General features: G+C 61.5%; 50 protein-coding genes (1 of these 50 running past the window's edge). 28 read left to right on the top strand and 22 right to left on the bottom strand.

The window, feature by feature from the left end; all coding sequences use genetic code 11:
- Window positions 1–257 precede the first annotated feature (257 nt).
- Both TK42_RS06340 and TK42_RS06345 read right to left on the bottom strand, forming a co-directional pair.
- Window positions 258–1,751 carry a CoA-acylating methylmalonate-semialdehyde dehydrogenase gene (locus TK42_RS06340; RefSeq protein ID WP_032878059.1) on the bottom strand — a complete coding sequence of 498 codons (1,494 nt, stop codon included), beginning with the start codon at window positions 1,749–1,751 and terminating at the stop codon, window positions 258–260.
- A 39-nt stretch (window positions 1,752–1,790) separates the two neighbouring features.
- Window positions 1,791–3,140 carry an aspartate aminotransferase family protein gene (locus tag TK42_RS06345; protein ID WP_103733860.1) on the bottom strand — a complete coding sequence of 450 codons (1,350 nt, stop codon included), beginning with the start codon at window positions 3,138–3,140 and terminating at the stop codon, window positions 1,791–1,793.
- Between the two features lie 126 nt (window positions 3,141–3,266).
- Between TK42_RS06345 and TK42_RS06350 the strand changes: the two genes are divergently transcribed.
- The 6 genes from TK42_RS06350 to TK42_RS06375 all read left to right on the top strand — a co-directional run bounded on the left by TK42_RS06350 (window position 3,267) and on the right by TK42_RS06375 (window position 9,357).
- Window positions 3,267–4,187 carry a LysR family transcriptional regulator gene (locus TK42_RS06350; protein ID WP_003188270.1) on the top strand — a complete coding sequence of 307 codons (921 nt, stop codon included), beginning with the start codon at window positions 3,267–3,269 and terminating at the stop codon, window positions 4,185–4,187.
- Between the two features lie 87 nt (window positions 4,188–4,274).
- Window positions 4,275–5,669 (top strand): uracil-xanthine permease family protein, encoded by a 1,395-nt coding sequence (locus TK42_RS06355; protein WP_103733861.1) that lies wholly within the window; start codon window positions 4,275–4,277, stop codon window positions 5,667–5,669.
- A gap of 87 nt (window positions 5,670–5,756) precedes the next feature.
- Complete coding sequence (locus TK42_RS06360) at window positions 5,757–6,416, top strand: TetR/AcrR family transcriptional regulator (protein ID WP_005784489.1); 660 nt, start codon at window positions 5,757–5,759, stop codon at window positions 6,414–6,416.
- Between the two features lie 14 nt (window positions 6,417–6,430).
- Window positions 6,431–7,012 carry a YigZ family protein gene (locus TK42_RS06365; protein ID WP_032878063.1) on the top strand — a complete coding sequence of 194 codons (582 nt, stop codon included), beginning with the start codon at window positions 6,431–6,433 and terminating at the stop codon, window positions 7,010–7,012.
- Window positions 7,013–7,067: 55 nt separating this feature from the next.
- Window positions 7,068–7,754, top strand: a complete 687-nt coding sequence (locus TK42_RS06370) for an SDR family oxidoreductase (RefSeq protein WP_005784485.1) — start codon at window positions 7,068–7,070, stop codon at window positions 7,752–7,754.
- 244 nt (window positions 7,755–7,998) lie between these two features.
- A complete protein-coding gene (locus tag TK42_RS06375) occupies window positions 7,999–9,357 on the top strand; it encodes an 8-oxoguanine deaminase (RefSeq protein WP_078820206.1) in 1,359 nt (452 codons plus the stop codon).
- Window positions 9,358–9,431: 74 nt separating this feature from the next.
- Here TK42_RS06375 and TK42_RS06380 read toward each other — a convergent pair whose 3' ends face one another.
- Window positions 9,432–10,523 carry a calcium:proton antiporter gene (locus TK42_RS06380; protein ID WP_005784481.1) on the bottom strand — a complete coding sequence of 364 codons (1,092 nt, stop codon included), beginning with the start codon at window positions 10,521–10,523 and terminating at the stop codon, window positions 9,432–9,434.
- 193 nt (window positions 10,524–10,716) lie between these two features.
- Between TK42_RS06380 and TK42_RS06385 the strand changes: the two genes are divergently transcribed.
- Window positions 10,717–11,670, top strand: a complete 954-nt coding sequence (locus TK42_RS06385) for an adenosine deaminase (RefSeq protein WP_005784479.1) — start codon at window positions 10,717–10,719, stop codon at window positions 11,668–11,670.
- Window positions 11,671–11,746: 76 nt separating this feature from the next.
- Here the strand turns inward: TK42_RS06385 and TK42_RS06390 are convergent, their stop codons facing one another.
- The 3 genes from TK42_RS06390 to TK42_RS06400 all read right to left on the bottom strand — a co-directional run bounded on the left by TK42_RS06390 (window position 11,747) and on the right by TK42_RS06400 (window position 14,968).
- Window positions 11,747–13,117: an MFS transporter gene (locus TK42_RS06390; protein WP_032878067.1), complete on the bottom strand. Its 1,371-nt coding sequence runs from the start codon at window positions 13,115–13,117 to the stop codon at window positions 11,747–11,749.
- Window positions 13,118–13,217: 100 nt separating this feature from the next.
- On the bottom strand, window positions 13,218–13,904 hold the full coding sequence (locus tag TK42_RS06395; RefSeq protein WP_032878068.1) for a helix-turn-helix transcriptional regulator: 687 nt from the start codon (window positions 13,902–13,904) through the stop codon (window positions 13,218–13,220).
- 134 nt (window positions 13,905–14,038) lie between these two features.
- On the bottom strand, window positions 14,039–14,968 hold the full coding sequence (locus TK42_RS06400) for a LysR family transcriptional regulator (protein WP_103733862.1): 930 nt from the start codon (window positions 14,966–14,968) through the stop codon (window positions 14,039–14,041).
- 133 nt (window positions 14,969–15,101) lie between these two features.
- Between TK42_RS06400 and TK42_RS06405 the strand changes: the two genes are divergently transcribed.
- Both TK42_RS06405 and TK42_RS06410 read left to right on the top strand, forming a co-directional pair.
- Window positions 15,102–16,115 (top strand): zinc-binding alcohol dehydrogenase family protein, encoded by a 1,014-nt coding sequence (locus TK42_RS06405; protein ID WP_005784471.1) that lies wholly within the window; start codon window positions 15,102–15,104, stop codon window positions 16,113–16,115.
- 146 nt (window positions 16,116–16,261) lie between these two features.
- Complete coding sequence (locus TK42_RS06410; RefSeq protein WP_032878071.1) at window positions 16,262–16,444, top strand: hypothetical protein; 183 nt, start codon at window positions 16,262–16,264, stop codon at window positions 16,442–16,444.
- 8 nt (window positions 16,445–16,452) lie between these two features.
- On the opposite strand, the gene TK42_RS06415 is transcribed toward TK42_RS06410, so the two are convergent.
- Both TK42_RS06415 and TK42_RS06420 read right to left on the bottom strand, forming a co-directional pair.
- On the bottom strand, window positions 16,453–17,646 hold the full coding sequence (locus tag TK42_RS06415) for a multidrug effflux MFS transporter (RefSeq protein ID WP_032878072.1): 1,194 nt from the start codon (window positions 17,644–17,646) through the stop codon (window positions 16,453–16,455).
- A gap of 88 nt (window positions 17,647–17,734) precedes the next feature.
- Window positions 17,735–17,932: a heavy-metal-associated domain-containing protein gene (locus TK42_RS06420; RefSeq protein ID WP_078820204.1), complete on the bottom strand. Its 198-nt coding sequence runs from the start codon at window positions 17,930–17,932 to the stop codon at window positions 17,735–17,737.
- A gap of 147 nt (window positions 17,933–18,079) precedes the next feature.
- Here TK42_RS06420 and TK42_RS06425 point away from each other — a divergent pair, with 147 nt between their 5' ends.
- The 3 genes from TK42_RS06425 (at window position 18,080) to cueR (ending at window position 21,126) form a co-directional block, all read left to right on the top strand.
- Window positions 18,080–18,460 (top strand): hypothetical protein, encoded by a 381-nt coding sequence (locus TK42_RS06425; RefSeq protein ID WP_032878074.1) that lies wholly within the window; start codon window positions 18,080–18,082, stop codon window positions 18,458–18,460.
- A 66-nt stretch (window positions 18,461–18,526) separates the two neighbouring features.
- On the top strand, window positions 18,527–20,728 hold the full coding sequence (locus tag TK42_RS06430) for a cation-translocating P-type ATPase (RefSeq protein ID WP_103733863.1): 2,202 nt from the start codon (window positions 18,527–18,529) through the stop codon (window positions 20,726–20,728).
- Complete coding sequence (gene cueR, locus TK42_RS06435) at window positions 20,725–21,126, top strand: Cu(I)-responsive transcriptional regulator (RefSeq protein ID WP_003188242.1); 402 nt, start codon at window positions 20,725–20,727, stop codon at window positions 21,124–21,126. Before TK42_RS06430 ends, cueR begins: the two co-directional genes overlap by 4 nt.
- A gap of 128 nt (window positions 21,127–21,254) precedes the next feature.
- Here the strand turns inward: cueR and TK42_RS06440 are convergent, their stop codons facing one another.
- Window positions 21,255–22,154: a PA4780 family RIO1-like protein kinase gene (locus TK42_RS06440; protein WP_005784460.1), complete on the bottom strand. Its 900-nt coding sequence runs from the start codon at window positions 22,152–22,154 to the stop codon at window positions 21,255–21,257.
- A gap of 134 nt (window positions 22,155–22,288) precedes the next feature.
- Entirely contained in the window at window positions 22,289–23,566 is a 1,278-nt protein-coding gene (locus tag TK42_RS06445; RefSeq protein ID WP_078820201.1) for an acetyl-CoA C-acetyltransferase, read from the bottom strand.
- A 105-nt stretch (window positions 23,567–23,671) separates the two neighbouring features.
- Here TK42_RS06445 and TK42_RS06450 point away from each other — a divergent pair, with 105 nt between their 5' ends.
- From TK42_RS06450 to TK42_RS06465, 4 genes are all read left to right on the top strand, one after another.
- Window positions 23,672–25,024: a 3-oxoacyl-ACP reductase gene (locus tag TK42_RS06450; RefSeq protein WP_032878079.1), complete on the top strand. Its 1,353-nt coding sequence runs from the start codon at window positions 23,672–23,674 to the stop codon at window positions 25,022–25,024.
- Between the two features lie 2 nt (window positions 25,025–25,026).
- A complete protein-coding gene (locus TK42_RS06455) occupies window positions 25,027–25,875 on the top strand; it encodes a MaoC/PaaZ C-terminal domain-containing protein (protein ID WP_078820200.1) in 849 nt (282 codons plus the stop codon).
- Between the two features lie 300 nt (window positions 25,876–26,175).
- Window positions 26,176–27,993 (top strand): collagen-like triple helix repeat-containing protein, encoded by a 1,818-nt coding sequence (locus tag TK42_RS06460; protein ID WP_103733864.1) that lies wholly within the window; start codon window positions 26,176–26,178, stop codon window positions 27,991–27,993.
- Between the two features lie 186 nt (window positions 27,994–28,179).
- A complete protein-coding gene (locus TK42_RS06465; RefSeq protein ID WP_103733865.1) occupies window positions 28,180–29,862 on the top strand; it encodes a ShlB/FhaC/HecB family hemolysin secretion/activation protein in 1,683 nt (560 codons plus the stop codon).
- Window positions 29,863–30,509: 647 nt separating this feature from the next.
- Here the strand turns inward: TK42_RS06465 and TK42_RS06470 are convergent.
- A complete protein-coding gene (locus TK42_RS06470; RefSeq protein WP_032878083.1) occupies window positions 30,510–30,911 on the bottom strand; it encodes a response regulator in 402 nt (133 codons plus the stop codon).
- Between the two features lie 53 nt (window positions 30,912–30,964).
- Complete coding sequence (locus tag TK42_RS06475) at window positions 30,965–31,162, bottom strand: Flp family type IVb pilin (protein ID WP_032878084.1); 198 nt, start codon at window positions 31,160–31,162, stop codon at window positions 30,965–30,967.
- 335 nt (window positions 31,163–31,497) lie between these two features.
- On the opposite strand from TK42_RS06475, the gene cpaB reads away from it, so the two are divergent.
- Genes cpaB through TK42_RS06515 form a run of 8 tightly spaced genes read left to right on the top strand, consistent with a single transcriptional unit; the run spans window position 31,498 to window position 38,923 of the window.
- Window positions 31,498–32,442 carry a Flp pilus assembly protein CpaB gene (gene cpaB, locus TK42_RS06480; protein WP_103733866.1) on the top strand — a complete coding sequence of 315 codons (945 nt, stop codon included), beginning with the start codon at window positions 31,498–31,500 and terminating at the stop codon, window positions 32,440–32,442.
- Window positions 32,443–32,461: 19 nt separating this feature from the next.
- Window positions 32,462–33,667 (top strand): type II and III secretion system protein family protein, encoded by a 1,206-nt coding sequence (locus TK42_RS06485; RefSeq protein WP_032878086.1) that lies wholly within the window; start codon window positions 32,462–32,464, stop codon window positions 33,665–33,667.
- The gene (locus tag TK42_RS06490) at window positions 33,664–34,857 is read left to right on the top strand and encodes a pilus assembly protein (protein WP_032878087.1); all 1,194 of its coding nucleotides are present in this window, start codon (window positions 33,664–33,666) and stop codon (window positions 34,855–34,857) included. The genes TK42_RS06485 and TK42_RS06490 overlap by 4 nt, the downstream gene beginning before the upstream one ends.
- Complete coding sequence (locus TK42_RS06495) at window positions 34,854–36,125, top strand: CpaF family protein (RefSeq protein ID WP_032878088.1); 1,272 nt, start codon at window positions 34,854–34,856, stop codon at window positions 36,123–36,125. Before TK42_RS06490 ends, TK42_RS06495 begins: the two co-directional genes overlap by 4 nt.
- Window positions 36,126–36,133: 8 nt before the next feature.
- Window positions 36,134–37,015, top strand: a complete 882-nt coding sequence (locus TK42_RS06500) for a type II secretion system F family protein (RefSeq protein WP_032878090.1) — start codon at window positions 36,134–36,136, stop codon at window positions 37,013–37,015.
- A gap of 1 nt (window position 37,016) precedes the next feature.
- Window positions 37,017–37,904 carry a type II secretion system F family protein gene (locus tag TK42_RS06505; RefSeq protein ID WP_005784440.1) on the top strand — a complete coding sequence of 296 codons (888 nt, stop codon included), beginning with the start codon at window positions 37,017–37,019 and terminating at the stop codon, window positions 37,902–37,904.
- Between the two features lie 10 nt (window positions 37,905–37,914).
- On the top strand, window positions 37,915–38,640 hold the full coding sequence (locus TK42_RS06510) for a tetratricopeptide repeat protein (protein WP_103733867.1): 726 nt from the start codon (window positions 37,915–37,917) through the stop codon (window positions 38,638–38,640).
- Window positions 38,641–38,650: 10 nt separating this feature from the next.
- Window positions 38,651–38,923 (top strand): DUF3613 domain-containing protein, encoded by a 273-nt coding sequence (locus TK42_RS06515; RefSeq protein WP_032878092.1) that lies wholly within the window; start codon window positions 38,651–38,653, stop codon window positions 38,921–38,923.
- Between the two features lie 75 nt (window positions 38,924–38,998).
- Here the strand turns inward: TK42_RS06515 and TK42_RS06520 are convergent, their stop codons facing one another.
- Window positions 38,999–39,784, bottom strand: coding sequence for a response regulator transcription factor (locus TK42_RS06520; RefSeq protein ID WP_032878093.1), 786 nt, complete (start codon window positions 39,782–39,784; stop codon window positions 38,999–39,001).
- A gap of 123 nt (window positions 39,785–39,907) precedes the next feature.
- Window positions 39,908–40,357 carry a prepilin peptidase gene (locus tag TK42_RS06525; protein WP_032878094.1) on the bottom strand — a complete coding sequence of 150 codons (450 nt, stop codon included), beginning with the start codon at window positions 40,355–40,357 and terminating at the stop codon, window positions 39,908–39,910.
- 71 nt (window positions 40,358–40,428) lie between these two features.
- On the opposite strand from TK42_RS06525, the gene TK42_RS06530 reads away from it, so the two are divergent.
- Together TK42_RS06530 and TK42_RS06535 are read left to right on the top strand one after the other, a co-directional pair.
- Entirely contained in the window at window positions 40,429–40,866 is a 438-nt protein-coding gene (locus tag TK42_RS06530) for a TadE/TadG family type IV pilus assembly protein (RefSeq protein ID WP_032878095.1), read from the top strand.
- Window positions 40,863–43,616 (top strand): PAS domain-containing sensor histidine kinase, encoded by a 2,754-nt coding sequence (locus TK42_RS06535; RefSeq protein WP_103733868.1) that lies wholly within the window; start codon window positions 40,863–40,865, stop codon window positions 43,614–43,616. The genes TK42_RS06530 and TK42_RS06535 overlap by 4 nt, the downstream gene beginning before the upstream one ends.
- Here the strand turns inward: TK42_RS06535 and TK42_RS06540 are convergent.
- The 6 genes from TK42_RS06540 to pbpC all read right to left on the bottom strand — a co-directional run bounded on the left by TK42_RS06540 (window position 43,601) and on the right by pbpC (window position 50,444).
- Window positions 43,601–45,544, bottom strand: a complete 1,944-nt coding sequence (locus tag TK42_RS06540; RefSeq protein WP_103733869.1) for a pilus assembly protein TadG-related protein — start codon at window positions 45,542–45,544, stop codon at window positions 43,601–43,603. The genes TK42_RS06535 and TK42_RS06540 overlap by 16 nt on opposite strands.
- Before the next feature lie 128 nt (window positions 45,545–45,672).
- Complete coding sequence (locus TK42_RS06545; protein WP_032878099.1) at window positions 45,673–46,230, bottom strand: DUF4136 domain-containing protein; 558 nt, start codon at window positions 46,228–46,230, stop codon at window positions 45,673–45,675.
- A gap of 44 nt (window positions 46,231–46,274) precedes the next feature.
- Entirely contained in the window at window positions 46,275–46,877 is a 603-nt protein-coding gene (locus tag TK42_RS06550) for a DUF4136 domain-containing protein (protein WP_103733870.1), read from the bottom strand.
- 24 nt (window positions 46,878–46,901) lie between these two features.
- Window positions 46,902–47,651, bottom strand: a complete 750-nt coding sequence (locus TK42_RS06555) for a methyltransferase (RefSeq protein ID WP_078820191.1) — start codon at window positions 47,649–47,651, stop codon at window positions 46,902–46,904.
- Window positions 47,644–47,952 carry a MazG-like family protein gene (locus tag TK42_RS06560; protein ID WP_003188211.1) on the bottom strand — a complete coding sequence of 103 codons (309 nt, stop codon included), beginning with the start codon at window positions 47,950–47,952 and terminating at the stop codon, window positions 47,644–47,646. Before TK42_RS06560 ends, TK42_RS06555 begins: the two co-directional genes overlap by 8 nt.
- Before the next feature lie 161 nt (window positions 47,953–48,113).
- Window positions 48,114–50,444, bottom strand: a complete 2,331-nt coding sequence (gene pbpC / locus TK42_RS06565; RefSeq protein WP_103733871.1) for a peptidoglycan glycosyltransferase PbpC — start codon at window positions 50,442–50,444, stop codon at window positions 48,114–48,116.
- 90 nt (window positions 50,445–50,534) lie between these two features.
- Here pbpC and TK42_RS06570 point away from each other — a divergent pair, with 90 nt between their 5' ends.
- On the top strand, window positions 50,535–50,828 hold the full coding sequence (locus TK42_RS06570) for a hypothetical protein (RefSeq protein WP_005784417.1): 294 nt from the start codon (window positions 50,535–50,537) through the stop codon (window positions 50,826–50,828).
- An 84-nt stretch (window positions 50,829–50,912) separates the two neighbouring features.
- Here the strand turns inward: TK42_RS06570 and TK42_RS06575 are convergent, their stop codons facing one another.
- On the bottom strand, window positions 50,913–55,811 hold the full coding sequence (locus TK42_RS06575; RefSeq protein ID WP_103733872.1) for an alpha-2-macroglobulin: 4,899 nt from the start codon (window positions 55,809–55,811) through the stop codon (window positions 50,913–50,915).
- Between the two features lie 298 nt (window positions 55,812–56,109).
- Here TK42_RS06575 and TK42_RS06580 point away from each other — a divergent pair, with 298 nt between their 5' ends.
- The gene (locus tag TK42_RS06580; protein WP_103733873.1) at window positions 56,110–57,453 is read left to right on the top strand and encodes an MATE family efflux transporter; all 1,344 of its coding nucleotides are present in this window, start codon (window positions 56,110–56,112) and stop codon (window positions 57,451–57,453) included.
- A gap of 111 nt (window positions 57,454–57,564) precedes the next feature.
- Here TK42_RS06580 and speA read toward each other — a convergent pair whose 3' ends face one another.
- Window positions 57,565–57,671: the final stretch of an arginine decarboxylase gene (speA, locus tag TK42_RS06585; protein WP_005784410.1), read on the bottom strand. 1,807 nt of this gene lie beyond the right edge of the window; the window shows 107 of its 1,914 coding nt (coding positions 1,808–1,914); its start codon lies beyond the right edge, outside the window; the stop codon is at window positions 57,565–57,567.

A 57,671-nucleotide genomic window follows, 5' to 3' on the forward strand; every position in this document is an offset into this window, starting at 1 on the left:
GCGTTACACGCTGCTGTCAACACCTCTTTTTCAACTTCCTTTTGGCTTCGATGAACTGAGGCAACTTGTTGCCGAAAACCACGTAACTCATTGTTCACCAAGGAGTTTTCCGTTTCGACTGCGCCGGAAGTGGGGCGAATTATAGGCTTCCAGAATCTGCCGTCAACCTTCTTTTTCACATTTCTGTCATATCGGTCGAAAATGCCTTAGAAACGCGAAAGCCGGCCCCAAGGGGGCCGGCTTTCGCTTATCGAGTCTTATAGACTAGGGAAGGCGAACTGCGACGCTTCATGACTGGCCCGTTGCGGCCAACGCTGAGTGATCGCCTTGCGACGGGTATAGAAACGCACCCCGTCCGGCCCATAGGCGTGCAAGTCGCCAAACAGAGAGCGCTTCCAGCCACCGAAGCTGTGATATGCAACCGGCACCGGCAACGGTACGTTAACCCCTACCATGCCGACCTCAATCTCATCACAGAACAGCCGCGCTGCTTCACCGTCACGCGTGAAGATGCAGGTACCGTTGCCGTATTCATGATCGTTGATCAGTTGCATCGCCGCTTCCAGGCTATCCACCCGGACCACGCACAACACTGGCCCAAAGATCTCTTCTTTATAGATCCGCATCTCGGGGGTAACGCGGTCGAACAGACTGCCGCCAAGGAAAAATCCTTGTTCATGCCCGGCAATGCTCAAGCCGCGACCATCAACGACCAGCTCTGCACCCGCCGAAACACCCTCTTCTATATAGCCACTGACCTTATCTCGTGCCTGCCCCGTCACCAACGGGCCCATATCCAGGCCACAGGAGGTGCCCGCGCCGATCTTCAACGCCTTGACCTGCGGCACCAGCTTAGCGATCAACGCGTCCGCCACCTGGTCGCCCACGCACACCGCCACCGAAATCGCCATGCAACGCTCGCCGCAAGAACCATAAGCCGCGCCCATCAAGGCACTCACGGCGTTGTCCAGGTCTGCATCCGGCATCAGCACCGCATGGTTCTTCGCCCCGCCCAACGCTTGCACACGCTTGCCGCGCTTGGTCGCTTCGCTATAGATGTACTCGGCAATCGGCGTCGAGCCTACAAAGCTCAAGGCTTTAACTTCCGGCGCTTGAATCAATGCGTCCACCGCGCCTTTGTCGCCGTGCACCACACTCAGTACGCCTTTAGGCAGCCCAGCCTCCTGCAACAGTTGCGCGATCAACAACGTAGAACTCGGATCACGCTCCGAAGGTTTGAGGATGAAACAGTTACCGCACACAATCGCCAGCGGGTACATCCACAACGGCACCATCGCCGGGAAGTTGAACGGGGTGATACCCGCCACCACGCCTAGCGGCTGGAAGTCCGACCAGGCATCAATGTTCGGCCCCACGTTGCGGCTGTATTCGCCCTTGAGAATCTCCGGTGCCGAGCACGCGTACTCCACGTTCTCGATCCCACGCTTGAGTTCACCCGCCGCGTCTTCCAGGGTCTTGCCATGCTCCTCACTGATCAACTGCGAGATACGTGCTTCGTTTTGCTCCAGCAACTGCTTGAAACGGAACATCACCTGGGCACGCTTGGCCGGAGGCGTATTGCGCCAGGCCGGAAACGCCGCCTTGGCTGAGTCAATCGCCTGTTGAATGGTTTCACGGCTGGCCAACGGCACCTGGTGAATCACCTGGCCGGTAGACGGGTTATAGACGTCGGCACTACGACCGCTGTCGTTGACCAGCTCACCGTTGATCAAATGCTGGATAAGGCTCATGCAGGGCTCCTGAAAAATTGTTCTATATAGAAGGAGAAATCAGTCGATCTTGTTCAGCACTTCGCCGACCGCGTCAAACAGACGGTCCAGGTCCTGCGGCTTGCTGTTGAAGGTTGGCCCGAACTGCAGGGTGTCGCCGCCAAAACGCACATAGAAACCGGCCTTCCACAATGCCATGCCGGCCTCGAATGGACGCACGATGGCATCCCCATCACGCGGGGCAATCTGGATAGCACCGGCCAGGCCGTAGTTGCGAATGTCGATCACATTCTTGCTGCCCTTCAAACCGTGCAGCGCATTCTCAAAGTGCGGTGCGACTTCGGCTACGCTCTGCACCAGGTTTTCTTTCTGCAACAGGTCCAATGCCGCCAAGCCCGCCGCGCAAGCCACCGGGTGCGCCGAGTAGGTGTAGCCGTGGGGGAATTCCACGGCGTATTCCGGCGTCGCCTGGTTCATGAAGGTCTGGTAGATCTCGCTGCTGGCGATCACCGCGCCCATCGGAATAGCGCCATTGGTGACCTGCTTGGCGATACACATCAGGTCTGGGGTCACGCCAAAACTGTCGGCACCGAACATTGAGCCGGTACGGCCGAAGCCTGTGATCACTTCGTCGAACACCAACAGGATATTGTGCTGGTCGCAAATTTCGCGCAGGCGCTTGAGATAACCCTGCGGTGGCACCAATACGCCAGCGGAGCCGGCCATCGGCTCGACAAACACGGCGGCAATATTCGACGCGTCATGCAGCTCGATCAGTTTGAGCAACTCATCGGCCAAGGCAATACCGCCCTGCTCCGGCATGCCCCGGGAGAAGGCGTTGCTGGTCAGCAAGGTGTGAGGCAGGTGGTCGACATCCATCATCGCCTGGCCAAACAGCTTACGGTTACCGTTCACACCGCCCAGGCTGGTACCAGCGATGTTCACACCGTGGTAACCACGGGCGCGACCAATCATCTTGGTCTTGGTGGCCTGACCTTTGAGGCGCCAGTAGGCCCGCACCATCTTCACCGCCGTATCGGCACATTCAGAGCCCGAATCGGTGAAGAACACATGATTCAGGTTGCCTGGGGTCAGGTCGGTGATCTTTTCCGCCAACTGAAAGGACAACGGATGACCGTATTGGAAGCCTGGGGAGTAGTCCAAGGTGCCCAATTGCTTGGCGACCGCCTCCTGGATTTCCTTGCGCGTATGCCCGGCGCCACAGGTCCACAGGCCCGACAACGAATCATAGACCTTGCGCCCCTTGTCATCGGTCAACCAACTGCCTTCAGCGGCCACGATCAGGCGCGGGTCGCGCTGGAAGTTGCGGTTGGCGGTGTAGGGCATCCAGTGCGCATCCAGCTTGAGTTGGCTGGCCAGGGTCGATGGGGCGTTTTCGGGCATGTTCATCAGCAAAACCTCGCAAGGCAAAAGGCAGCGTCGGGATTGAAAAAGCTTAGTTGCAGCTAAATTGCCACGGGGATAAAGTCGGTGAAATCCAACTCTTCTAACCTTCAGTCAGGACTTCACTAAACTATGAGCAGCCGTCGTCCCGACCCTTTGGCCCAAGTCAGCGACTTCGACATTCGCTTGCTGCGCATCTTTCGCAGCGTGGTGGAATGCGGCGGCTTCTCGGCGGCAGAGACCGTGCTCGGCATCGGCCGCTCGGCCATCAGCCAGCAGATGAGCGACCTGGAGCAGCGGCTCGGCCTCAGACTTTGCCAACGCGGCCGCGCCGGTTTTTCCCTGACGGAGGAAGGCCGCGAGGTTTATCAGTCAGCCCTGCAATTGTTGAGCGCCCTGGAAAGCTTTCGCACCGAGGTCAACGGCCTGCACCAGCATTTGCGCGGCGAGTTGATCATCGGCCTCACCGACAACCTCGTCACCCTGCCGCATATGCGCATCACCCACGCACTGGCGCAGTTGAAGGAGCGCGGCCCGGACGTGCAGATCCAGATCCGCATGATCGCCCCCAATGAAGTAGAACAAGGTGTACTTGATGGCCGTCTGCATGTCGGCGTGGTGCCCCAGGCCAGCGCCCTGTCGGGTCTGGAATACCAACCGCTGTACAGCGAGCGCTCACTGCTTTATTGCGCGGTCGGGCACCCGCTGTTTTATGCCGACAACAAACAACTCGATGACGAGCGCATCGATAGCCAGGACGCCATCGCCCCTACCTTTCGCCTCCCCGCAGAGATCCAGGCCCACTACCAGGCGCTCAACTGCACGGCCAGCGCTTCGGACCGTGAAGGCATGGCGTTCCTGATCCTCACTGGCCGCTATATCGGCTACTTGCCCGATCACTACGCCAGCCTGTGGGTGCAACAAGGCCGACTGCGCGCGCTGAAACCGGCTACACGTTTTTACGATTTGAGCCTGGCATCGGTCACGCGCAAAGGCCGGCGCCCTCATTTGGTGCTGGAAAGTTTCCTTGAAAGCCTGGCCGCGACGCGCTAACTCGGGCCTCACGCAAAAAGCTGAGCACATGGACAGCTTTTTGCAAGGCACAAGGACCTTGAACCGTCCGCCTCGAGTCTACCCGCCATGCCACCAGAATCTGCCAGCCCCAGCGACCTGATCTACGGCCTCAACGATCGCCCCAAACCACTGCCGGCTCTATTGGCAGCACTACAACATGTGCTGGCGGCGTTCGTCGGCATCATTACTCCGCCGCTGATCATCGGCTCCACGCTCGGCCTCACCGCCCACCTGCCCTATCTGATCAGCATGGCGCTGATGGTGTCCGGTGTAGGCACGTTCATCCAGGCACGCAGGCCGTATGGTATCGGCGCCGGTATGATCTGCCTGCAAGGCACTAGCTTTGCGTTTCTCGGCGCGGTGTTGGCGGCAGGCTTTCTAGTCAAGCAACGCGGCGGCAGCCCGGAAGACATTCTGGCGATGATCTTCGGCGTGTGCTTCTTCGGCGCGGCGGTACAGATCGTGTTGAGCCGCTTCATTGGCCAACTGCGTCGTGTCATCACCCCCCTTGTAACGGGGATCGTCATCACGTTGATCGGCATCAGCCTGATCAAAGTGGGGATTACCGACCTCGGCGGCGGTTTTAATGCGCCAGACTTCGGCGCCCCTGCGAACCTGGCACTCGGCCTGTTCGTGGTACTGACAATCATCCTGCTCAACCGCTCCAATACCCCGTGGGTACGCTTGAGCGCCATTATCATCGGCCTGGCCCTGGGGAGCCTCGCGGCGTGGTTCAGCGGTAAATTGGTGCCCCAAGCCCTGCCCGACTTGCCCTTGATCAGCCTGCCGATGCCGTTCCGATTTGGTTTCAACTTTGACTGGAGCGCTTTCCTGCCGATTGCGCTGATTTATCTGATCAGCAGCATCGAAACCGTCGGCGACCTCACGGCCAATTGCATGATCGCCCGCCAACCCATCAGCGGTGCATCTTATATAAGCCGGCTCAAGGGCGGCGTGCTGGGCGATGGCGTGAGCTGCATGATTGCCGCCACCTTCAGCGCGTTCCCCAACACCACCTTTGCCCAGAACAATGGCGTGATCCAGCTCACCGGCGTGGCCAGCCGTTACGTCGGTTTGTATATCGGTGTGCTGCTGTTCTGTCTGGGCCTGTTTCCATTGATCGGCGCCGTACTGCAGCAAATCCCCAAGCCGGTGCTGGGCGGCGCGACCCTGGTGATGTTCGGCAGCGTGGCCGCCGCCGGCGTGCGTATCCTCGCCCAGGCGCCGCTGGATCGACGCAGCATGTTGATCATTGCCACCTCGTTTGGCGTCGGCCTGGGTATCGCCGCTCAACCCAACTTGCTGCACCTGATGCCGACACTGATACAGAACCTGTTCGACTCGGCCATCACCAGCGGCGGCCTCACCGCCATCGTATTGTGCCTGTTGCTGCCGGAAGCCAAGGTGAGTACATGCGCTACAAACCCAACAGCGCAAAGCGAAAGCCTGGAGCCGCTTTGACGGTTTTATTGCATCGGGACTTGTCTGAGGCTTGAGGGTGGGTTATCTGTGCACACGTCGCCTTTATCGATCAGCACGGAAACCTCCATGAGCCTCGAAGTTCCTGCCCACAGCAACCACGCCGGTAAACCCGCCAGCCGCATTCGGCAAAAGAACGAACAAGCTATTCTCCAGGCTGCTGAAGATGAATTCGCCCGCCATGGCTACAAAGGCACCAGCATGAACACCATCGCTGCCAGTGCCGGGCTGCCCAAGGCCAACTTGCACTACTACTTCACCAACAAGCTGGGCCTGTATATCGCGGTGCTCAGCAATATCCTCGAATTATGGGACAGCACCTTCAACGCGTTGACCGCCGAGGATGACCCGGCCGTGGCGCTTGCGCGCTACATCCGCACCAAGATGGAGTTCTCGCGGCGCCAACCACAAGCCTCGCGGATCTTCGCCATGGAGATCATCAGCGGCGGCGAATGCCTCACCGAATATTTCGGTCAGGACTATCGCGCCTGGTTCAGTGGCCGAGCCGCGGTGTTCCAGGCGTGGATCGACGCTGGCAAAATGGACCCCGTCGATCCCGTGCACTTGATCTTCCTGCTGTGGGGCAGCACCCAGCACTACGCCGACTTCGCCACCCAGATCTGCCGCGTCACCGGTCGCACCAAGCTGACCAAGCAGGACATGGAAGACGCCGGCACCAACCTGATCCATATCATTCTCAAAGGCTGCGGCATCAAGCCGGCCCTATAAAAACGAAGCGAGTTATGTCTTTTACGCTGACAGGCTTTTGTGAGTTTCGTGAAGAAATACGCAAAAGCCGCTTTATCACCTTGGCGGTGCCGATCACCAGCCCGCAGGACGCCCAGGCGTTTTTCGAGCAGCACAGCGACCTGAACGCCACGCACAACTGCTGGGCCTGGAAGCTGGGCGATCAATACCGCAGCAACGACGACGGCGAACCCGGTGGCACCGCCGGGCGACCGATCCTCGCGGCTATCGAGGCCCAGGGGTTCGATCAGGTCGCGGTGCTGGTGATCCGCTGGTACGGCGGCATTCAATTGGGTACGGGCGGACTCGCCCGTGCCTACGGTGGTGGCGCAAACAAATGCCTGCAAAATGCCGAGCGTATCGAACTGATCAGCCGTGTGCCCCTGAGCTGCGCCTGTGGGTTCTCCGAGCTGAACCTGGTGAAGCTGCGCGTCGCCGAACTCGGCGGTTTAGTGCTGGAAGAAACCTTCACCGCCAACGGCGTGGAGCTACACCTTGCGCTGGCAGGGGCACACATCGACACCCTGCAAACCCAGCTCGCCGACCTGAGCCGTGGGCGCATCCTGCTGCAACGCTGAAACTGCTACTGTTAGGTGCTGAACTCCCTGAACCGCGACTTCAAAGGAAGCCTTCATGTCTACGCCAAAAACCGCACTGATCATCGGCGCCTCGCGCGGGCTGGGCCTTGGCCTGGTCAAGCAACTGCTCCAGGATGGCTGGGACGTCACCGCCACCGTGCGTGATCCGCACAAGGCCGATGCCCTCAAAGCCGTGGGCCCGGTGCAGATCGAGAAATTGGATATGGATGATCAGCAAGCCGTGATCGCCCTGGCCCAACGCTTGAAAGACCGCACCTTCGACCTGCTGTTCGTCAACGCTGGCGTCAAGGGCCCGGCGAACCAGGAGCCAGGCCACGCCACCCTCGCAGAGGTCGGCCAGCTGTTTTTCACCAACGCCGTGGCGCCGATCAACCTGGCCCAGCGCTTTGTCGGGCAGATCCGCAAAGACACCGGCGTGCTGGCGTTCATGAGTTCGGTGCTGGGCAGCGTGACCATTCCCGACGGTTCGGACCTGGCGCTGTACAAGGCCAGCAAGGCTGCCCTCAACTCAATGACCAACAGCTTTATCACCCAGTTGGGCGACCACAAGCCGACGGTTCTGTCGCTGCATCCGGGCTGGGTGAAAACCGACATGGGCGGAGAGAACGCACATATCGACGTCGACACCAGCGTGCGCGGCCTGGTGGATCAAGTAAATGCCTACACCGGCAAGGGCGGCCATCACTTCGTGGACTACAAGGGCGACACCATCGCCTGGTAAATACACCGATCAACCTGTGGAAGGGGGCTTGCTCCCGATGGCTGAGTGTCAGTCAATGCTGTGTGGACTGGTCCACCGCTATCGGGAGCAAGCCCCCCTCCCACTCTGTACCTACTCCTACAGCTAGACCCCGTAATGAACTACACGTAATCTAGCCCCCTCGCCCTCCCCGGCGACCCTGGATCAGCAGACAGGGCAACACTGAGCTGGCAAACCTGAACCCATCATTCAGAGGAGCCGGCCAATGCCTGCGACCCGTATCTGGTTAAAAAACCCCCTCGCGATTTTCACTGCCAATGGCCTCGACGCCCGTGGCGGCCTGGTGCTGCAAGACGGTGTGATCACCGAATTACTGGCCCAGGGCCAAGAACCGGCACAACCCTGCACGCAGGTGTTCGATGCTCGCGAACATGTGGTCCTGCCCGGGCTGATCAACACTCACCATCATTTCTATCAAACCCTCACCCGCGCCTGGGGCCCGGTGGTCAACCAGCCGCTGTTTCCCTGGCTGAAAACGCTGTACCCGGTATGGGCGCGGCTTACCCCGGAAAAACTCGCCCTGGCCAGCAAAGTCGCCCTGGCTGAATTGCTGCTGTCGGGCTGCACCACGGCGGCCGACCACCACTACCTGTTCCCCGATGGTTTGGAAAACGCCATTGATGTGCAGGTAGCCAGCGTGCGCGAACTGGGGATGCGCGCCATGCTCACCCGCGGCTCCATGAGCCTGGGCGAAGCCGATGGCGGCCTGCCACCGCAGCAGACCGTGCAACAAGGCCAGGTCATTCTTGACGACAGCCAGCGCCTGATCCGCGAATATCACGAGCGGGGTGACGGCGCGCAGATTCAGATTGCCCTGGCTCCGTGCTCGCCGTTTTCCGTCACCCCCGAGATCATGCAAGCCAGCGCCGAATTGGCCAACCGCCTGGATGTGCGCCTGCATACCCACTTGGCGGAAACCCTCGACGAAGAAGACTTCTGCCTGCAACGCTTCGGCCTGCGTACCGTGGATTATCTCGACAGCGTCGGCTGGCTCGGCCCACGCACCTGGCTGGCCCACGGCATTCACTTCAACCCGGATGAAATCGCACGCCTGGGTGCCGCCGGTACGGGGATCTGCCACTGCCCAAGCTCCAACATGCGCCTGGCTTCCGGTATCTGCCCGACCCTGGACCTGCTTGCCGCCGGCGCGCCCATCGGGCTGGGCGTGGACGGCTCGGCGTCCAACGATGCCTCGAACATGATCCTTGAAGCGCGTCAGGCCCTGTACATTCAGCGCCTGCGTTATGGCGCAGAAAAGATCACCCCAGAAGGCGTGCTGGGCTGGGCAACCAAAGGTTCGGCACAGTTGCTGGGCCGAACGGACATCGGTGAATTGGCCGTAGGCAAGCAGGCTGACCTGGCATTGTTCAAACTTGATGAACTGCGCTTCTCCGGTAGCCACGATCCAATTTCAGCGCTGCTGTTGTGCGGTGCAGATCGGGCGGATCGAGTGATGATCGGCGGCCAGTGGCGGGTGATCGACGGCCAAGTCGAAGGCCTGGACCTGAAAGGCTTGATCGCCGATCACACCCAGGCGGCTCGCCAACTCATCGCCGGCACCTGAGCCAGACGCCGATCAAAATGTGGGAGGGGGGCCTGCTCGCTCCCACATTGGGTCTACGGCGTCATCAACAACAGTTACAGCCCCAGCAGCGACAACATGATAAAAGTCGCAAACAACACAAAATGAGTCATCCCTTCAATGGCATTCGTCTCGCCATCGTTGAGGTTGATCGCGCTGACAATCAGCGTGATAAACACCATCACCGTCTGCACCGGCGTCATCGCCATCTGGAACGGCTGGCCGCTATAGAGCGCCATGGCTTCCATCACCGGCACCGTCAGGATCACCGTAGACAACGAAGCACCCAACGCAATATTCACCACCGACTGCATACGGTTGGCCAATGCAGCGCGCAATGCCGTCAGAATCTCTGGCGCGGCCGAGATAGCCGCCACCACAATCGCCGTGATCACCGGCGGCGCGCCCGTGCCTTCCAGGCCCAGATCCAGGGTTTTGGACATCACCTCGGCCAACGCGCCAATCACAATCACGCCAAACACCAACGTGCCTATCGAGAACGCGAGGTTAACGGGCGGTGTGTGTTCTTCTTCGGTTGATTTCTTGCGGCGTTTTTCCGGGTAGCTGTAGCTGAAGAAATAACTGTGTGGGCCTACCTGCATCCTCAGGAACAAGGTGTAGAGCACCACCATCGCGCCAATGGTGAAGGCCGAGTAAATTTTCCAATCGGCCTCGGGGATAAATTCCGGTACCACCATCGACACGCCCATGGCGGTGAGGATCATCACGCTGTAGGTGCGCGCTGAGTCATCGTTGTAGGACTGTTCCCCATGCTTGATGCCCCCCATCAAGGCGGCCAGGCCGAGAATACCGTTGATATCCAGCATCACCGCCGAGTAAATGGTATCGCGCACCAGGGTGGGCGATGGCTCGTTGCTCATCATGATCGCCAGGATCACCACTTCCACCAACACGGCCGCGAGGGTCAGGATCATGGTGCCGTAGGGGTCGCCAACCTTTTCTGCCAACTGCTCGGCGTGGTGGGCTACGCGCATTGAGGCCATTACGATAAACGCAATCAGCGCAGCACCGGCCAGCAGGGCCACCAGTTGCCCACTGTGGAGCATCCAGTGCTCCAGCGGATAAGCCGCAATGGCGGCAATCAGCGCCAGCAGCATGAATTTTTCTTGCTTGAGGTGTGTGAGCATTACGGGCCTTTTCGTGCAGCGAATCAGTCATTGATGGGGTACAGACTGCGCCAAGCCGCTAACGTTTCGTTACACCTTAGTTCACCTCACCCTTGCGTGAGTGACACAAATACTCTCCTGCTGGTCAGGTTTTGCCGATTATTTCAGCCATGGCCTGTAGAATGCCGCCATTGCACCTGATGAGATTTTAACTATGTACGATTGGCTCAACGCCCTGCCCAAGGCTGAACTGCACCTGCACCTGGAGGGTTCGCTGGAGCCTGAGTTGCTGTTCGCCCTGGCCGAGCGCAACAAGATTGCGCTGCCGTGGAACGACGTCGACACCCTGCGCAAGGCCTACGCCTTCAACAACCTGCAAGAGTTTCTCGACCTATATTACAAAGGTGCCGATGTGCTACGCACGTCCCAGGATTTCTACGACCTGACCTGGGCCTACCTGCTGCGCTGCAAAGCCCAAAACGTGATCCACACCGAACCGTTCTTCGATCCACAAACCCACACCGACCGTGGCATCCCGTTCGAAGTCGTGCTGAACGGCATCGCCGCTGCGCTTAAAGATGGCGAGCAGCAACTGGGCATCACCAGCGGCTTGATCCTCAGCTTCCTGCGCCACCTGAGCGAAGCCGAGGCCGAGAAAACTCTCGACCAGGCCCTGCCGTTCCGTGACGCGTTCGTAGCCGTGGGCCTGGACAGCTCAGAAATGGGTCACCCGCCGAGCAAGTTCCAGCGCGTGTTCGATCGTGCCCGCCACGAAGGCTTCCTCACCGTCGCCCACGCCGGCGAAGAAGGCCCGCCCGAGTACATCTGGGAAGCGCTCGACCTGCTGAAAATCCAGCGTATCGACCACGGCGTGCGTGCCATTGAAGATGAACGCTTGATGCAGCGCATCATCGACGAACAGATCCCGCTGACGGTATGCCCGCTGTCCAACACCAAACTCTGCGTGTTCGACGACATGGCCCAGCACAACATCCTCGACATGCTCGAACGTGGCGTGAAAGTCACCGTGAACTCGGACGACCCGGCCTACTTCGGCGGTTATGTCACCGAGAACTTCCACGCGCTGCATACCTCCCTGGGCATGACCCAGGACCAGGCCAAACGCCTGGCGCAGAACAGCCTGGATGCGCGGCTCGTAAAGCCATAACCGGCCATCATTGAACGAATGCAGGCTAAATGTGGGAGGGGGCAAGCCCCCTCCCACATAGGTTTTGCGCTGACCTTTAGATTTGGGTGAGCTCTTCCAGCGTCTTGCCCTTGGTCTCCATCCCGAACACCCACACCACCAGCGCCGCCACGGCAAAGCACAACGCCCCCAAGGCAAATACCCCGCCCTGCCCGGTTATCGGAAATACCAACCCGGTCACCAACGGCCCCAGCAACGAGCCTACGCGGCCAATTGCTGACGCAAATCCGGAACCTGTAGCTCGCGCCGAAGTGGGATATAGCTCCGGCGTGTAGGTGTACAGCACCGCCCACATGCCAAACAGGAAAAACTGCATCAACAACCCGGAGGTGATCAGCAGGGCCACATTGCCGCCAAACACAGCACTTTGCCCATACAGAAACGCCATCACCCCGCCACCCAGCAGCGTCACGACGCACACCGGTTTACGCCCCCAGCGCTCGACCAGCCAGGCCGCCATCAAAAAGCCGGGGATCCCGCCCAGGGAAATGATCACCGTGTAATACACCGACTGGGTCACGGCGAAACCCGATTGCTGCAATAGCGCGCTCAACCACGACGTCAGCCCGTAGAACCCGAGCAAGGCAAAGAACCACACGCTCCAGATCATCATCGTGCGTTGGCGGTACTGCGCCGACCACAGCTGCTGGAACGCGGAAAAGAATGTACCCGGCGTACTCTCTACCCATGGCAGGGCCATCGGCTCCGGCAAATCGGCGCGGCCCAGGGAGTCGCGTACCTTCTGCTCGATACCCAGCAATACCTTGTCCGCCGCTTCGTGGCGCCCGGCCTGTTCCAGCCAACGCGGCGACTCTGGAATAAAGAAGCGGATGGCCAACACAAACACCGCCGGTACCGCCAACACCAGGAAGATGTCGCGCCAACCAATCACCGGCAGCAAAAAGTACGACAGCACCCCGGCGGCTACAAAGCCCAACGGCCAGAAACCATCCATCAACGCAATGTAACGCCCGCGCCGTTTGGCGGGAATCAACTCCGACAGCATCGACTGAGCAATAGGAAACTCCATGCCCATGCCAATGCCCAACAGGATCCGAAACAACGTCAACGCCTCCACCGTCTGCGCCGTGGAGCAGAGGTAACTGGCAACGCCCCACAACACGATGCTCCACTGAAACACCGGTTTGCGCCCAAAGCGATCCGCGAGCATTCCAGAAAGAGAAGCACCCACCACCATGCCGAAAAAACTCGAACTGGCCAGCAACCCGGCCTGGGCCGTGCTCAAGCCAAACTCGGTTTTGATCGAGCCCAACAGAAAGGTCATCATTGCCAAGTCCATGGAGTCGAAGAAAAACGCCAAGGCAATGATGATGAAGATGACTCGGTGGTAACCGCTGATGGGCAACCGTTCCAGCCGCTGTGCTGCGCTATAACCCTGCCTGACCATGCCGCATCCCCCCGTATGAAAAATCCCCTTGGCGAGTGTGCGGCATCGTTTGTCCTGGCTATTGCTGGATGCGACCTGATTGCAGCTCTGAACGACGCGCTTAACGTGCCGCCAGCCGGCTGATCTCCCTGAGCCCTGCCTCGTTGACTGACAAGGCACGCGACTCGTTGATCACGCTGATCCAGTTGGCCTGCAGAAACAGCTGCATCAACCCCGCCCCCAATGCTCCGCCCAGATGCGGTTGCTGCTGGCTCCAGTCGAAACAGTCGCACACCAGCGGCGCTGCCAGGGCCTGGATAAAAATCCCCAGGTCCGCCAAATGCTGCGCGCCCTTGACCGTAACCTCGGTACGCTGCTCATGGCGCTCGAACCATCCGGCCTCAAGCATCCGTTGATACAACTGCGCCGCCAACTCGCCGCCGAGATGGCCGTGACACCAGCGGGCACGGCGCAACAACTGCGGTGCCATCAGTGCCGGCGGCAAGGCTTGCGGTGTGCTGCGCGCCGCGCTGGCCATGGTGGTGCTGGCCAGCGCATCAATGGCGGCACTCACATCCGCAGCCGCCACGCGAAACAAGCGCTTGCCACGTCGGGCCTCGGTCCGCAGCAAACCGCTGCCGGTCAGCCGCGCCAAATGGGCATTGGCCGACGCCGGCGACAACCCGGCCAGCGTTGCCAGCTCTTCTGAAGACTTCGCCGAACCGTCCATCAGGGCCCAGAGCATGGCCGTGCGTTTGGGCTCGGCAAGCAAGCTGGCGATCTGACTGATGCAAGGTGCTGCTTCCATGTATTCACTCCCTGTAAGACCATTTTTCTGCTGCGGTTGACGCCAAAGTATAGGTGCGCACGCAGCAGGTTCCGCGGCCTCCGACAGCTCGGATCAGGACAGGGTATGAGTGAAATTTCCGATCATTACGCAGGCTATTGCCCAGTCGCCGTTCGCCCCGGTCGTTGCGCCGTCAAGATCGCACAGCGGGACACGAGCATCTCCCGCAGCAGATTGATGGGTTTGCTCAATTGCGCACGATGGGCACATAGCAAGTTGAGCGGTGTGCGCTCGCCCTGCAGCTGCGGCAGGATCAAACGCAAGCGCCCGGCCAGCACGTCGGTGCTGATATCCAACCAGGATTTGTAAGCGATGCCCATGCCCGCCACCGCCCAGCGCCGCACCACATCGGCGTCATCACTGAACCGGTCACCACTGACTGTCAGGCTCACGTGGCGCTTGCCGTCATAAAACCCCCAATGGTCATGCACCCGGCTGCCGAGCATGTACAGCAGGCAATTGTGCTGGGCCAGTTGCTCCAGATGCTGGGGTTCGCCATGCCGGGCGAGGTAGCTCGGCGCGGCGCACAGCACACGAATATTGTCCGGGGCGATGGGCAGAGCCACCAGGCTGGAATCTTCGGGTTCACCATAGCGCAGGGCTATGTCCACTGGCTGGCGGAACAGGTCGGCAATGCGATCGCCCAGCAACAGGCGCACGTTCAGTTGCGGGTGTTGCTGCTGGAACTCATCCAGCCACGGCAACAGCTGGTTGCGACCAAAATCCGACGGCGCCGACAATTGCAGCACGCCGCTCACATGATCCTGGCCACTGGCCAATAAGCGCCGGCCATCGTCCAGCGCACTTAATGACGCACGCGCATATTCCAGGAAGCCCTCGCCTTCGGCAGTCAGGCGCAGGCTGCGGGTGGAGCGCGCCAGCAAACGCGTGCCCAGCTGTTGTTCGATACGCTTGAGCGCGGCGCTGGCCACTGCCGGTGACAGGTCCATCACCCGTGCCGCCGCCGACAGGCTGCCCAGGTCCGCAGCACGTACAAACAACTGCAAATCATCAAAACGCAGCATGGAATTCCGCCAATTATCAAAATTTGGTTGAAACAGACTGCTGTTTTAGCCGCTTTTATCTGCGTAGGAAATAGCCAATCATCTGCCCATCCCGTTCTTAGCTATATCACTCAGACCTTTTACCGGAGCCCTCATGAAAGCCATTGCCTACTACACGTCATTGCCGATCAACGACCCAAAATCCCTGCAAGATATAGAGCTGCCGGAGCCCGTGGCCGGCCCGCGCGACCTGCTGGTGGAAGTCAAAGCCATCTCGGTCAACCCGGTGGACACCAAGGTGCGCCACAACGTCGCCCCGGAAAATGGCGACGCCAAGGTGTTGGGCTGGGACGTGGCCGGTGTGGTCAAGGCGGTCGGCAGCGATGTGACGCTGTTCAAAGCCGGTGACAAGGTGTTCTACGCCGGCTCCCTGGTGCGCCCAGGCGGCAACAGCGAACTGCATACGGTCGATGAACGCATCGTCGGCCATATGCCCAAAAGCCTGGGGTTTGCCGAAGCGGCCGCGCTGCCGTTGACCGCCATCACCGCGTGGGAGCTGCTGTTTGAACGTTTGCAAATACCCGAAGGCAAGGAAGATCACGGCCAGAGCCTGCTGATCGTCGGCGCTGCCGGCGGCGTGGGGTCGATCCTGACCCAACTGGCCAACCAACTCACGGCGCTGAAAGTCATCGGTACCGCCTCGCGCCCCGAGACTCAGGAATGGGCCAAAGCCTTGGGCGCCCACGTAGTGATCGACCACAGTCAGCCGCTGAGCGAAGCGCTAAAACAGGCAGGCCTTGGGCAAGTGACCCACGTCGCCAGCCTGACCCAAACCGAGCATCACCTGGATCAACTGGTGGAAGCGCTGCAACCCCAAGGCAAGCTGGCGTTGATCGACGACCCCAAGGCGCTGGATGTAAGCAAGCTCAAGCGCAAGAGCCTGTCGCTGCACTGGGAGTTCATGTACACCCGCTCGATGTTCGAGACCCCCGACATGATCGAGCAGCACAACCTGCTTAACCGCGTGGCCGATCTGATCGACGCCGGCACCCTGAAAACCACGGTGGGCGAGCATTTCGGTGTGATCAATGCAGCCAATGTGCGCCGTGCCCACGCACTGCTGGAAAGCGGCAAGGCCAAGGGCAAGATCGTGCTGGAAGGGTTCTGAAAAAACGACTGTCAGTGTCGTCCGTTATTCATGTAAGTAATGGACGACACCATTAGTCTGAGAGTTGACCCTTGTCATATTTTTAAGGGGATTCGGGTTTATATTGGCCGCCTTTGCCACGAGTCTTTTACGCGAGGAAGTCAGCAATGAAGATCCTGATAAAAGCGTCAGCAAAATCCCCAGGCAGCCAATGGCAGGTTCGTCTCGACGGCGAAGCCATCACCTTCCGCAGTGAAGCCGAGGCCCGCGCCTTTGTTGACACCCTGCAAGCGCGGATACAGGCCCCCCACCGTTTCCCCCTCGTCCAGCAGCGCTCTGCCGCTGGCTGACCCGTCTATCAGACCTGCGCCTGCGTGGCCCTTGCCCGTTGCAGGCGCTGGGTCGACATTGCAATCGTTACCGCCAGCACGCCGCACAAGCTGATGACCATGGCCATCGGCATCGCCGTACCATCATGCAACACGCCGACCAGCGACGCCGCACCCGCCGCCACGCCGAACTGGATACACCCGAGCAACGCCGAGGCACTGCCCGCCCGTGCGCCTTGCCCGCTCATGGCACAGGCCGAGGTGTTCGGCAAAATGCAGCCCAGGCTGGCGATGCAGATAAACAGCGGCACCAGCAACGGCCACAGCGCCTCAGTACGCAGCGCGGCAATCCCCAGCAGCGTCAACGCTGCCGCCACGTAGACCCACACCGTACGCGACAGCAAAAACGCCGGGCCACGCTTGGCCAGCAACCGCGCATTCAACTGCGCCACCAGGATAAAGCCGGCTGCGTTGGAACCGAACAGCCAGCCGTAATGCTCGGCAGGCACGCCGTAGAGTTTGATAAATACGAAGGGGGAGCCGGCGATGTAGGCAAACATCCCGGCAATCGAGATGCCGCCAGTCAAGGCATAGCCCAGGTACACGCGGTCCGACAACAGCGAGCCGTAGCGGCGCAACGAACCAGACAATGGCTGGCGCGGCTGATCGGCCGGGAAGGTTTCCGGCAACCCGACTGCCACGGCGATAGCCGCCATCACGCTGAACAACGACAGTGCCAGGAAAATCGACTGCCAGCCCCACACCCCGACCATCAGCCCACCTGCCAATGGCGCAAGGATCGGCGCCAGGCCGGTGACCAGCATCAGTTGCGAATACACCTTGGCCGAGCCCACTGCGTCGCACTTGTCACTGACCACCGCCCGGGAAATCACCATGCCCGCACAACCGCCAAGGGCCTGCACGAAACGCGCGCCGATCAGCCACTCCAGCGACGGCGCGTAGGCACAGGCGAAGGATGCGAGAGTAAACAAGGTGACGCCGCTGAGCAGCGGCACGCGCCGACCGAAACGGTCAGCCAGCGGGCCGTAGATCAATTGACCGATAGCCAGGCCGGCGAAATACACCGCCAAGGTTAACTGGATATGTTTTTCGTCAGTGGCAAAGGCCGTGGCCATGGCAGGAAAGCCCGGCAGGTAGAAGTCGATCGCCAACGGCGCGAAGGCGCTCAAGGCGCCCAGAATCAGGATTATGCGAAGGTTCATCAGACACCCAAGTGAGTCGGCAGCTCGACAGTCTAGCCGCGCTTGGGTGCCGTGAACATTACGTTAGGTCGCTAACGATCAGAAAAAATCACACCAGTTTGGCGGTGTAGCCCTCCTCGGTGATCAGTTGGATGACCTTATCCGAGGGCAGACTGCTTGCCACGCGCACTTCTTTAGCGCCCAAATCTACTTCGACACTCGCTGCCGGGTCCTGGCTCTGTACCGCCTGGGTCACTGATCGAACGCAATGGCCGCAGGTCATTCCTTCAACATTGAATATTTGCATGACATGACTCCTTTGATGAGGTTGAACCCAGTCTCAAGCTTGCCATGATGGCAAGGTCAAGTTTCAAAAAAATCGGCCGGGCTGGTATTCGCAGGCGACGTCGGCCAAGCTTCAACTTTCCTCGCTGTGAACCATGGAGCATTCGCCATGCGCTGGTCGTTTTTTGCCCTTGCCGGCCTGATGAGCTTGTCTGCCGCTGCGCCCCAGGCTCTCGCCGCTGAAGATTATGCGGTGCTGATCATTTCCCGCGAACGCCTGGAAGTACCCACCAATTGCGAAATTGGCCTGTATCTTCAGGACCAACTGGCCGGACGCCTGTTCCAGGAACAAGCCACCTCGTTCAATCTGCCCGCAGGTAACGTGTCGCTGCGCCTCAAGCTATTGCCAGGCCAGTCCCCGGGCTGCCAGCCAGGGATGCTGGCGCCGGCGGCGCAGAACATTACGTTGAAAGCCGGTGATGTCCGCAAATTGCGTATTGCCCAGGGCCAGGACGGCATGTACCTCAAACCTGCCGCATTGGAATACTGAAGACGCTTGACCTTCCCCACAGGTTAAGGTTGATCCTAGTGGCAACTTCTTCTGGAGGACTGCCCCATGAATGGATCCACCACATTTGACTTGCCCATCGGCGGCATGACCTGCGCCAGCTGTGCCGGCCGCGTCGAACGCGCGCTGGGCAAGGTGCCGGGGGTGCAACGCGTGAGCGTCAACCTGGCCAACGAACGCGCCCATATCGAAGTGCTCGGCCCGATGGATGCCAGCGTGTTGATCGCCGCAGTCGACAAGGCCGGCTACACCGCCACCCTGCCACAAAGCGAAACCGCCACCGAAGCCGACCAGGCCGGGCGCCTGCGCCGCGAACGCTGGGCGCTGGTGGCGGGGATTGTGCTGGCGCTGCCCCTGGTGCTGCCGATGCTGGTAGAACCCTTCGGCCTGCACTGGATGCTCCCGGCCTGGATACAGTTTGCCCTGGCTACACCGGTGCAATTTATTCTGGGTGCGCGCTTTTACGTCGCCGCGTGGAAAGCCGTACGCTCCGGCGCCGGCAATATGGACCTGCTGGTGGCGATCGGCACCAGCGCCGGCTACGGCCTGAGTATCTATGAATGGCTCACCGCCGCCCCAGGCGTGACGCCGCACCTGTACTTCGAAGCCTCAGCGGTGGTCATCGCTCTGGTGCTGCTGGGCAAATACCTGGAAAGCCGCGCCAAGCGCCAGACCGCCAGCGCCATCCGCGCTCTTGAAGCCTTGCGTCCGGAACGGGCGATCCGCGTGCTGGATGGCCGCGAAGAAGACGTCGCGATCAATGCCTTGAAGCACGGTGACCTGGTGCTGGTCAAACCCGGCGAACGCTTCCCGGTAGACGGCGAGGTGGTGGAAGGCCAAAGCCATGCCGATGAAGCGCTGATCAGCGGCGAAAGCCTGCCGGTGCCGAAACAGCCCGGCGACCCGGTCACCGGTGGTGCCATCAACGGTGAAGGCCGTTTGCTGGTGCGCACCCTGGCCCTGGGCGCGGAGAGCGTGCTGGCGCGCATCATCCGCCTGGTCGAAGACGCCCAGGCCGCCAAGGCACCGATCCAGAAACTGGTGGATAAAGTCAGCCAGGTGTTCGTACCGGCCGTGTTGGTATTGGCACTGATCACCGTAGTGGGCTGGTGGTTGTATGGCGCATCGCTGGAAACCGCGATCATCAATGCGGTCGCCGTGCTGGTGATCGCCTGCCCTTGTGCCCTGGGCCTGGCCACGCCGACCGCGATCATGGCCGGCACCGGCGTCGCAGCACGCCACGGTATTCTGATCAAGGATGCCGAAGCCCTGGAACGCGCCCATGCCGTGAGCGCCGTAGTGTTCGACAAGACCGGCACCCTGACCTCCGGCGCGCCAAAAATTGCGCATCTGGCGGCGGTGGACGGCGATGAATCCCTCTTATTGCAACAGGCCGGCGCCTTGCAACGCGGCAGTGAACACCCGCTGGCCAAAGCCGTGCTGGATGCCTGCCAAGAGAAAGGTCTGGACGTGGCCGATGTGAGCGCCAGCCAATCCCTGACCGGACGCGGCATTGCCGGTACGCTGGACGGTCGCCCACTGGCGCTTGGCAATCGACGCCTGCTGGAGGAAACCGGTCTGGACGCAGGCGATTTGGCTCAGCGTGCCAAGGAATGGGAAGCCGAAGGCCGCACCTTGTCCTGGCTGATCGAGCAAGGTGCGCAACCGCGTGTGCTGGGCCTGTTTGCGTTTGGCGACACCCTCAAGCCCGGCGCACTTGAGGCGGTGCAACAACTCAAGGCGCAGCACATCAGCAGCCACCTGATTACCGGCGATAACCACGGCAGTGCACGGGTCGTTGCGCAGGCGTTGGGGATCGATGACGTGCACGCCGAAGTGCTGCCGGCTTACAAAGCTGCCGCCGTTGCCGAGCTGAAAAAAACCGGGGTGGTGGCCATGGTGGGCGACGGTATCAATGATGCCCCGGCGCTGGCCGCTGCCGATATCGGCATTGCCATGGGCGGCGGCACCGACGTGGCCATGCACGCCGCCGGTATCACCCTGATGCGCGGCGACCCGCGCCTGGTGCCGGCCGCGCTGGAGATCAGCCGCAAGACCTATGCAAAAATTCGACAGAATCTGTTCTGGGCCTTTGTGTATAACTTGATCGGCATTCCCCTGGCCGCCTTCGGCCTGCTCAACCCGGTACTGGCTGGGGCTGCCATGGCCTTGTCCAGCGTCAGCGTGGTGAGCAATGCACTGCTGTTGAAAACCTGGAAACCCAAGGACCTGGAGGATCAACGCCCATGAACATCGGCCAAGCCGCCCGCACCAGCGGGCTGAGTGCAAAGATGATTCGCTACTACGAATCCATCGGCCTGCTGAAAACGGCCCATCGCACCGATAGCGGCTACCGTGTGTATGGCCACGACGACCTGCACACCCTGACGTTTATCAAGCGCTCGCGGGACCTGGGGTTTTCATTGGAAGAGGTCGGCAAGCTGCTGACCTTGTGGGAAGACCGGCAGCGGGCCAGCGCCGACGTAAAAGCCCTGGCGCGCCAGCACATAGACGAGCTCAACCACAAGATTCGCGAGTTGGGGCAACTGCGCGACACCCTGCAGGACCTGATGGAGCACTGCCAGGGCGATCATCGGCCCGATTGCCCGATACTCAAGGAGTTGGCGGCGGGGAACTGCTGCGCCTGACCGGATAAACACAAAACCCAATGTGGGAGCTGGCTTGCCTGCGATAGCATCACCTCGGTGTCACTGATACACCAAGGGGTCTGCATCGCAGGCAAGCCAGCTCCCACATTGGAACGCGCCGTTTTGAGTTACTGCATCCAAGGCGGCGGCGGTGGCTCGTCCGGCACTTTGCTCGGTGGCGCATCGTCTGCCGCGCGAATCGCCTGGCGACGCTCTTCATCCAGCCGCGCCGCTTCGATTTCGCGGATCACACCGCCTACGTCCGCCAGCTCTTCCGGTTCGTCGAACTCACCGGTCAACACACTGGCCGGGTGCAAGGTGCCGGCTTCGTAAAGCGCCCACATTTCCTTGGCGTACTTGGTCTTCTTCAGCTCCGGGGCAAAGCGTCCAAAGTAGGAAGCCATGTTGCCCACGTCCCGCTCCAGCATGTTGAAGGCGTGGTTGTTGCCCGCCGCATCCACTGCCTGGGGCAGGTCGATGATCACCGGGCCCGTCGGCGTAAGCAGTACGTTGAACTCGGAAAGGTCACCATGCACCAGGCCGGTGCACAACATCAGCACGATCTGCGAGATCAGAAAGGCGTGGTACTCGCGCGCCTGGTCCGGCTCCAGCACCACGTCATTCAGGCGCGGCGCCGCATCACCGTACTCGTCGGCCACCAGCTCCATCAACAGCACGCCCTCAAGGAAGTCGTACGGCTTGGGCACGCGAACGCCCGCACCGGCGAGGCGGAACAGCGCCGCCACTTCGGCGTTCTGCCAGGCATCTTCGGTTTCTTTCTTGCCGAACTTGGAGCCCTTGGCCATGGCCCGGGCCTGGCGGCTGTTACGGACCTTTCGGCCTTCCTGGTATTCGGCCGCCTGACGAAAACTTCGTTTGTTCGCCTCCTTGTAAACCTTCGCGCAACGCAATTCGTTGCCGCAGCGCACCACATAAACAGCTGCTTCTTTACCACTCATGAGTGGGCGCAGCACTTCGTCGACCAGACCGTCTTCGATCAGGGGTTCAATGCGTTTAGGAGTCTTCATCAGCTTTTATTGTGGGTCCTGTATTACCAAACACGCGTGTGGCACTCGTTATACGGCAATCAGCTCGCCGGTGGGAGAGGCTACCGACCTCTGACCCCTTCAGAATGCATGCAATGGGCCAATTTTTTTGGCAATCAGCGTTCGATAATCGCTGTCACCCCTTGGCCGCCAGCAGCACAGATCGAAATCAACCCCCGCCCTTTGCCCGCCGCATCCAGCAACTTGGCGAGGTTGGCAACGATGCGCCCGCCGGTGGCGGCAAATGGATGGCCTGCCGCCAAAGAACTGCCCTTGACATTGAGCCGGCTGCGATCGATAGCCCCCAACGGAGCATCCAGGCCCAGGCGCGTCTTGCAGTAATCGGCGTCTTCCCACGCCTTGAGCGTGCACAACACCTGGGCAGCAAAGGCTTCGTGGATCTCGTAGTAATCAAAATCCTGCAAGGTCAGGCCATTGCGGGCCAGCAAGCGCGGCACCGCATACACCGGCGCCATCAACAGGCCCTCGGCACCGTTGACGAAATCCACCGCCGCCGCTTCGCCATCACGCAGGTACGCAAGAATCGGCAGCCCCCGCTCCTTGGCCCACGCTTCACTGCCGAGCAGCACCAGGGAGGCCCCATCGGTCAGCGGCGTAGAGTTTCCGGCGGTCAGCGTGCCCTTTTCGCTACGCTCGAAGGCCGGCTTGAGGGCGGCGAGTTTTTCCAGGGTCAGGTCCGGGCGCAGGTTGTTGTCACGGGTGAGGCCGAGAAACGGCGTGAGCAAATCGTTGTGCCAGCCTTCGGCGTAAGACGCGGCCATCTTTTGATGACTCTCCAGCGCCAGCTGGTCTTGGTCGGCACGCGGGATCTGCCAGGTCTGGGCCATCAGTTCGCAGTGTTGGCCCATGGACAGCCCAGTGCGCGGTTCGCCATTGCGCGGCAGTTCCGGCTTGAGGTGCTGGGGACGAAGTTGTAACAGAATTTTTAATTTGTCTGCCATGGATTTGCTGCGGTTGGCTTTGAGCAGCAGCTTGCGTAGCCCTTCATTCACGCCAATCGGTGCATCGGACGTGGTGTCCACCCCGCCGGCAATGCCGCACTCGATCTGGCCCAGCGCGATTTTGTTGGCCACCAGCAACGCCGCTTCCAGGCCGGTGCCACAGGCTTGCTGGATGTCGTACGCGGGGGTCTGCGGCGACAACCGCGAGCCGAGCACGCATTCGCGCGTCAGGTTGAAATCGCGGGAATGCTTGAGCACCGCGCCGGCGGCCACCTCGCCCATGCGCAGGCCATGCAGGTTGTAGCGCTCGATCAGGCCCTCCAGGGCGGCGGTGAGCATCGCCTGGTTACTCGCCGTGGCGTAAGGGCCATTGGAACGGGCGAAAGGAATGCGGTTACCGCCAATGATCGCCACTCGGCGCAATTGAGTCATGAAAAGCTCCCTCTGTCGGTTATGGGCTTGATCACTGAGCCTAGTCGAACGACTGCTACCCTGGGATGGTCAACCCTTTGAACCCCAGCCTTCGGAGAGCGTTCCATGTCTGACCGTTATATCGACTTCGCCAACTCAAGCCTCGGCCATCGCCTGGTCGCCGCCATTGGCCTGCCGTCACCGGTACGCTTGGAACGCTGGCAAGCCGGACGCCTGCGCCCGGTCGAAGGCGCACTGTTGCTGGGCGGCGGCGCATTGACGAGCAAGGTGCTGGCGTTTGCCAATCGGCTCACCGACGCCATCTACAGCTACGGCGCAGAAGCCTCGACGGCATCCGTGTGGATTCCCGGGCACGGCCCCAAGCTCAAGGCGGTGGTGTTCGACGCCAGTGACTTGAAGCACACCGACCAACTCAAGCAACTGCGTGAGTTCTTCCAGCCATTGCTGAAAAACCTAGACCATAGCGCGCACCTGGTGATCCTCGGCCGTGCGCCGGAAAGCCTCAGCGACCCGTTTGCCGCCAGCGCCCAGCGCGCCCTGGAAGGATTCAGCCGCTCGCTGGCCAAGGAACTGCGCAGCGGTGGCGTGTTGCAGTTGCTGTATGTGGGTGACGGGGCCGAGGACCAATTAGAGGGCGCGCTGCGGTTTTTCCTCTCGCCCAAAAGCGCTTACATTTCTGGCCAAGTCATTCGCCTGTCAGCCTGCGACACCCCGGTCGAAGACTGGACGCGCCCGCTGGCGGGGCGCAAGGCGCTGGTCACTGGCGCCGCCCGGGGCATCGGTGCGTCCATCGCCGAAACCCTGGCCCGCGACGGTGCCGAGGTGATTTTGCTCGATGTGCCCCAGGCCAAGGCCGACCTCGAAGCCCTGGCCGCACGCCTGAATGCGCGTACGGTGGTGCTGGATATCTGCGCCGAAGACGCCGCCAGCCAGTTGGTCGAACACTTGCCCGACGGGCTCGATATCCTGGTGCACAACGCCGGCATCACCCGTGACAAAACCCTGGCCAACATGACGCCCGAATACTGGGACGCAGTGCTGGCGGTGAATCTCAATGCTCCGCAAGTGCTGACCAAGGCCCTGCTCGACAGCGGCACTCTGCACGACAACGCACGGGTCGTGCTGCTGGCGTCCATCAGTGGCATCGCCGGCAATCGTGGGCAAACCAACTATGCCGCGAGCAAGGCCGGTTTGATCGGCCTGGCCCAGGCATGGGCGCCCCTTTTGAAGCAACGCGGGATCAGCATCAACGCCGTGGCGCCGGGCTTTATCGAAACCCAGATGACCGCACACATCCCGTTTGCCCTGCGTGAGGCCGGGCGACGCATGAGTTCACTTGGCCAGGGTGGCATGCCACAGGACGTGGCCGAAGCCGTGGCCTGGCTCGGCCAGCCGGGCTCCGGTGCCGTCAGCGGCCAGGCGCTGCGTGTGTGTGGGCAAAGTCTTCTGGGAGCATAAGCATGCAATGGCAAACCTTGGACAGCACACCGTCGCTACTCCCGCTGTACTGGCGTGCGGCACTCAAGCGCAAGATCACCGGCAGCACGTTGCCCGAACGCGGCTGGCGCTGTCGGGTCAGCGTCGATCCCAAGGCCGTCGCGGCGTACCGCAAGGTCTGCGGGTTCACCGACAGCCCGATGCTGCCAGCGACTTACCCGCACATCCTGGCGTTCGGTCTGCAACTGCAACTGCTGACCGACAAGGCGTTTCCGTTTCCGCTGTTGGGGCTGGTCCACCTGAGCAATCGCATCCGCATTCACCGGCCTCTGGGCGGCGTGGGAGAGCTGAGCATCGGTGTGTACGCGCACAACCTACAGCCCCACGCCAAGGGCGCGACCTTTGACATTGCGACCGTGGTCGAAGATGCCCTTGGACTGCTATGGGAAGCCGAAAGCCAGATGCTCTGTCGTGGCGTAAAGCTTGAAGGCGAATCGCTGAATAACAGCGTGCACGTCCCAGGGCCGCTCAACGAACTGACCCGCTGGAAAGCGCCCACCGATATCGGTCGCCGCTATGCCCGCGTGTCCGGCGATTACAACCCCATCCATCTCAGTGCGCCGACGGCCAAGCTGTTCGGTTTTCCCCAAGCCATCGCCCATGGGCTGTGGAACAAGGCCCGCACGCTCGCGGCGCTGGGAGAACACCTGCCGGCCGCCAATATTGAAATCAATGTCGAGTTCAGGAAACCCGTGCGCCTGCCCGGTGAAGTGATATTGATGAGCAGCGCAGCCGGTTCCAGTGGCGAGTTGGAACTTAAAGGGCCGGGCGGCATTGAGCATATGTTCGGAAAGTGGCAGCCGATCGCCTAAAAAATCCGATTAATTGTATATATACACCCAAAGTTATAGCGGACCTTACGAGGTCCGCTTATTTATTCAACCTTTTGATTTACATCACCTAAATTTCAGTAAGCATCCTTGCCATACACCCTTTGTATTAGTCGCTAAGTTGACCGATGCCTAGGGTATATAAATTGTTAATACCAAGTTGAGCGTTGTGCGAAAGAGTGCCATGGCCTGAGATAGAACCACGGACAAATCTATTGCTGCCCCAAGAAGTAGCGAAGGTTTGAAACAACCCAGGTTGTACCAGGTGCAAGGAACTCAATCATGAAAACTCAAGTCGTGTTGTGGAAAGCAAGTACCGCGTTGGCCCTGATTCTGGCAATGAGCCTCGGCGGCTGCAGCAGTGGTGGCGGCGGGCATAAATCCAGCGTGGCGGCGTCATCGCCGGATGCTGGCGCAGGTGCGGGCACAGGTGACGGCGGCACGGGTGGCGGGACTGGTGGTGGCACTGGCGGCGGTACTGGCGGTACTGACGGTGGGACTGGCGGAACCGGCGGCGGAACCGGCGGCACTGACGGTGGCACTGGTGGAACCGGCGGCGGCACGGGCGGCACTGACGGTGGCACTGGTGGGACCGGCGGCGGCACGGGCGGCACTGACGGTGGCACTGGTGGGACCGGCGGTGGCACTGGCGGCACAGGTGGCGGCACCGGCGGGACGGGCGGTGGCACTGGCGGCACAGGCGGCGGCACTGGTGGGACCGGCGGCGGTACTGGCGGCACAGGTGGCGGCACCGGCGGGACGGGTGGTGGCACTGGCGGCGGAACAGGTTCGACAACCACCCCACTGATCACTGGCCAGATCGCCGGCACCTTCGGCACCACCGTAGGCAATGTAGGCACAGCGGTGGGTGATCTCGGCGGCACCCTGACCGCGGTTCCGATCGTAGGCACAACAGCAGGCGGGCTGGTCACCTCGGTCGGCACGGCTGTCAACACCATCGGCACCGGAGTCACAACAGGCTTGGGTTCCCTGGGGACCAGCAGCAACTCGCTGGGCATTACGGTCGCAGGTGTCGGCGGCGGCGTTGCTGACTTGGGCAGCGGCCTTTCGACCACCGGCCAATCACTGTCGACCACCCTCGGCGGTGTACCCGTCGTCGGCGGCCTGACAGGTGGCGTAGGCACTGCAGTCGGCGGCGTAGTGGATAAAGTCGGCACTACGGTAACCATGCTCGGCGATACCCTCAGTACCGCCAGCACCACCGGCCCATTGGGCTCGTTGACCAACACCCTCGGCGGCAAAGTAGTGGTGCCTGTGGTATCGCTGGTGGAAAACACCACCGGCAACCTCGGTACGGCAACCGGCCTGGGCACTCCAGTCAATGGCCTGCTGGATAAAGTCGGCTCGACGGTCACCAGCCTGGGGACTCAAGTCGCCAGTACTGGCGGTACCGGCAACCCTGTCACTACCGTGGTCGGCAGCGTGCTGACTGGCGTTGGCGGCACGCTCGACAAGTCTGGCGGCTATGTCGCCCCAACCGGTGGCACCGCAGCTCCCGGCATTCCAGAACTGGTCGGCGGCCTGGTCAGCAACGTCGGTACCGGCCTGAATGTCGGCAACACCAACGGCACGGTCAGTGCAGCGGGTGTAACCGGTGGCGCGCTGGGCAACACCATCGCTTCGGTAGGGACTGTGCTGGGTGGTACAGGTGTCGCCAACACAGGCGCCACGGCACCAGTCGCGGCAGTGGCAACCAATGTCGGCGCCGCGCTTAACCCGGTCACATCCGGCGTCACCGCGCTGACGCAAAACATTGGTACTACCACTGGCGTTGGCGCTCCGGTCAACGGGCTGGTGACGCAAGTGGGAGGGGCAGTCAGCAGCGTAGGCACCAACCTGACTGCCGCCAATGCAAACCCGATCACCAACGCAGTGGGCACCACCGTAACGGCTGTCGGCAACACTGTAGGTTCGGTGGGTGGCTTGGTCACCGGCGGCACTACCGGCACCAGCGGTGGCCTGCTCGGTGGCTTGAACATCGGCGCCACCACCACGACCACAGGCACTGCCACAACCACCGGCGGCACTACAGCCACTGGCGGTCTGGGCGGTTTGTTGAACGGCCTGACCGGCAAATAGAAATGCACCTGGCCGATTAGACGGCCTCCCCTACAGCGCCTACGCTTGGTTGAGACGAGAGACCCTAAATAAGTCTCTCGTCTTTTTTATGGGCGACGCCTTGTGTGATGAGCCGCCACCCTCCCGAACCGAGTCCCAGAACCCGGCGGGCCCGAAGCGCTGCTGCAGTTGACCATGGAGTGTCCTATGCGCGTATTAACGCCGTTGTTAATGCTAACCCTCAGCGCTTACGCCCAGGCCGAGCCCCTTCCCAGCTTTTTGAACAGCAATGACACCGTGCGCACCTTGCCGGTACCCAACCTGCCCGCCGATGCCTATCGACCGGCCACACCACAAACCCAAGTGCCTGAAACACCGCCGACTGCCGGCCAGCCCCTGTTGATGGACACCAAGGTCACCATTCGCAAGCTGCAGATCGAAGGCGGCACCATTTACCCGCTGACCGAGACGGCCCAAGTCTACGCACCGCTGATTGGCCGTGAGACCAACCTCGCGCAATTGATCGAAGCAACCCGTGGCATCACCCGCCGCTACCAGGAGGACGGCTACCTGTTGTCCTACGCGTTCCTGCCACAGCAGAATTTCGAAAACGGCCTGGTCCGCGTTGTTTTGGTGGAGGGTTACATCAAGGACTACCAGCAAACCGGCGACATCGGCTCGGTGTCGGCCTACGTCGACAAACTGGCGAAAAAACTGTTGGCCGAACGCCCGCTGACGCGCAAGACCTTCGAGCGCTACACCACGCTGATGAGCCGCATTCCCGGCCTGACCGTACAAGCCCAGGTGCCACCGCCCGGCACCACCGATGGCGCCACGCACATGCAGATCCAGGCCAGCCGCAAACCTTTCACCACCAGCATGAGCCTGGTGCAGAAAAGCCGTGGCGGTACGCAAGCCTTGCTCAGCGCCACCAGCAATTCGCAAACGTTCATGGGCGAACAACTGACCGTCAGCGGCCTGTTCCCGCCCGGCGAGGACAAAGAGCATTACTACCGTGTGGACTACAACCAGTTCATCAATGCCGAGGGCACCCAACTGGCACTCGCTGCCGAACGTTACCGCGCCGCCCCCAACAGCAGCGTGCAACTGGACGGCGGCTTCGAGCTCAAGCCGCACCAGTCGATCGATCGCTATTCCATCGGCCTGAGCCACCCGTTTATCGCCTCTCCCACCGAGTCATTGAGCCTGGGCACACGCCTGTACGTGGTGGACCAGACCACCCGTTACAAGCTGGTGGGCTACCCGCTGAGTTTCGACATCGAATCCAACCTGCGCGCCCTCGCCTTCGAGGGTGATTGGCGCAAGGCCGACGCACGCCGGTTACGCATCATCAGCGGCGGCCTGTACCAAGGCATCGACGGTTTGGGCGCCAAGGCGCGCAGTGACCTGGACGTGGCAAAACCCGACCTCGATTTCTTCCGCCTGCGCCTCTCCGGCGTGCAAAGCGACAAGTTCTTCGACAACTGGCAAGGCGTGCTCTCAGGTGCGTTGTACTGGAGCAACAACACCTTGCCCGACAGCGAACGCGCCACCTTCGGCGGGCAAAACTTCGGGCGTGGCTATCCTGATGATCAAGGCTCGGGCGACAAGGGCTGGGGGGTGGCGTACGAGGTCAACTACAGCTTCAACCGTGCTGGCAACTGGGTGAAGGTTTTGCAACCCTACGTGGTGCTCGACCGCGCCAAGACCTGGTTCAACGACCTGCCGGTCAAGGCCAGCGACATGTCTTCGGCGGCAGTGGGGTTACGCTTTGGCGATAACAAGTACTACAACATCGCCCTGGAGGCGGCCAAGCCGATGTCGGATATCGCCCTGGACAGTTTTAACCGCAGGCCACGGTATACGCTGAGTTTCAGTTATCAGCTTTGAGGAGCTTGATGCCTTGATCATTTGTTGGATCAGACTCGGTGAACATGTGGGAGGGGCGGTGCGACGATTCGACTTGCTCCCGATGGCGGCCTCAGGGCCGACCAGGATGTTGGATTAGACCGAGTACATATCCGTTATTTAGGTAACGGCCACTATTGGTTCCGCTTTTACAGCGGGTCACTTTTGGAAAAGAGCCCGGAATGCCGGCCCAGCCAAAAGTAACCAAAAGGGCTCTTGCCCCACCACTCGGCACCTCGCTTAGGCTCGGTGTGCCCGTAATCCGCCATGGATTTGGGGGGCCGCCGCCCCGCGCCATCCATGGCGCGGGGCGGCTAAACCGGCATCCCTGCCGGTTTACCCCCCCAAATCCCTGTCGAATTCCGGCCAGCGTGGTTTAACGGGGCGCCTCAGATCAAAAGCAGATCAAGAGCGGCTCGCTTCGCATCGTAGTTACCGTAGGGGGCTGCGAACTGAATTTGTGTAGATACCCATGCCACGATGAGGGAGTGTCAGCAGATGCATTTTTGCCTGACCCACCGCTATCGGGGGCAAGTCGAATCGTCGCACCGCCCCTCCCACATTTTGACCGAGGTGTATTAGTTCAATACCTGTCAGTTGTCAGGCAGCACTCGCATTTGATCCATCGATCAATGAGGCTTCGAGGGGGGAAACAAGTTATCCAGCGTATCAATCAACCGCACCAGATAGATCGGCTTGCGAAATAGATCCAGCACCTGCAAGCGCAGCATATCGCTGACATCATCCATCTCGGCATGACCGGACATCACGATCACAGGCAAATGCGAGCGAGAGGTATGTTCGCGCAGGCGCTTGATCAAGGAGATACCACTTTCCTCGGGCATACGCAGGTCGGTGATAACCAGGGCGATATCGGGATTAAGTGTCAGTTCTTGCAGGGCAAAAGTAACGGACGTGGCGGTAAAGCAGACGAATCCCTCGTTTTCGAGGGATTCGGCCAACTCGATCAGCGCATCCTCCTCGTCGTCCACCAATAGGATTTTTTGGCGGGATGACGAGGGGTTGCTCATGGGCAGTACCTGATAAAAAGAATCACCGGAACGAAAACGTACACCAGTTACGGTTAAGGCGCAGCTGGCAGCGCATCAGACACTTGCTTAAAGATGCCTTTTATCTTATCGCCAAGCCCAGTACCAATGCCGACGATAACCAACGCCACTATCGCCACAATAATCACATATTCAATAGCCGACGCCCCCTCTCTGCGACGCAGAAATAACTGGGCATGAATGTACAACTTCAAGAACAGGTCAAGGATCATAGGAAGATCTCCTTCATGCGCCACAAAGCGCCGTTACAGCTGGCCCGCACAATGATTGCCGTGTGCCACTAGAGCATTGTCAAGAAATTTAACACTCACAACTGTAAGAACGCATTAATCACAAAGTATTAGTCGCCGCAAACACGCCGCACATCCTGCATTTACAGGACCACCCTTGAACCTCAGATAATTTTTTCGTTCGGTAATGGCATTTTGTCCTAGCTGAGCTACCTTCAAATAGCCAAATCGTTAGTTGTTCATCACAGCCAAGTTGCGAATTTAACTCGTTTGAAGTAACGGGAAAAAAGCCGTGCAACAGGATAGGGAGAGCCGTCATGAACAGTCGCATCAGCATGGTCCTGGCTGGCTTGCTGCTTGTTGGGGCTTTGATTGCAGGGTATTGGGGCCTGGTGCTTAGCCGTTCTCCAGTGCCAGTGGCGGCCCCATCACCAGAACCTGTCATTTCCGTTGAAAAAACCGTCGCCGTCGTCGAGGACCAGACCCGCCAGCCGGTGGTGGTGCTGGTACACGCGGTGCCGCCTTTCGTCGCTCTCACTGCCGCCGATGTGGCGGTGGAAAAACTGCGCACCGTCCCGGCCGGGAGCCTCACTAGTCTCGACCAGGCCATCGGCCGCGCGCCTTTGCGTGCCCTGGGTGCCGGCACCTGGCTGAACGAAGAAAGCTTCACCGCCGGCGGCCCCCTGGCCCGCATGATCCGGGCGAATGAACGTGCCCTGGCCGTGGCTGTCGATGAAGTCATCGGGGCCGGTGGCCAGTTGAGCCCCGGCGATTACGTCGATGTGTTGCTGTTCCTGCGCCAGGACAATGCCAATGCCGAGCAGTCGGCACAGGTGGTTATTCCGGCGATTCGCTTGCTCAGCGTCGGCGATCAACTGGGCCTGGCCAACGACGGCCAACCCGCAGTGCCGCCACCGGCCACCGCCGAAGAACGCGCCCAGGCGGCCCAACGCCGTACCTCCGCGCGTAGCGTCGTGCTGGCAGTGCCAGAACCGCTGCTGAGCCGGCTGATGCTCGCCTCCCAGGCCGGCACGTTGCGCCTGGCCGTGCGCAGTGCCGATGAGCAACTGCTCAGCCGCTACTGGGCTGGCGAAAGCGATACCCCGGACAAAGTGCAAAGCGCCAACCGCGACCTCTACCAATTCACTCAATTGGCCCTCAGCGGACCGCCGAAGAAAATCGCCCCCACGGTTGCCGACACCGGCCAGCGCCGCGGCATCGAAGTGATTCGCGGCGCAGCCTCAGCACCCCAAACCCCCTGATTGAACAAGGATGCCTTGAATGAGCCAACGCTACGCTCAATTGGCCTTGGCCTTGATGCTGCCGTGCTTGCCCGTGGGCGTGGCGATGGCAGCACCGGGTAACTGCAACACCCTGGGCCAACTGCCCGCTGTGGTCGAGGTGGGCGAAGGTTTGCAAACCGAACTGCACTCGCCGGTGGCGATCACGCGCCTGGCCATTGGCGACCCGAAAATCGCCGACGTGCGGGTCAATGGCGACCGCAATTTCCTGCTGACCGGCGTCGGCACTGGCGCCACCAGCCTGATGGTGTGGACGAGCTGCTCGACCGGCCCGCGCCAGAGCATGGTGTTCGTCAAGGGCAAGGCCACTTCGGCGCTGACCAGCCAATCGCTGTCGCCCTCCGAGGACCCGACACTGCCCAGCCAAGTGCAGACCGACATCCGCTTCGTCGAAGTCAGCCGTACCAAGCTCAAGGAAGCCAGCACCAAGATCCTCGGCATGGGCAAGAACTTCTTCCTCGGCAGCCCCGACCTGCTGTCTCCAGCCGAGAGCGTGTTCAAATTGCCGGTGAGCGCTGACAGCTTCAACATCGGTTTCGGTGGTGGGCGGGTCAAGGCATTGATCAACGCGCTGGAGAGCAGCGGCTTTGCCTACACCCTGGCGCGCCCGAGCCTGGTGGCCATGAGCGGCCAGAGCGCGACCTTCCTGGCCGGTGGTGAAGTGCCGATCCCGGTGCCCAGTGCCGGCAGCGATACCATCACCATCGAATACAAGGAGTTCGGCATTCGCCTGACCCTCACGCCCACGGTTATCGACCACAACCGCATCGCCCTGAAAGTCGCCCCGGAAGTCAGCGAACTGGATTACAACAATGCGATCCGCATCGAGGGCATTCAGGTGCCGGCCCTGACCGTGCGACGTACCGACACCAGCGTGTCGTTGGCCGACGGCGAAAGCTTCGTGATCAGCGGCCTGATCAGCAGCACCAACCGCTCCACCATCGCCAAGCTTCCGGGCCTGGGCGATATCCCGATCCTTGGCGCGTTTTTCCGTGACTCCAATATCCAGAGCGAAGAGAAAGAGCTGCTGATGATTGTCACCCCGCACCTGGTTCGACCCTTGGCGGCCAATGCGCAATTGCCGTCCTTGCCCGGCGAAAAACTGCGCAACTATGACCCGAACTGGTTCCGCCTGTTCTTCCTGGAAAACGGCAACTTCGACCGTCGCAGTGGACTTTCCCAATGAGCGATAGCCTGAGCCAGACCTTCCTGGCAATCACCCGCAACAGCACCGACCTGGAATGGCTCCAGGGTGCGCTGGCACCGCTGGGTCAAGTGATCAGCGTGGGCGGCGGCAGCCTCGACGAACTGCTGGCGCTGGTGGACGTGACCTTCGCCAACCTGGTGTTCGTGGGCCTGGACCGCGAGCACCTGGTGGCCCAAAGCGCCTTGATCGAAGGCGCACTGGAAGCCAAACCGATGCTGGCGGTGGTCGCGCTCGGCGATGGCATGGATAACCAATTGGTACTCAACGCCATGCGCGCCGGCGCCAGGGACTTTGTCGCCTATGGCTCGCGCTCCAGTGAAGTCGCCGGGCTGGTGCGGCGCCTGAGCAAACGCCTGCCGCCCACCGCGCCCAATGCCCACCTTGGCGGCCTGACCGTGCTCTACGGCGCCCAGGGCAATACCGATGGCGCCCTGCTCGCCAGCCACCTGGCGATGGTGGTGCAAAAGAGCGGCCAACAAACCCTGCTGCTCGACCTCGGCCTGCCCAAGGGCGACAGCCTCGCGCTGCTGGGCCTGGAGAGCACCTTCAATTTCGGCGACGCCTTGCGCCACCTGCGCCGCCTCGACACCACACTGATCAACAGCGCGTTCACCAGCACCGACACGGGCTTGCGCATCCTCGCCTACGCCGGCAACGAAGAGCCCCTGGAAGTGACCAGCGCCGCCGAGCTGTACATGCTGCTCAGCGCCCTGCGCCAGCACTTCCAGCACATCGTGGTGAACCTCACCGGCCAGGCTGACAGCGAAGCGTTGCGCACCTTTGTCAGCCACTGCGACAAGCTGCTGTGGTGCACCGACCAGGGCGTACTGGACTGTCGCCGCAACCTCGCGGTGCTGAACCTGTGGCGCGAAAAAGGCATGAAACTCGACCATGCCAAGCTGCTTGTCGACCGCTATATCAAAGGCTGCGCGCCCGACACCGAAGCCCTGGAAAAAAGCTTCGGCCTTGAGTGCATCGCCGTATTGCCGCTGAGCCCCGAAGTGCGCCTGAACGCCAAGAACCAGGGGCAAAGCCTGTTCACTTTGGCGCCACGCGAAGCCTTGACCCAAGCCCTGCGTCAGCTGGGTGAGCGCCTGGCGAAACGCTCCGAGGGCATTGCAAAACCCTCGACGCGCTGGTTCGAGCGCCTGTTGGGGCCAGGTCGATGAACGGCGAAAAACTCTTCGGCGCCCCAACTCGCGGCGCCGCCGCGCACAACGATCACGACGGCCTGAAACTGGTGCTGCATCGCTACATCATCGACGCCATCGAGGAGTCCGGACAGAATTTGCTGGAAGGCTCGCGCCAATCCCTGGCGCAATTTGTCATCGACAAAGTCGCCGAATACATCACGCGCATGCACCTGGCGATCTCGCGCTATGAGATGGAGCGCCTGGCCGAAGAAATCGTCGATGAGCTGACCGGCTTCGGCCCACTGGAAGTGCTGCTGCGCGATGTGTCGGTGACCGAGATCCTGGTCAACGGCCCGCACCGGGTGTTTATCGAGCGCGACGGTGTGCTGTACCAGAGCGACCTGCGCTTTATCGATGCGCACCATGTGGAGCGCGTCATGCAGCGCATCCTTGCGCCACTGGGGCGGCGCCTGGATGAATCCTCGCCAATGGTCGATGCGCGCCTGCCTGACGGTAGCCGGGTCAACGCGATCATCCCGCCGATTGCCCTGGATGGGCCCTGCCTGTCGATCCGAAAGTTTCGCAAGGACATGCTCAAGAGCAGCGACCTGGTGGCGATGCAAACCATAGACCACAGCATCTTCGAGTTCTTCCAGGAGGCGGTGGGCAAGCGCTGCAATATCCTTATCAGTGGCGGCACCGGTACCGGCAAGACCACGCTGCTCAATATCCTCAGCCAATTGATCAACCCCCATGAGCGCCTGGTCACCATTGAAGATGTGGCCGAACTGCAACTGGGCCACCCCCATGTGGTGCGCCTGGAAACCCGCCCGCCCAATGCCGAAGGGCATGGCGAGGTCAAAGCCAGCGACCTGATCCGCAACGCCCTGCGGATGCGACCCGACCGCATCATTCTTGGCGAAATTCGCGGCGTAGAAGTACTCGACGTGATGACCGCCATGAACACCGGCCACGATGGTTCCATGAGCACCGTGCACGCCAACAATGCCCAGGACGCGCTGCTGCGCCTGGAAACCCTGGTGGGTCTGACCGGGCGCGTGGTGGCGGAAAAAACCCTGCGGCAAATGATCTGTGCGGCACTCGATGTGGTGATCCAGCTGACACGCCTGCCCGATGGGCGCCGGTGCGTCAGCGAGGTGGTGGAAGTGGTGGGCGTGCGCGATGACGTGTATGTCACCAATACCCTGTTTCGCCTGGACCGCCGTACCGGTTTTGGCTTCCTGCGCGAGGCGCTCAACCCGGCCGGCGACAAGCTGCGGCGTGAATCGGCATTGCCGTTGTAGAGGGCACCATGACCGGACTTATCTTGCTGCTCATCTGCATCCTGCTGATCAGCCTGTCGGTGTGGCTGTTCCAGCGCGGGCTGCGCCAGGCGGGCACCGACCGCGTGCTGGAGCGTCTCGCCGACGGCCAGCCGTTGCCCCAGGAACCGAACGGCAGCTGGATTGCGCTGGAGCGCATGTTCCAGCGTGCCGGCCTGGGCAAACCCACCGATCGCCTCGGGTTGTGGCTCTGTTGCTGGGCCGTGGGCATGTTGCTGGGCTACCTGCTGGCCGACTGGCTGGGTTTGCTCACCCTGTTGATAGCGCCGCCGCTGCTGCTGCGCTTGTACATTGCCTGGCGCTACCAGCGACGCGTGCAGCGCATGATCGAACAATTGCCGCAACTGCTGGACCACAGCGTGCGCAGCCTCAAGTCGGGCCGTACCCTCGCCGATGCCGTACTGGGTGCTATCGACAGCACCGAGGCGCCACTCAAGCAGGCCATGAGCCGCATCCAGCGCAACGTGCAGATGGGCGTAAGCCTGCCGGAATCTGTCAGCGACTTTGCCGAGTTCTATGAACGCGATGAGTTTCGCCTGTTTGCCCTGGGCTTGAAGGTCAACCACCGCTACGGCGGCAACGCCAGTGAATTGCTGGAGAACCTGATCAAGATGATTCGCGAGCGTGAGCAGGGCGCACGCCAACTCAAGGCCATGACCGGTGAAACACGCATGACCGCTTATGTGTTGGCGGGCTTGCCCATCGTCATGGTGGGCTACTTCCTGATGGTCAACCCGGGTTATCTGATGAGCATGTGGAATGACGGTACCGGGCGCTATTTGTTGCTGGCCGCGGTGGCGCTCGACATCACGGGCACCTTCGTCATGTGGCGCATGTTGCGGAGTATTTGAAATGGCGATTCTGATCAGCATCCTGCTGTTGCTCGCCGCCGTCGCCTTGATAGCCGGCAACCTGCTGGAGCAACGGCGGCGCCAGCGCATGGTCAGCCAGCGCCTGCAAGGCCACCTGACCCGCGAAGACAAACTCGGCAGCCTGATGCGCCAACTGGGCGCAAGCCAGGTGGCCCAGCGCTCGGTCAGCCTGGACAACGAAACACAGACCCTGCTCAACCGTGTGGGCTGGCGCAAGGCCAACCAACGCTCGATGTTTGCCGCCTGCCAGGTCGGCGTACCGATCGTGCTGCTGGGCCTGACCCTACTGGGCCAGCAACTGCTGTTCCCCCATGCCGGCTCGCCGTGGATCGCGCCGGCGGTGGCCCTGGGGATTGGTTACCTGCTGCCCAAGCGCGTCCTGGCCCTCAGCGCCAAATATCGCCAGGAACGCATTGCTCGGGAAATCTCCACGTTCATTCCGCTGCTGCGCATCCTGTTCGAATCCGGCATGGCGGTTGAGCAATCACTGCGAGTGTTGAGCACCGAAGCCCAGCGCCTGCTCCCTGACTTGACCCATGAACTGCGCCTGATCCTGGCGCGAGTCGACTCGGGCCTGGAGCTGTCCGAGGAGCTGGGCAAGACCGCGCGCCTGCTGGCGGTGGACGAGTTCACCGACACCTGCATCATTCTTCAGCAACTGATTCAGCAGGGCGGCGGCGCGATGAAGTCGCTGCTGGCGCTCAAGCAATTGCTCGATGACCGCCGCCTGACTCGCCTGCAGGAATACATCTCGAAAATGTCGGCGAAGATGTCGGTGGTGATGATGGTGTTCCTGTTTCCAGCCTTGCTGATTGTGCTCGGGGGCCCGGCCATGATCGCCATCTCCCGCGCCCTGAATAACTTCTGAGGAGTCTGTTATGAAGCCACTGATTGTCGCCATAAGCGTGCTGATGCTGGGTGGCTGCGCCAGTAATGGCCTGGCTCCGTGGGCCGGCTTGCTGGCGCCCGGCAGTTGCCCCAAACCCAGCTCGGACCAGGAGCTGTCCTTGAACCTGGCCGACGACATGGCCAACGAAGGCAAGCTGCACGCCAGCCTGGCCAACCTGCAAAACCTGCCCGCTACCTTGCCTCAGGTGCGCCAGCGCCAGGCCCGCGCCTATCGCCTGCTGGGCCGCACCGAGGCCGAGCCGTTGTACCGCAGTTTGCTCGGCACCTGCCTGGCCGCCGATGGCGAGCACGGCCTGGGGCAACTGGCATCGGCCAAGGGCGACAATGGCCAGGCCATGGCCCATCTGCAACGTGCGGCACGCCTGGCGCCCACCGACGAAAAAATCCGCAATGACTTGGGCGTGGTGTACCTCGATCAACTGCGCCTTGAAGACGCACGCTTTGAATTCATGACCGCCATCGAACTCAAGCAGAGCGATCAATTGGCGGCGGTGAACCTGGTGACCTTGCTGATTTACCAGGACAACTGGGAGCAGGCCGCAAAAGTGGTCGGCCAACTCGGGCTGGGCCCCGAGCAAGTGACACAGGCCCAGGCACGCGCGCAACGCATCAGGGGTGCGGCTGCGGCAACGGTACGTCCATCCAAAGACCAGGTAGCGGCCGTCAGCGACACGCTGCCGGCGTCTGTGAAATAGGGAGCCGATGATGAAACTCCATTACCTCGCCAGCCTCGCATTGCTGGCCCTGCCCTACGCAGCATCGGCCATCGAGGCTGGACCGTCTTCGCCGCAGCAGGCGGAAACAGAAAACTGGATGGCCCTGCAACTCAGCGGGCGCGCAGCCTCGGCCAACCCGCAAAAGACCACGCCGGCGGAACGCGAGCAGGCGCTGAAGCGCTGGCTGGACAGCAACAAACATCCGATCCCGGAGTTCTTTGATCAGAAGGTGGGCGGGTCTGCGCAGAGCGGGAATAAATAGGGTGACTGTGGGAGGGGGCAAGCCCCCTCCCACATTGAATCTCTACCTGCTTTTGCTCTGCCGTTGACTGGGCTTTCAGTGCGCCGTCACCCGCTGGCCCATCGCCGAGTTGCTCGGTGACAACGCCAGCGCCAACTGTGTGCGATTGTGCATATGGGTCAGGCGCAGCACCTGGGACACATACAGCTTGACCGTGTTCTCGGTGATCCCCAGTTCACAGGCAATCTGGTAGTTGGTCTGCCCCTTGCCGACCAGGCGCGCCACGTCCAACTGGCGCGGAGACAACTGATTGAAGATCGCCGGGATTTCCACTGGCCCGGCTTCGTCAGCCATCGCCTCGCCGTCGCTGGCCTTGGGCGCCGGGTTGCGCCGCACCTTGTCCAGGTCCATATACAAGTCATTGATGGATTCGGACAGGTACTGCAACTTCTGGTTAAGCGTACCCAGTTGCAGGTCCTTTTGCCGCTCCTCCAATGCCGCTTCCTGGCGCTTGAGGCCTTCGAGCAGTTCATCCAGGTTGATCGGTTTCTGGTAGTAATCGGCGATCCCTGCACGCAGGGCCTTGATCACATCCTGCTTGTCGGCGCGCCCGGTGAGCATGATCGCTTCAAATGCACGATGCTTGCCGGCGACGCGTTGCAACGCCTGAACCAGTTCGATGCCATCCATGTCCGGCATATGCAGATCGCACAGCACCAGGCCGATCAGAGGGTCTTCGCTGAAACGCTCTATAGCTTGTTTGCTGGACTCGCACGGGACACAACGGTACCCGCTGCTTTCAAGAAATTCACAGAGCTCCTCTACGATTAACGGTTGGTCGTCGACTACGAGCACTTTTACTGCAGATGTAAGCTTGTTCACGCGCTACTCCATGCCTGGCAAGCCAAAAGGTGACCTATCCTTTCTGACGAAAAATCCCACAACCACTCATTAAACGTAGACGTACTTTCTGACTATGTACATACGACTAATCAACTCGAACGACTAGTGGATCCAAAGCCAGCAGGCGGCATAACCTGTCAGAACAAAGGGTGCAAAAGGCTGTTTTGTTGACACCTGCGCGTCCCGCTCTACATGGCTTGAGCTAAGCCCTTGATGCATAAGTGCCCATGCCACCATGGCGATGCCCGCGCCAATCAGAGACCCCAGCAGATACTCGGTATTGGAGGCCAAGCCCAGGGCTGCCAACAACTTCACATCCCCGGCGCCGAAGCGGCCCAACGCATAACCCGGCAGGGTCAGGGCGAGCGCCAGCACCAGGGCCAGGCCGCCATCGCTGCGTGGAGCACCGAGCCACGTCGAGCCGGTCCACAGCAGGTAGATCAACGCCAGTAATCCGACGCCCAGGGTCAGCGTATTAGCAATTTGCCGCTCACGCATATCCTGTAAAGCGCACAGCCCCAACCACAGCAATATCACTACATTCTGGATCACGTAAAAAACATCCCTTTTTGCCGAATGATTCTATGCTGATATCAGGTACTCGCCTCAGGGTAGACGCAGTCATGAAATCAGGCCTCCCGAGAAAGCAAAAAGGTGCGGCGGCGATCGAGTTTGCCTTGGTCTTCGTAATCTTCTTTGCGGTGTTCTACGGCCTCCTCAGCTACAGCTTGCCGCTGCTGCTGATGCAGTCGTTCCACCAGGCGGCGGCAGAAGGCGTGCGCCGCAGTGTGTCACTGGACCCAGGCACCGCAGGCTATTCGGCTTTGGTTGTGCAGCGCGCCAAAGATGCAGCCCAGGCGCAGTTGAACTGGATCCCCGGCTCCTTGAATTTTTTGCCCGGCTACATCACCGCCACTTACACCAATAACTTGCTGACGGTGAAAATCACTTATCCATCAGCCAACATCAAAGCGGTGTTGCCGGCCCTGGTATTGCCTGGCGTTGGCACCGTTCCGAACCTGCCCACCAACCTGACCGCTACCTCGAGCCTTCAGTTTTGACGACGGGGGATAAATTGTTCGCACGCCTGCGCGGGCGCAGCAGCGCCTTGGCCCTGGATGCCCCGGCAACGCCTGTGCCGGGCCTGCAGTTGCAACTGGACAACCTGGGCCAAGTGCTAAGCATTGCCGGTAGCCTGCGGCCTCTGCTCGACCAACACCTGGTCAACACGCCCAACCCGCCGTTGCGCACATTGCTGTGCCCGAGCAGCGCGCTGAGTGTCGAAGGTGCACCGCCGCAATGGCAACGACAGGGTCTGGACCTGGACTTTCAGGGTGCCGCCGGCCTGGTTCTGCACACCCGCGGCTGGCTTGAGCCAGAGGGCGACGGCTGGGCCCTGCGCCTGCTGGATGTCACCGACCTGCTGGCCGACCGGGCACGGATGCAACAGCGCGAACAGAACCATCAACTCGCTGGCCTGATGAGCGAACAACTGCGCGTGTGCAGCTTCAACCGCCTGCCACAGGTGTTCAACGAGCACCTGCGCAGCGTGGCCCAGCGCTGGCGCATACCTTGCGTAGCGATGGCGCTGCTCGACGAAGACGATCAGGGTTGGCGCATCTACAGCCAATACGCCGCCCATGATGCCCCGGCCCTGTGGCAAACCGGGCAGCATCTTGGCACCAGCCTCGACAGCCTGAACGGCAACATGCCTCTGAACCTGGACATTGCCCTGGGCCGCAGCGAGAACCCGCGCCTGCACAGCATCTTCGGTAATGCCGGCGGATTGCTGGTGCCCTACCGCGACAGCCACGGCGTGGCGGCCTGGTTGTTGTGTGGCTGCTACGACGGCCAGGTGGATCACACCCGCGAACGTGACTGGCTCACCCTGTGCGCCGCCCTCGCCGCGCCACTGCTGAGCCGCCTGCGTGAACAGCGCCACCACCAACAACTGGAACGGGTGGAAGCCTTGCAGAGCCTGCTCGGCACCGGCTGGTGGGAACTGTTGCCCGCCACCCAAGAGATCCAGCTGGCGCCACAATTGCTGCGCAACCTGAGCCAGGAGGACGGCCCCACCCGCCAGGCCCTCGACACCTGGCTCGGATTGATCCACCCCGCCGACCGCCAAGCCCTCAATAGTCGCCTGCAAGATCTGCAAGCCCTGGGCAAGCCGTTGCTGACCAGCGTACGCCTGCAACGCACACAGGCCGAGCAGGCGCCGCTCTGGTATCGCATACAGGGGCAAGTGCTGGGCGTGGGCAGTGAGCGGCGCTGGATCGGCTTCATGCTCGACATCAGCGACATCAAGAACCAGCAACTGCAAGCCGCCTCCGCCCATGCGCGCCTGGACAACCTGATTGCCAGCTCACCGGCGGTGATCTATGTACAGCGCTACGTCAACGGAGCGCTGCACCCGGCGTTTTTCAGCGCCAGCCTGTTACCGCTGCTGGGCTGGACCTTGGCCGAGTGCAACCACGACACCCTGGCAACGCTGATCCACCCCGACGACCGCGAACTCTACTTTGAACGCACCCGCCAACTGCTGCGCGAAGGCACCGTGCGCAGCCGCTACCGGTTGCGCGATAAACAAGGCCATTACCACTGGCTGCTCGACGAAGCCAAGCTGTTGCGCGATGACCTCGGCCTGCCGGTGGAAGCCGTGGGCCTGTGGCTGGACGTGACCGAAGCGACCCTGGCGGCTGAGCAAGTGCGCCAGAGTGAGGAGCGCTACCGCATCCTGGTGGAAGACTCACCGGCAATGATCTGCCGCTACCGGCCCGACCTGATCCTGACCTTCGGCAACACGCCGCTGGCCAACTACCTGGAATGCCAGCCCGCCCAATTGCCGGGCATTGACCTGGGCCAATGGCTGTCGGATGAACAGCGCGCGTCCTTTGTGCAACGCATCGCGCGATTGACCCCCGAATTCCCGGTCAGCACCGCCGAGATCAGCCTGCAACTGCCCGGACGCGAACATGCCTGGTGGGTGTGGTCCGACCGTGGCGTGTTTGATCAGCAAGGCACCCTGGTGGAAGTGCAAGCCGTGGGCCGCGACAACACTGAAGTGCGCCGCTCACAACAACAACTGACCCAAAGCGCCAAAATGGCCACCCTCGGCGAAATGGCTACCGGCCTGGCCCATGAGATCAACCAGCCGCTGAACGTAATGCATATGGCCGTCGTCAACGTGCTCAAGCGCCTGGGCAATGGCGATGTGCAAATCGACTATCTCACCGAAAAACTCCAGCGCATCGACGCCCAGGTGCAACGCGCAGCCCGGGTGGTCGACCACATGCGCGTGTTCGGCCGTCGCTCGGAAATCGAGCAGCAACCGTTCGACCCGGCGCAAGCGCTGGAAGGCACCCTGGCGTTGCTCAGCGAAGGCTTGCGTGGCAAAGGTGTGGAAGTGCGCATCACACCTGCGGACTTTGCGGTGCAGGTCAAAGGCTACGTCGATCAGTTGGAACAGGTGCTGATCAACCTGATGGTCAACGCCCGCGACGCTCTGCTCAGCCAGCGCGAAAAGAATCCCGCACTGCGCCCCTGGATTGCCCTGTACAGCGAGCATGACCGCCACCATGTACGCATCTGGGTCGAAGACAACGCAGGCGGCATTGACCCGCGCTTGCTGGAACGGATTTTCGAGCCGTTCTTTACCACCAAGCCAATCGGCGTAGGCACCGGGCTGGGGCTCTCGGTGAGCTATGGGATTGTAGAAAACATGGGCGGGCGCCTGAGCGTCAGCAATGGCGAGGCGGGAGCGAAATTCTGCGTAGAACTGCCCATCGTCCAGGATCAGATCACCAGGTAAGCCCGGCCCATATGGCAGGTGAGGTTGGCGCCAACTTCGGCGTTGCCCAAGTTGATGCCCAAGGCACTGAGCAACGTGTTGACGATGGGATCAAGGATCGGCGACAGCACGTTCTGGATCAGCCCCACCACCGCCGTGGTGATTGTCGCCAGCAGCCCGGCGACGCCAGCCAGCGCACCGTTGGATACGCTGCCGCTGGGCGGTGCGTAAGTCACCTGCAAGCCATTTAAAGTCGCCGCCAGGCTACCGACGATATTGGCTGTGCCCGGCGCGAACTTATAGGTCGGCGGCGCATTCATCTCGGCAACCGGCGAAAACACCATCGTGCTGGTTTGCGCGGCAATGGTGGAGTTGGCCTTCAACAGCAAACCGCCCCCCACATTGGGTGTACGGGTGGGGCTGCACAACAGCGTCAGGACAACACAGTAGCGCTCGCCAAAATCGATCAGCCTGACAGGCTGCACATTGACAGGTGCGGATGAAGAAAAAGCCGCTACCGGATCCACCGTACCAACCGCCAGGGTAGCCAGGGACGTAGTGGTTTTCACCGTCAAGGATTTGGAGGCCGGCGAGTCGCAATTGAAGTCCGTGACATGGGTTTGCGCGCTGCCGGCTTCAATGTAAATGGCCAGCGACGTCGTAACATCAACATCAGCCACATTGCAGGCCACCAGGCATAGCACCCCTCCCACCACTGCCGGCAGGTTGAGGTTCAACAAGCCCTTGACCACTTGAGACACCGGCGTACCCAGCCCCGTCAATATGGAAGCCACGCCGGACACGGCCTTGATAATCGGCGCCTGTACGGTCACCAATGTGCGCACTTGCGCAGTACGCACAAAAATCTGATCGGTCGGAGGGACATTCAATAAGCCCTTCTTCGCCAATGCCGGATTGCCAATGGCCGACAACTGCGGCGGCTCAATGACTTTGGTCTGGATCGAAACGTTGCCCACCAGCGGAATAGCGATTTGCGCCGCCGCACTCACGGCATTCTTGCTGCTGGACAACTGCGCCACCGCTTCGAGCAACTGAAACAGTTGCACATTGGTATTGAGCGCCGCCGTCGGCGTGCCAGTGGCGATGTCGATCAGGTCCCCCACCGTCAACAGCTTGGAATTAGGCGCAATCGCTTCAATAGAAATCACGTCATTGATCACCGACGTGACCGCCGCGCCGTTTTTCTGCAAGACCTTGACGGCGGCATCGATCAACTGGGTAGCGGAGACGGCGGTGTTAAGTAATGCATCGTAGTCTCCAGCCTTTACCTGCAAGTCGATCGCTAACTGGTCCAGATAACTGAGCAGGTTGACGTTGGTCTGCAACAAGCCGTTCCAACCGGCTGCCGTGAGCGACAGGTTGCCCCCCAGCAGGTTGCCGATGACCAGGTTCAGTATTGGCGACTTGCTCGAATCGACACTGGCCAGGCTGCTGCGGATCGACAACTGCGCTACCGGAGGAGGCGTCGCCGCGACAGCGGTGGCGCTCAGGTTGATTTGCGCGGTGATCGGCGCGCCACTAAAGAGGTTCCACAGACCGTTGGCGATGCTGCTCATCACCGTGCGCGAAGCCACCACGCGGATCGCGTCGCTCTTGGTGGCATCGGCGGTAAACACCCGAGTGTTCAGGGCGTTGGTGGCCAGGGTCCCGCACGTTACGGCCAAGGTGCGGCCATTGCCGACCACAAAACCATTGCGCGCAGCGTTTTGCGTGGCGTAGGCGTTGGCCGTGGTGTTGGCGCCGCACTGACCACCGAGGCCGGCCGCTTCCAGCGCCGAAGTATCGGCGACGGACTGCAGCTTGCGCTTTTCCAGATACAGACGCCCGCTGTCGACCGCCAGCAAAGTAAACACCAGGGCCAAGGCCAAGGTGCCTGCCGCCATCAAGCCTATTGCCCCACGCTGCCTGGAACCGAATCGGGGAGACATCGAAGCACTCCTGCGCTAACTCACCGGGGTTGCACTGGAGTGTAGACAAGGGACAGGCAGGTTGCTGGCAACTCGCCACATTGACGACTGATAAAAGTTTCCCTCCCACATTAGTTATCCGATGTTGATTAGTGCGGAGGATAGTTGGAAAGGATTTTGGTCACCGTACTGCGGATGGCCTTGCTGCGATCTTCCGGATTAGGCGTGCTGGCCATCATTTGCTCGTCGCTGCCGCGCCACACCAGTTTGCCGTCCTTGCCGTCGAGCAGGTCGATCTGGATGGTCGCCACTTTATAGGTGATGTTGCGCGTTTCGTTGTACATCGGCGCGCCCCAGTAGCCATTCCATGGGCCGCCCCAGGCGCCGCCGTAGTTGGTGGTGACTTGTTGCTGGCGGTCTTCGACGATCAGGTACGCCTGTACATTCAGGTCGGCCTTGGTACCTGCCGCTGCCGGGCGCAGGCCGCGTTGGTCGAGTTGCTCGCCCACGGCCTGGCGGATGCGCTGCTCGGTAAGGTCGCTCTTGATCCGCGGGTCATCGGGGCGGTACTGCAACGCCGGGTCTTTCCAGGCCCAATTGCGGTAGGCGCCAAAGTCGCGGCTGGCGTCGAAATCGTGGTTGACCTGGTTGCTCTGGCAACCGCCCAGCAACACAACAACAGCAAGTGCAGCGATGCGACCCAACATGATGTTCTCCAGAAAACGACATGAACCTGAAATGAGAATAGCTGCTAACTGGGCGGATAGGCAGCCATTGCCTTCTGCATTGCCTTGCGCAAGCTATCGGCGCGCTCACTCAGGCTGCCCTGGCTGGTGGTTTCTGCGCTGGTGCTCCACACCTGTTGGCGGGTGCGGGCGTCGAACAGGCTGATGCGCGCCACCGCCACCGTCACTTCATAGGTGCGTACCACAGGCACTGTGTTGTACATGCCATAACCGTTGCCATAGCGGTTGTAGCCACTGTAGCCATACCCGTAATCGTCCTGGACCTGGCGCAGGCGCTTCTCCAGGCGCACATCGGCACTCACCAGCAGGTCGGGCACACGGTTGTCATGCAAGGGGCGCAGGCCGCGCTGGTCGAGGGCGCCGCTGACCGCCTCGGCAATCTGTGCCGAATCGGCCCAGGCCGTACCCGCCGGCAGTTGGCCGTTGAGCCAGCCCCAACTGCGATAGGCGCCATAGTCGCGTACTGGTGCCGGATAGGCGCTGGCATCAAAGGTCGTGGCCGCCTGCGCCGGAGCCGGCGGCATCGGCGCTGAAGCGGCGACGTAAGGGTTGGGGCTGGAGCACGCCCCCAGCCCCAGGGATAACAGGATTAAACCGAGACGACGCATTTCGACCTCCGCAGACTGGGCCGCTTAAACCGGACGGCAGATCCAGTGCAAATAACGCCCAAGCCCGGCAAAGCTTGGGTGACGACGATGAGCGAGCTCCATCTCCAACAAGTCCTGCAAATCGGCGCGGGCCTGGAACTCCATCGGCATGTAGTCGTGAAACACCCGCACCCCACTCTGGCTTTCGACCTGCCACAACCCTTCGAGTTGCGCCGCCAATTCCCGAGGGTCGAGCGGTTGCTGCGGCGTGAGGCTCTGCTTTTCACCGGCCATGTCGTTCTTGCGCATTTTGCGAAAGTGGCCTTTGAGCAGGTTGCGGTAAATCAACGCATCGCGGTTGTAGAAAGCCAGGGACAACCAGCCGCCGGGCAGCGTCAACTGATGCAGCACCGGCAGGATGGCATGGGGTTCGGCCAACCATTCCAACACCGCGTGGCACAGCACCAGATCGTAAGGCTCGGTGAGTTGGCCGAGCAAGTCTTGCCATGGCGCATGAATAAACGTCGCACTTTGGCCGGCGTCGGCAAAACGTTGGCGCGCACCGTCGAGCATCGGCTCAGCGGGTTCAGCCAAGGTCACCTGGTGGCCGCGCTCGGCCAGCCACAGCGACATATGCCCCAGGCCCGCGCCGATATCCAGCACGCGCAACGGACGATCAGGCAACGCTTCAAGCAAGTCAGCCTGAAGCACCGCCAGGCGAATCGCGCCCTTGGCGCCGCCATAGATTTTCTCGGCAAAACGCGTGGCCAACTGGTCGAAATGACGATCACTCATGGGCAAACCGCCGCTCGCTGTCGGCCAACTTGGCACGCACCACTTCATTCATGTCCAGGCCCAGCTCACTGCACAGCAACAGCAAGTACAGCACGATGTCACCGACTTCCTGGCCCGCATGGGCGAGTTTATCGGCGGGAAGCTGGCGGGATTGGTCTTCAGTAAGCCATTGGAAGATTTCCACCAGTTCGGCCATTTCCACACTGGCGGCCATGGCCAGGTTTTTCGGGCTGTGGAACTGCTTCCAGTCGTTGGTATCGCGGATGCGGTGCAGGCGTTCGGTGAGGTGTTCGAGGTTCATTGGGGGGCTCCTGAATGGGTATAGCTTCAGGGGGATGGGGATTGAAGGCAAGTGAATAGCGGTGGTGTTCTCAAGGGCGCTATCGGGAGCAAGCCCCCTCCCACACTTTGATTTGTGAACACATTTCAAAATGTGGGAGGGGGCTTGCCCCCGATGAGGCCCTAATCAACCACGCTAAACTCGAGCCTGGCGGTTTGACCGGCCTCATCCAACACGCTGAGCTGATAGCGCCCCAGCCGCTCAAAACTGGCATTGATGCTGTCCTGATTGGCGCTGTCCCCCAACGGTGCGCCGTTGAGAAACCACCAGCGCCGACCGCTGCCGCCCAACGCGGAGATTTTCAGGCGCAAGGCTTGTTGGCTGGCCGCGGGCAGGCGCAACTGGTCGCCCTCGCGCACGCCCACAATGGACAATGGCGAAGCCGCAGCCAGCGCCGGTGGCGGGCAATCCGGGTCAGGCGCAGGAATGCGCGCTTCACGGCGCTCAACCCTTGGCAACCAGGGCTCCAGCGGCGCGGGCCACAGGGCAATATGCCTCGGCACCGCGCCAGGGCAATGGGCATCAACCCGCAAGCCCTTGGCATTGACCCAGATGCTCTCCATCAGCCCCACGCTCAAGGGTTGATCCAATGCCTGCAAGGTAGGCGGCGTAGTGTTGTCCAGGGTCCAGGCAAACCGCTGGCGCCGGCAATTGGGGTCACTGCGGGCCATGGGCTGGCCCAGCGGCCAACAGATTGCCGCCACGCCGATATTCGCCGGCACCGGTTTGACCGGGGCACTGATGCCGCGTTGGCTGTCGCGGTTGGTCAGCACGTCATGCACCTGCAGCATCAACGGCGCCGCCGACGCCAGGCCGAACTGGCCCGGCACGGGTGTGCCATCGGGCCTGCCAATCCAGACGCCGATCAAATAACGCGGGCCCACGCCAATCGCCCAGGCATCGCGAAAGCCATAGCTGGTGCCGGTTTTCCACGCCAGCACCGGGCGTTGCACCAACTCGGCACGCGGGTCGCGGTCGGGCCGTGCCTGGCCGCTGAGGATGCGCCGCACAATCCACGCAGCCCCCGGCGACAGCAAAGGCCGCTCCCTGAGCGCGTCCTCCGGCTGTAGTCGCAACGTCGCGCTTTTGCCATCACGGGCCAAGGCGCTGTAGCCGCTCACCAGGTCCTCCAGGCGACTGCCCGCGCCGCCGAGGATCAGCGCCAGGTTCGGCTCGGCCAGCGCCGGCAGCGCCAACGGCATGCCGCCGATGCGCATCTGTGCGGCAAAGCGCTTGGGCCCGTAGGCTTCCAACAGTTGCACCGCCGGCAGGTTCAACGAGCTGGACAGCGCCGTGCTCGCCGGCACCGCCCCGGTAAAGCCCATGGAAAAGTTGCCCGGCCGATAATCGCCGTAACGCCGGGGCACGTCCTGCAACAGGGACTCGGAGTGAATCAGGCCGTCGTCCAACGCCATGCCATACAGGAAAGGCTTCAGGGTCGAACCGGGCGAGCGCAGCGCACTGATCATGTCCACATGGCCAAAACGCTTGGTGTCGTTGATATCCACCGAGCCCAGGTAGGCGCGCACTGCCATGCTTTCCTCTTCCACCACCAGAATCGCTGCCGAGGTGTGTTCCGGCAGGCGTGCACGCCAACCCAGCAGGAGGTCTTCGAGGCGGCGTTGCAGGGTGGCGTCCAGGGTGGTGCGAATCAGCGGCGGGCTGTCGGCGCGGTTCAGACGCCGCGCCAGCAACGGCGCCAGGCTCGGTTCCAGGCGCGGGGCGAGCAGCAGCGGTTCTTCCAGGGCTTCATCGACCGCAGGCTGCGGCCACACCTGGAATTCGGCGAGGCGGCGCAGCACTTTGTCGCGGGCCTCCTGGGCACGTTGCGGATGACGGTCCGGACGCAAGCGACTGGGCGCCTGGGGCAATACCGCGAGCAAGGCGGCTTCGGCGTGGGTCAGTTGTGAGGGCGACTTGCCCAGATACGCCCAACTCGCCGCTGCCACGCCCTGCAGCGTGCCGCCGAAGGGCGCACGATTGAGGTAAAGGTTGAGGATTTCGTCCTTGGACAGGTGCCACTCCAACTGCGCGGTACGCCACAGTTGACGCAACTTGCCATGCAGGGTGCGTGAATGCGGGTCGAGCAAACGCGCCACCTGCATCGACAAGGTACTGCCGCCGGACACCACCCGTGCACCGGTCAGGTTTTGCCAGGTCGCGCGTACCAGCGCCAGCGGGTTTACCCCGGGGTGTTGGTAAAACCAGCGGTCTTCGTAAGTGAGCAGCGCGTCGAGATAATACGGCGACACCTCGCGCGTCTGCACCGGGTAGCGCCATACGCCGTTGGCATCGGCGAATCGCCACAGCGGCGTGCCATCTTCGGCCAGCACCACACGGGCCAGGTCGTCCTGGGGCAGGGGCAATGGCCAGATACGATCGGCCAGCCATAGCACGGCGATTACCAACAGCAGGCTCGCCAGGGTCCAGCGGGCAACAAAACGCAAATTCAAGCGGCTAAACCTCTATGCTTGTAGGGAACTAGCCTGTCGCAATAACGACCAAAGGCTCAGTTACGCCCACCTTCTTATCAGGACACGCACATGCAGGTAGAAAGCTTTTTCGAATGGTTGGGCCAGGCGCTCGGCTCCGTCATCCGCTTTATCGTCGATGGCCTGAGCGGGTTGTTCGGGGCCTTGACCCACGCTGGCGGCAACTTTATCGATGGCTTGTCGCGCACCTTGGGCATGGACACCTCGATCATCAGCATCATCACCCTGATCGTCGGGTTGCTCTTCTTGTACTCGGCGGTACGCGCCTTTATGCGGGCCTCGATCATCGTGGGCATCATCTGGCTGCTGCTGGGCCTGTGGTTGCTGAGCTGGGTTGTGCACTGATTTATCTGACAGCCCCAATCCCTTGTGGGAGGGAGCAAGCCCCCTCCCACAAGAGTCCCCCACTTCAACTTCAGCGATCAGCAATCAGCGGCCCTTGATCACCATATCCCCCGGCGTCTCGCCCACCGCCTGCCAGTTCGGCCGATACATCGACTCCACTTGCGGCGGCGGCACGCGATAGGTGCCAGGCGTCACTGCGCGTGCCAGGTACAGCAAGTGCGTGGTGCCGTAGCCGTCCAGGTTCATCGCCGCCACATAGCGATCATCCCTGAACTCCTGATGCTTGAGCGATGCGTTCTGCATCGACTCGCGCCATTCTTTCACCTGGCTGCTGGCGTTCTCAAGGCTCGCCGCGCTTTGTGCCAGGTTCTGGTTTTCCAGCTCCAGGCCGGCGGGCAGCAGGTCTACCACCAGGGCATCCGGCACGCGTTGCTTGGCACTGACGGCCAGGTGCACCAGCACCAGGTCACCGCTGTCGAGGCTGCGCAGGTTCAACGGCTGGCCGTTCATGCCCAGGTATTCGCGGCGAATGCTCAGGTTCTCGCCGCCCGCTGCCGGTGGCAGTTGTGGGTAACCTGAAATAGTCAGCTGCTGGTAAACGGGGGTCTGGCCCTGATTGCTCAGGCTCAGGTCGCTGGATAGCAGCTTTTCATCCAGTTGCAGCGTGGACTGCTGGTTGTTCAGCTCCCGCGCCCCGCCACTGCCGGTCAGCGACACCTGCCAGTCAGCCTCCGGCTTGGCGAAACCGAGCCGCCCGGCCAGGAACAGCGAGTTGCGCTCCTGGGTCGACAGATACGGGCTGGCCGCCAACTGGTCCGACAAGGTAAACAGGCGCTCTTCACGTTTGCCCTTGGCCAAGTCGTTTTCCTCCAGCAGCGCCAGGATCATCGCCTGATCGCGCAATGGGCTGCCGTAGTCGGCCAGCCATTCCTTGGCACTGCGCTGCGCCGCCAAACCGGCGAGCAAGGCCTGATCGGCACGCGGCTGGTCGCCCATTTTTTGCAAGGCGATGGCCAACTGCACCAATGGCAAGCCGGAGCGCGCATCACTGCGGCGTTCGAACAGGCTGCGCAAGGCACCCAACGGCGCCTGCTGACTGCGCGCCAGCACCATGCCGGCGTAGGCCTGTACGGCAAAACGCGTGTGCTCGGCGTTGTCGCTGTAGTCGACTTCAATCAGGTTGCGTTCCTGCACATACCGCAGCAGCCGCTCGCTGGCCTTCTTCAAGGCTTCAGGCGGTACGGCAAACCCCTGGTCGCGGGCGCGCAGCAGGAAGTCGGTGACATAGGCGGTCAGCCAATATTCTTCCTCGCCGTCAGCGCCCCACAAGCCAAAGCTGCCGTTGTAGCGCTGCATCCCCAGCAGGCGTTCGATGCCCAACTCGATCTTGCGCTTGCGCTCGGCATCCGGTTCGCCCTTGATGCTCAGGCGCTTGAGCAGCGCATCATCGGCATAGAGCGACGGGTACAAGCCGCTGGCGGTTTGTTCCAGGCAGCCATAGGGGTAGGCCTTGAGCGCACTGATCTGTGCACCAAGGTTCAACGGCGGCCGGCTCGACAGGCTCAACAGCGCCTCACGCCCCGAGGCATCGAACTGATCGAGCGTGCCCGCCGGCAGGCTCCACGGCTGATCCTTGAGCACAGCGCGGTAATGCTTGAGCAAGGCCGGGTACGCCGGGCGCACGCCCAGGGTCCATTCGCGGCTGAACGGCGGCAGGTTTTCCCCCGGCAGGTCCAGGCCATTGACGGTGACCTTGACCTTGCCCTGGCCGAGACCGCCCCAGGCTTTTACCGGAATACGCAGGGTGGTGCGCTGGCCTTGCTTGAGCTCAACCGATTGCGCGCCGCCGTTGACCAGTTCCAACTGCCCTTGCGCGGTCAATTGCACATCGAGTTTCTGCGCCTTGCCCGACAGGTTGGAGAGGTCCAGGGCCAAGGTGGTCTGGTCGCCTCCGGCCAGGAAGCGCGGCGCCGACAGCTCGGCAATCAGCGGTGCGGCGATGACCGTCTTGCCCTCGGCCATGCCATAGCGATCATCGCTCCAGGCCTGGGCCATCAGGCGCAGTTCGCCGTTGAAGTCGGGGATATTGACGCTGACTTCGCCCTCGCCTTTGTCGTTCAGGGTCACCGGCGCGCTTTGCAGGGCAACGATGGTCACGCTGGTGTCCGGGCGCTTGCCGCCTTTGGCCAACGCCGCGTCACCGCCAAATGCCAGGCTGGCGAGGCGCCCCTGGCCGGCTTCGATCAACTGGCCGTAGATGTCGAACTGGTCGACGCCATAGGCTTTGCGGCCGAACAGGCTGGAATACGGATCAGGCGTGGGGTATTCGGTGATATTGAGGATGCCCACATCCACCGCCGCCAGCAGCACATGCACCTGTTGGGGCACGCTGCCATCGGCGTTTTTGGCGGCGATCTTCACCGTCAGAGGTTGTTTGGGGCGCATTTTTTCCGGTGCAGTGAGGGTCAGGCCGAGTTTGCGCTGGGTACGATCCAGCGGCAGGTGCAACAGGCCCACGGCACGTTTGGGGGTGATATTGGCTTTGCGCTCGCCGGGGCGAATCACCAGGGCGCTCACATACAGATCATGGCGCGACCATTTCGGGTCGAGCTTCACCGCAAAGCTTTTGCCTTCGGCCGGTACGTCGATCTCCTGCCACCACAGCGGGCCTTCGGCGGATTCCACCAAGAGGTAGCCTTTACCGGCAGCCGGTGGCGTGACGGTGACATTGGCGGTGTCGCCATCGCCATAGGCCGGTTTATCCAACGCCAGCTTGACCTGGTCGGGGCGCACGGCGCCGCCTTCGGTGTTGTCTTGGGCCTGGTAGCCGGCCCAGAAGCGCACGCTGCTGACCAGTCCGGTCTGCGGGTCTTCCACCTCGACACGGTACGGGCCCCACTCCACCTGGAAGCTGACCTTGGCGGTGTCGCCGGCCTTGATGTTCAGGCTCTGCTCATCGAGGTTGAGGAATTTCTCGTTGAAGTGATAGCTCCAGCCATCGTTCTCCGAGTAGTTCCAGTAGTAGTCACGGCGCTCACGCACCAGGCGCACCTTGAGGTTTTGCGCAGCTAGTTTCTGACCGTCCTGGTTGGCCACCAGCACTTCGAATTCCACCGGGCCATCGCCATTGGTTTCCTTGCCGTCAAACAACCCGCGCAGGCCCGGTAATTGCTCGGCCGGCCAGATCGGCTGCACCAAGCGTCGGGTGATGGGCCGCCCGCCGGACTCTTGCAGGCTGGCTTGCACAATCAGTTGCAACGGGGATTTGGCCTCGGCCCATTTGCTTTCCAGGGTCAGCGCTTGCTCGCCGTTGGCGTCGAGTACGCTTTCGTCCAGTTCGAAATCCTGGCTCAGCTCTTCTTCAGTGACGGAACCGAACTGGTACCCCGGCAAGGATTTGACCGCCTCACGCAGCGGGCGCACATAGACCTGGCCGCTGACCCGATTGCCGGATGCCGGTGCGCCGTACAGATAGCGCCCATTGACCTGAATGACCGGGTTCTCCGCCGGGCTCAGTGCGGTTTCACTGCCCTTGAGTTCCAGTGCCAGGCGTTCGGGCAGGAAGTCTTCGACGAGGAATTCATACAGTTGCGGCTTGCCGTCACCCAGGTCAAATACCAACTGCCAGCGCCCGGTCGGTGCTTCGCCGGCCAGTTGCAGCGCGTATTGATACAGGCCGGAGGCATCAGCATCCCACACAAACTTGCGGCTCACCTGTTCATCCGGACGACGCACCTCGACGCTCACCGGCTGCGGCTTGACCGCGTTGCCATCCTTGTCGCGCAACAGCGCATTGAGCAGCACGGTTTCGCCGGGGCGATACAGGTCACGCGGGCCGAACACAAAGAACTGCAGCGGGTGGGACGGCTGCCCGCCGATATCGAACTCGGCCAAATCCAGCGCGGCGCTGTCCAGGCGCAACAGGCTGGTCTGCTCGCCTTGTTTGGCCAGCAACACCTGGGCTTTTTTCGGCAGTGGCAGCTCGGCGTGACCACCGTCTTCAGTCTTGCCCTGGCCGAGTACGCGGCCTTCCGCATCGAGGATTTCCAGTTCGACGCCGTTCAGTGCCTTGCCGCCTTCCAACGCTTGGGTAAACACATCCAGGCGATTGGCATAACGGTGCACCGACAGGCCGATGTCACTCAAGGTAAACAGCGTGGCCGGTTGCGAATAGTTGTAGGTGCCCGAGGCACGCATCACCGCCAGGTACACGCCCGGCTGCTGCAATTGCTTGAGGCCGGCAATCGGCAGCAGCAGGGTTTCGCGAGTGTTGCGTGCCGGGTTCAGGTCGAAACGCCCACCGTAGACCAGCTCGGCCATTGGCAGCAGTTCACGGGACTCATAGCTTTGCAGACTGGTATTGCGCCCCCACTGCGCCAGGAACGACGGCAGGGATTCGGGCTTGATGCGGAAGAATTCGACGTCGATCTTGTCGACGTTCAGCGCGATCACCGGCAGGCCCTCGGCCAGGCGCGTCGGCAGCAACGTGCCACGGCTGGCGAAGCCGACGGTGGCTTGCAGGTCGCGCGTTTCCAGGCGGGCGCTGTATTCGGCGGGGAGGGTGTTGCCGTTGACTGCCTTCACCCCGGCGTCCACGGTCAGCACCAACTTGCGCTGCGGCTCCAGGTGGCGCAGGCGCAACTCCATTAGGTTATCGGAAAGCTCCCAGGCGCCATCGACCTTGCCGGACTTGCTGTCCACCAAGTGCAGCTTGTCGGCGAACTTCTGATCCGGGTCCAGAGGAATGGAAAAACTCACCGACAAGGTGCTGGCCCCGTCCAACTGCACCTCGGACACGTCCACCACGCTTAACTCGCGCCCGGCATAGCGCTGCTTCAGCGCCGCCACGTCGACCGCCGCCTTGGCGGGTTTGGGCACTACGCTTGCCGCGGCGGGTGCCGTCGGTGCAGCGGGCTTATCGGAAGAATCACAGGCGCTCAGCAGGGCCAGCGCACAAGCGAGGAACAGTCCTTTGTTAAGCATGGGGCACTCGTAGTCAGAGGGAACCGAGGGGTGAACTATATATCAGCGCCGCGCTGGCTGCTGCGGTGCCGGTCACATTGACCGACGGAGGGAAGTTTGGTTCTGGGTGCCTTCCGGGCTAAACCAAATCCCACAAACAATGCAGTTCAAAATGTGGGAGGGGGCTTGCTCCCGATGGCGGTGTATCAGGTTAGAAATTCCTGGCCGATTCACCGCAATCGGGGGCAAGCCCCCTCCCACATGGATCTGCGGCGTGATGGGTGGACGGGTACAATGCCCGCTCCACCAAGGAGCCTTCATGACCGCCCTGCTTGCCGACTGGCGCCACCGCCCCACCCATCGCCGCGTCTGGGCCCTGGCCGCGCCGATGATCCTGTCGAATATCTCCGTGCCGCTGGTAGCCCTGGTCGACAGCATGGTCATCGGCCACCTGCCCCACGCCCATCAACTGGGCGCCGTGGCCGTCGGTGCCAGCCTGTATACCTTCCTGGCCTGGGCCATGGGTTTCCTGCGCATGGGCTCCACCGGGTTTGCCGCCCAGGCCGCCGGGCGCAAGGATGGCGCGGCGCTGCGGCAAATCCTGTTGCAAGGCTTGCTGCTGGCGCTGGGGCTGGCGATGTTACTGGGCACGGTCGGTATTCCCCTGAGCCATCTGGCTTTGGAATGGATGCAGCCCTCCCCTGAACTGAACCAACTGACCCGCGAATTCTTCCACACCCGCCTGTTCGGCCTGCCCGCCGCCCTTGCCAGCTATGCGCTGGTCGGTTGGTTCCTCGGCACACAGAATGCGCGGGCGCCGCTGGCGATTCTGCTGACCACCAACCTGGTCAACATTGCGCTTAACCTGTGGTTTGTACTCGGCCTGGACTGGGGCGTGGTCGGCTCCGCCCGCGCCTCGGTGATCGCGGAGTGGACCGGCGCGCTGCTCGGCCTGGCACTCACGCAAAAAGCCCTGCGCGCCTATCCCGGGCATATCGCCTGGGCCGCGCTGAAACTGTGGCAAAGCTGGCGCCCGCTGCTGGCAGTGAACCGCGATATCTTTATTCGCAGCCTCGCCTTGCAGTCAGTGTTTTTCATGATCACGGTGCAAGGTGCACGGCTGGGGGACGCCACCGTTGCAGCCAATGCGCTGCTGCTCAATGGCCTGTTGCTGACGGCCCATGCGCTGGATGGCCTGGCTCACGCCGTCGAAGCCCTGTGCGGGCACGCCATTGGCGCCCATGACCGCCAGGCGTTGCGCCGCTCGCTGGTGGTTGCCTGCGGCTGGTCGCTGATCGCCAGCATCGGTTTCGCCCTGTTGTTCACCTTCGGCGGCCATCTGTTTATCGCTATGCAAACGGATATTCCCAGTGTGCGCGAAACCGCCGATATCTACCTGCCCTACCTTGCGGTACTGCCGTTGATAGCGGTGTGGAGTTATTTGCTCGATGGACTGTTTATCGGCGCAACGCGGGCGCGGGAGATGCGCAATGGGATGTTGCTGACGGTGCTGTTGGTGCTGCCGATTGCCTGGGCATTGCAGGGGCTGGGTAACCACGGGCTGTGGGTAACCTTCCTGCTGTTCATGGCGGTACGCAGCCTGACACTCTGGGCGATCGCCTGGCGCTTGAATCGGCAAGGGCTGTGGCTGGGAGCAAACTGAAGGAATGCAGATCCAAATGTGGGAGGGGGCTTGCTCCCGATAGCTGAGTGTCAGTCAACAGATTCATTGACTGATCCACCGCTATCGGGAGCAAGCCCCCTCCCACATATATTACGAGGACAGGTACGAAGAACGGGTCAAGCCCAGGCGCAACGCATCCAGGAACTGGGTACGCTCCGACGCGGAGATCTTCGCACTCGCACACTTGTCGCGGTAAT

This window comes from Pseudomonas sp. GZJR-8 (assembly GCF_002916705.1).
In the GTDB taxonomy this organism is placed as follows: Bacteria; Pseudomonadota; Gammaproteobacteria; order Pseudomonadales; family Pseudomonadaceae; genus Aquipseudomonas; species Aquipseudomonas synxantha_A.

Coding starts and splice junctions, on each gene's coding strand:
- TK42_RS06340 (WP_032878059.1), bottom strand. CDS start 1,751: ATGAGCCTTATCCAGCATTTGATCAACGGTGAGCTGGTCAACGACAGC.
- TK42_RS06345 (WP_103733860.1), bottom strand. CDS start 3,140: ATGAACATGCCCGAAAACGCCCCATCGACCCTGGCCAGCCAACTCAAG.
- TK42_RS06350 (WP_003188270.1), top strand. CDS start 3,267: ATGAGCAGCCGTCGTCCCGACCCTTTGGCCCAAGTCAGCGACTTCGAC.
- TK42_RS06355 (WP_103733861.1), top strand. CDS start 4,275: ATGCCACCAGAATCTGCCAGCCCCAGCGACCTGATCTACGGCCTCAAC.
- TK42_RS06360 (WP_005784489.1), top strand. CDS start 5,757: ATGAGCCTCGAAGTTCCTGCCCACAGCAACCACGCCGGTAAACCCGCC.
- TK42_RS06365 (WP_032878063.1), top strand. CDS start 6,431: ATGTCTTTTACGCTGACAGGCTTTTGTGAGTTTCGTGAAGAAATACGC.
- TK42_RS06370 (WP_005784485.1), top strand. CDS start 7,068: ATGTCTACGCCAAAAACCGCACTGATCATCGGCGCCTCGCGCGGGCTG.
- TK42_RS06375 (WP_078820206.1), top strand. CDS start 7,999: ATGCCTGCGACCCGTATCTGGTTAAAAAACCCCCTCGCGATTTTCACT.
- TK42_RS06380 (WP_005784481.1), bottom strand. CDS start 10,523: ATGCTCACACACCTCAAGCAAGAAAAATTCATGCTGCTGGCGCTGATT.
- TK42_RS06385 (WP_005784479.1), top strand. CDS start 10,717: ATGTACGATTGGCTCAACGCCCTGCCCAAGGCTGAACTGCACCTGCAC.
- TK42_RS06390 (WP_032878067.1), bottom strand. CDS start 13,117: ATGGTCAGGCAGGGTTATAGCGCAGCACAGCGGCTGGAACGGTTGCCC.
- TK42_RS06395 (WP_032878068.1), bottom strand. CDS start 13,904: ATGGAAGCAGCACCTTGCATCAGTCAGATCGCCAGCTTGCTTGCCGAG.
- TK42_RS06400 (WP_103733862.1), bottom strand. CDS start 14,968: ATGCTGCGTTTTGATGATTTGCAGTTGTTTGTACGTGCTGCGGACCTG.
- TK42_RS06405 (WP_005784471.1), top strand. CDS start 15,102: ATGAAAGCCATTGCCTACTACACGTCATTGCCGATCAACGACCCAAAA.
- TK42_RS06410 (WP_032878071.1), top strand. CDS start 16,262: ATGAAGATCCTGATAAAAGCGTCAGCAAAATCCCCAGGCAGCCAATGG.
- TK42_RS06415 (WP_032878072.1), bottom strand. CDS start 17,646: ATGAACCTTCGCATAATCCTGATTCTGGGCGCCTTGAGCGCCTTCGCG.
- TK42_RS06420 (WP_078820204.1), bottom strand. CDS start 17,932: ATGCAAATATTCAATGTTGAAGGAATGACCTGCGGCCATTGCGTTCGA.
- TK42_RS06425 (WP_032878074.1), top strand. CDS start 18,080: ATGCGCTGGTCGTTTTTTGCCCTTGCCGGCCTGATGAGCTTGTCTGCC.
- TK42_RS06430 (WP_103733863.1), top strand. CDS start 18,527: ATGAATGGATCCACCACATTTGACTTGCCCATCGGCGGCATGACCTGC.
- cueR (WP_003188242.1), top strand. CDS start 20,725: ATGAACATCGGCCAAGCCGCCCGCACCAGCGGGCTGAGTGCAAAGATG.
- TK42_RS06440 (WP_005784460.1), bottom strand. CDS start 22,154: ATGAAGACTCCTAAACGCATTGAACCCCTGATCGAAGACGGTCTGGTC.
- TK42_RS06445 (WP_078820201.1), bottom strand. CDS start 23,566: ATGACTCAATTGCGCCGAGTGGCGATCATTGGCGGTAACCGCATTCCT.
- TK42_RS06450 (WP_032878079.1), top strand. CDS start 23,672: ATGTCTGACCGTTATATCGACTTCGCCAACTCAAGCCTCGGCCATCGC.
- TK42_RS06455 (WP_078820200.1), top strand. CDS start 25,027: ATGCAATGGCAAACCTTGGACAGCACACCGTCGCTACTCCCGCTGTAC.
- TK42_RS06460 (WP_103733864.1), top strand. CDS start 26,176: ATGAAAACTCAAGTCGTGTTGTGGAAAGCAAGTACCGCGTTGGCCCTG.
- TK42_RS06465 (WP_103733865.1), top strand. CDS start 28,180: ATGCGCGTATTAACGCCGTTGTTAATGCTAACCCTCAGCGCTTACGCC.
- TK42_RS06470 (WP_032878083.1), bottom strand. CDS start 30,911: ATGAGCAACCCCTCGTCATCCCGCCAAAAAATCCTATTGGTGGACGAC.
- TK42_RS06475 (WP_032878084.1), bottom strand. CDS start 31,162: ATGATCCTTGACCTGTTCTTGAAGTTGTACATTCATGCCCAGTTATTT.
- cpaB (WP_103733866.1), top strand. CDS start 31,498: ATGAACAGTCGCATCAGCATGGTCCTGGCTGGCTTGCTGCTTGTTGGG.
- TK42_RS06485 (WP_032878086.1), top strand. CDS start 32,462: ATGAGCCAACGCTACGCTCAATTGGCCTTGGCCTTGATGCTGCCGTGC.
- TK42_RS06490 (WP_032878087.1), top strand. CDS start 33,664: ATGAGCGATAGCCTGAGCCAGACCTTCCTGGCAATCACCCGCAACAGC.
- TK42_RS06495 (WP_032878088.1), top strand. CDS start 34,854: ATGAACGGCGAAAAACTCTTCGGCGCCCCAACTCGCGGCGCCGCCGCG.
- TK42_RS06500 (WP_032878090.1), top strand. CDS start 36,134: ATGACCGGACTTATCTTGCTGCTCATCTGCATCCTGCTGATCAGCCTG.
- TK42_RS06505 (WP_005784440.1), top strand. CDS start 37,017: ATGGCGATTCTGATCAGCATCCTGCTGTTGCTCGCCGCCGTCGCCTTG.
- TK42_RS06510 (WP_103733867.1), top strand. CDS start 37,915: ATGAAGCCACTGATTGTCGCCATAAGCGTGCTGATGCTGGGTGGCTGC.
- TK42_RS06515 (WP_032878092.1), top strand. CDS start 38,651: ATGAAACTCCATTACCTCGCCAGCCTCGCATTGCTGGCCCTGCCCTAC.
- TK42_RS06530 (WP_032878095.1), top strand. CDS start 40,429: ATGAAATCAGGCCTCCCGAGAAAGCAAAAAGGTGCGGCGGCGATCGAG.
- TK42_RS06540 (WP_103733869.1), bottom strand. CDS start 45,544: ATGTCTCCCCGATTCGGTTCCAGGCAGCGTGGGGCAATAGGCTTGATG.
- TK42_RS06545 (WP_032878099.1), bottom strand. CDS start 46,230: ATGTTGGGTCGCATCGCTGCACTTGCTGTTGTTGTGTTGCTGGGCGGT.
- TK42_RS06550 (WP_103733870.1), bottom strand. CDS start 46,877: ATGCGTCGTCTCGGTTTAATCCTGTTATCCCTGGGGCTGGGGGCGTGC.
- TK42_RS06555 (WP_078820191.1), bottom strand. CDS start 47,651: ATGAGTGATCGTCATTTCGACCAGTTGGCCACGCGTTTTGCCGAGAAA.
- TK42_RS06560 (WP_003188211.1), bottom strand. CDS start 47,952: ATGAACCTCGAACACCTCACCGAACGCCTGCACCGCATCCGCGATACC.
- TK42_RS06570 (WP_005784417.1), top strand. CDS start 50,535: ATGCAGGTAGAAAGCTTTTTCGAATGGTTGGGCCAGGCGCTCGGCTCC.
- TK42_RS06575 (WP_103733872.1), bottom strand. CDS start 55,811: ATGCTTAACAAAGGACTGTTCCTCGCTTGTGCGCTGGCCCTGCTGAGC.
- TK42_RS06580 (WP_103733873.1), top strand. CDS start 56,110: ATGACCGCCCTGCTTGCCGACTGGCGCCACCGCCCCACCCATCGCCGC.